Source organism: Myxococcales bacterium, from assembly GCA_016712525.1.
GTDB lineage: Bacteria > Myxococcota_A > Polyangia > Polyangiales > Polyangiaceae > JAAFHV01.
In genome coordinates, this window is sequence record JADJQX010000008.1 from 1,313,649 (window position 1) to 1,371,319 (window position 57,671).

The window sequence follows — 57,671 nt, forward strand, 5'->3', positions numbered from 1 at the left end:
CACATTGCCTTCGTCGTGCCGACCAACCACGCCACCTTCGGCGATGAAGTCGACCGCCGTGCCCTTACGGAGCCTGTAGGCCGCAGCCTTTTGGCTCACCCCGGCGGCGCACGTCGTCAGGAAGAGGTCGTCCTCGGGAGCGCGAACGAGGAGCCCGGGGTCCTTCGTCTGGATCTGCTCGAGCAGGGCTTGGTTGACGTTCATCGAGTGCCGGGTCACGCGGTCGTCGTAGCCGCTATCGATCTGCGCGAGCGCGCGCACACCGCCGATCGCGATGGGAACGGTGGGCACGTTCGGGACGGTGAACCCGGCGGTCGACGCGGCGTCCGGGGCCGCGAGCACCTCGGAGAGCGGGCGGAGCTTCTTCGTGTCGTTCGCGAAGAAGCCCCCCGTCGGAATGGGCGAGAACCCCGCCCCGAGGAGCTGGGCATCGGTGCAGAACGCCTTCGGGTCCGCTTTGTGGATTTTGCCTTTTTCGTAGTCGAGGGTGAAGGGGTAATTGGCCAAGAAGTCGGTGCCGATGATTCCCGACTGGCGAACCGAGCTGAAGAGCACGCCGTAGTCGGCTGTCACGAGGCCGACCCTGCCCCACGTGCCGAAGAAGTCGAAATGATCGAAATAGCACGTGGCCCCGGGGATCGCGGGATCGCCGAAACACTGCGCGGGGGTCGGCGGGGTCGAGCCTTTGAACCCCTTGAGGTCGATGGTCGACCCGTTCGCGCCGAAGTCGATCAAGAAGTCGCCCACGCTCGAGCCACGAGGGGCGAGCGCGTCGGCCCCGGCGTCCCCCGCGTCCCCCGCCGGGGCGCCCGCGTCGGGAGGGCTCATCGGGACGGCCACGTACGACTTCTCCCCGGAAGTGCGCATCGGGATCGAGACACCGACGCACGACGGCAGGATCGGCGGGAGCCGCACGTTGGGTACGGCCGAGTCGACCGACGAGCCCGTGTCCGCCTTCTTTCCCGAGTCGACGGGCTCGAGGATCGGGCCCGTGCCCGCGTCGCTCGGGGCCGTGTCGGCCTCCCCGCAAGAGGCGGCGTGCAGCACGGCGAGCGGCGCGAGGGCGAGGACGAACCAAGAAAAGCGAGGGCGGATCACGGCGACGGTATAACCGCGGCCCCTCCCCCCCGCAAGCAGGCCACGTCGGTTCAACGGCCGTGCGGGCCGGTCTCCTCGAAGAGCTCCCTCAAGAGCGCGTGGCTCGACCGTGCCTCGCCACGGGCGATCTTCCATACCGTGTCACGGACGGCGCGGTTCACCTTCGTGTCGACGCCGTGTTTCTCTCCCAGCGCGACGACCTCACCGTTCAGAAAATCGACCGCCGGAGCCCTGCCCCGCTCGATCGCCTGGAGCATCGAGCTGCGCATGCGACGGTACCGAAAGCCGACGCCGAGCAAGAGCCCGTGCTTGGCGAAGAGCCCCGGAGATGCCGCCGCCTCTTTCTCTTCGGGGGTGAGGGCGATCCAGTCGAGGTCGATCGTGCCGGACACCTTCTCGAGGGTGACACGCTCGGCCCGCGCCACCTCGACGGTCTCGGTCATGATCTCGAGCGCGAGCCTTCGCACGTGCCGCTTCCGGAGCAGCGCGCCGAGGCGGTCACCGCCGATCGTCCCGAGGGACGAAATCGCGCAGTTGATGGCGAGCTTACTGAAGCGCTTTCCCTTGAGGTTACGGGTAGTTTCGACGGGCCCCACCGCCCCGAGCGCCGCGACGAGGGCGTCCATGTCGGGCGTCGGTGCGGCCCCGTCGAAGTAGCCGAGCGTGAAGCCGCCCTTGGCGGTTCGGTCGTAGAGCCCCGGCTCCGGCATGGCCCCGCCCCACGCCACCACCGCCCCGACGACGCGCCCCTGGCCGACGATGGCTTCGACCCGGGGTTCACACAGGCCGTTCTGGAGACACACGATCTTGCCGGTCGACCCGAGCGCGGGGGCTGCCTGACGCGCGGCCTCGTCGACCTGGGGTGGCTGCACGGCCAGAATGGCGAAGTCGAACGGCCCCTCCGGGACGGCCCGCGCGATCGGACCGCGCACGACGCGGGGCTCTCCTTGCCCGCGGAGGCGGTATCCCCGGGACTCGACCGCGCTCGCGATGGCCTCGTTCGTGGTCACGCAGACGACGTCATGCCCCGCCTCGAGGAGGTGCGCCGTCACGATGCCACCGAGCCCACCGGCCCCCATGACCAAGAAACGAGCCATGGGAGCACTCTACACCGGGGCGCGCCGAAACTCAGCGGAGGATGGGCGCGCCGTTCTTCCATCCCCGAGGCGTCGGCTTCGGGGCGGGGCGCGACGCGGGCTTGTCGGACGCGGCGGGAGGAGGCGGCGCGAGCTTCGGCGAGGCGCTCGACCCCGAGGGCGAGACCGACGAGGCCGTCGGCACGAGCGCGTGGAACGGCGCGATCGACACCGCCTCGACGGGCGCCTCGGCCAGCGCGGTGGGCGCGGAGACGGACACGGCCGACGAGGCCTTCGCACCGAAGAGGCGCGCTTCGATCGTCCCCTTTCGCCCGAGCACGGCGACCACGAGGGCCGCCGCCATGAGCACGCTGGCTGCGACGAAGCCCGACTTCCTCCTCCCTGGGCGCGGCACCGGGCCGCTCGCGTCCGAGTAGGGCTCGAGCTCGCTCGACGGGCTCGACGGCGGAGCGAGGTCGTCGAACGGGGTGACGACCAACGCGGTCGACGTGCTCACCGAGATGCCGGCGGTGCTCTCCCTCGCTACCTCGGGGCGCTCGGAGCGCGTGGGCTTCTCGCGAAGCTCCTCGGCGATGAGGGCGTCGAGCACCGCGGGCGGGACCTTGGCCGTTATCGCGTCTTTCACGGGGCTCGGGGCGATCGGCAAGAGCTGGGTCGGCACGGTGAGCTGCGCCGTCGACCGCTCGGAAGGGCGCCGCTGCGGCTCGGACGGAGGGCGCTCGCTCACGCCCGAGAGGCGCTCACGCACGAGGAGCGCGAGATCGCGTCGGGTGTTCTTCTCGCCCATTCGCTCGAGCACCTCCTCGAGGGCGGTGCCCATGTCGCGCGCCGTGAGGAACCGCTCGTCGGGGTTCTTTCGCAGCGCACGTGTCACCACGGCGAGCACGTCTGCCGGCAGCTCGCCCGCGACGGGCAGCTCGGGCTCGCACGACACGAGCTTCACCAGAGCGGCGATGTCGTGCGACCCCGGATACGGGATCCGGCCGGTGGCGAGCTCGAGCAGCGTCACGCCGACGGCCCAGACGTCGACGCGCCGGTCGACCTCGAGGCCGAGCGCTTGCTCCGGCGCCATGTAGCGCACCTTGCCGCGCAAGATCCCCTCGGTGGTGTCCTCGGTGATCCGCCCCTCGGCCTTCGCGATGCCGAAGTCGATCACTTTGACCCGGCCCGACCGGCTGACGAGCAGGTTCTGGGGCGAGACGTCCCGATGCACGACATGAAGAGGTGCGCCTTCGTCGGTGCGAGCCTCGTGGGCCGCATGGAGCCCGTCGCAGGCTTCCATGCAGATGCGAAGCACGACCGGGAGAGGGATCCGGTGCTCGGCGAGCCGCCGCACGGTCACGCCCTCCACCCACTCCATGGCCAAATACGGGACGCCGTCGTGCTCCCCCGCGTCGAGCATCTCGAGCAGGTTCGGGTGCCGCACCGCCCCGGAGATCCGCGCCTCCTCCACGAAGAGCCGCGCCAAAGCCTCGGACGACGCACGCGAGGCGAGCACCGTCTTCAGCGCGACACGACGCCCCTCGAAGGCTTCGTCGAACGCCGACCACACCGATCCCATGCCTCCCCGGGCCACTTCCCGTTCGAGGACGAATCGCCCCACTGCCACGCCTGGACGTAGCTCTCTCACCGAGAGAGAGCATACCGTCGAGAGACGACGCGACAACCTCGCGCCACAAAGTCGGTGGGTGGTCTACCGACCACCGGGGGAAGAGGAGGATACGCCCCCCGACCCCCCACCTTCGCCGACAGCGGTCGCGCCTCGGTCGCTTCGATCGATTCAGAACGACGTCACGAACGAGAACCGCTTGGCCGACGAGGGCCACGTCATCGCGCGCACGGCCTTGTCGATGCAGCCGGCGATCTCGGCGTTCTGAGGGTCGGTGCTCACCGTGACGCCCATGGCGTGACCGTCCTTCACGGCGACCTTGACCACCACCTTCATGTCGTCCGGTGTGTTGCAGTCTGCGAGCGCCTGCCCGCTCGCGACCGGGCCCTTCAGCTCGGAGTCCGTGAGCTCGCGAGAGCCCTTCGTCTCGCCGAGGTCCTCGGGGATGGCCAGCGCTTCGTCGTACGAGGGGCCTTCGTGGGAGTAGCTCGTCGGAGCCAGCACCGGCGGCGGCACCGACGGCCGATGGTGTGACGTCCCGTGGGGGACCGGCGGCGCCTTCGGGGGCGGAGGGGGATCGCCACACGCGACGAGCGCGGCGAAGAGCGGGAGCACGAGCGCGAGAGGGGACCTCATTTCCGACGATGGTCTCACCGTTCGCGCGCGGCGGCGAGGGGGTCGTCACCGAGGCGACCTTGGAGGAGGAAGGTCCGCATGTCGCCCTTGCCCTTGATGGCCACGACGCCACGATCGGCGAACGCGAAGCGATCGGCGAGCCTCTCGCGGACGACCTCACTCACCTGGATCTCGCCCACGACCCCGTGCGATTCCATGCGGCTGGCCGTGTTCACCGTGTCACCCCACAGGTCGTAGAGGAACTTGTGGGTCCCGATGACCCCGGCGACCACGGGCCCCGTGTGCATGCCGAGGCGAAGCTCCATCGGCACCCCGGCCTGGGCCGTCACTTCCCGGATGGCGGTGCGCATGGCGAGCCCTACGTCGGCGACGACCTCGACGTGGTCGGCTCTCTCCTCGGGTACGCCAGCCACCACCATGTACGCATCACCGATCGTCTTGATTTTCTCGGCGCCGAAGTCGGCGGCGATCGCGTCGAACCGGGAGAAGACCATATTCAGCACCCGAACGAGCTCGGCCGCCGACATACGCGCCGCAAGCGTGGTGAAGCCCACGACATCGGCGAAGAGCACGGTGGCCTCCGGGAAGCTGTCGGCGATGACGCCCGGGCTCTTCTTGAGGCGCGTGGCGATCGACTCCGGCAAGACGCTCCGGAGGAGCCGCTCCGAGTCCTCTTTGGCGGCGGCGAGCTGCCGCTCCACCTCCTTGCGGCCCGTGATGTCGAGGAGCGTACCGACGAGCCCGGCGAGCTCACCTTCGCGGTTCGTGAAATTGGCCTTGTAGAAGATGACGTCGTGCTGCGACTTGTCCGCGTACATCACGCGGGCCTCGTAGGTCTGCACGGCGCCGGGCCCTTCGGCGAGGAGCTGCGCGTCGGCCTCGAAATACGCTTGAGCGAGATCGCGCGGAGCGATCCCGAAGACCGAGCGGCCCACGAGGTCCTCGCGGACGAGGCCGCGGTACACCTCGAAGGCGCGGTTGCAGCCGAGGTAGATGCCCTCCGTGTTCTTGTAGAAGACGGGCGCCGGGATGGCGTCGAGCACGGTCTGGAGGAAGTGAAGCTCGTCGCTCTGGTTCGAGAGGCTCGCGGCCGCGGCAGCGTCGCGGATGACGAAGAGGCTCACGTCGGCGCCACCGAGGACGTGACGTGTCCTCGTCACGGTGAGCGCGAGCGAGGCCCCCGCGGCCGTACGCCCCTTGCAGGCTCGCTCCGGATCGCCCTCTTCGGGCGGCAGCTCGACGAAATCGACCAGCGGTCGCCCACGGAGCGCCTCGCGCGAGTCCACGAAGAGGGCCTCGGCCCCGGCGTCGGCCGAGGAGATACGACCGTCCGCGTCGACGCAGAGCGTGGCAACTCGGTTGGCGGAGGACATGGCGGCCTCCGGAAAAAACCATCCCTTCGAGGCTTCCGCAAGAGGCGAGGCGCGGGGACGACGGACCTCTCGGGCGCCGCGACGCTTTTTTCGAATGGGAGCGGCGAGCCCCCGCCAAGCTCTTCGTAGACCGCTCGCGCTCGCCGCGAAGCCGTCGATCTTCGGACCGCTTCGGGCCCCGACAAGGGTCCCGGGGCGAAGCACCCTCCGCTCGAGGCCGAAGGCCTGCGCGCTCACGTGGCCCCGAGGAACGACGACCCGCGCGACGCACGACCCCTGACGACCGCGGCCAATCGGCCCAGGAGCCCCCATGCGCACGCACGCACGCACCTTCGTGAGCCTCTTCGTTTTGGCGTCCGCCACCACCTTGGCCACGGCATGCCTCGACCGGCCGGTCTCGCGCGAGGAGCCTACGACCAAGTCGAACGTGCTCATCTCGTCGAAGCAGAGCGCCGTCGACAAGATCGACCTCCTCTTCATGATCGACAACTCGGCATCGATGGCCGATAAACAGGAGATCTTGGCCGAGGCCGTGCCCGACCTCGTGGCCAGCTTCGTCACGCCGGCGTGCCTCGACGCCGACGGAAAGCCGACCGGTGAAAAGGCCAATCCCGCCGCTCCGGAAGGGCAAGAATGCTCGAAGGGGAAACCCGAGTTTCGCCCGATCGTGGACATTCATATCGGTATCGTCACTTCGTCGATGGGTGGCTTCGGTGGCGGGGAGTGCGAGGACCCGAACCTCCCGAGGCAGCGCGACGGGGCGAGGCTCGTGGCGCGTGGGCCCGGTGGGGCGACGGTGCCGGGAGTGGGCTCGTCGCAGTTCCTCGCGTGGTTGCCGGACGTGCCACGAAACGCGGGAAAACCAAGGCTTGCGGGGGCACCTCCCATCACCGACTTGGCTACCCTCGGCTCGAGCGCGGCCGCCATCGTGAAGGGCGTCGGCGACACGGGATGCGGCCTCGAGGCCCAGCTCGAGAGCGTCTACCACTTCCTGAGCGATCCCATCCCCCACGAATCCGTGGCCCTCTCGCCGGCCGGAGGCAGGAAACAAGCGGCGCTCACGGGGCTCGACCGGGAGCTCCTCACCCAACGCGCCGAGTTCCTACGCCCCGACTCGCTCGTGGCGGTCGTGATGCTCACCGACGAGGACGACTCGCAGGTCGACCCGACGGCATTGAACGGGTTCGGGCACTACTGGGCATCGCTCTCGGGGCTCGACGCTTCGGGAGGTCAGGCCTCTCCGCGAGGCACGAGCACGTGCGCCGCCACACCGTACGCGCCGAGCTGCCTGTCGTGCCGGCAGGACGGAGCGAGCGGAGATCCGGAGTGCCAGAAGAACGGCGGCTTCTATTCGCCCGCGGAAGACGTCTTGAACGTCCGGTTCCACAAGATGAAATCGCGTTTCGGCGTCGACCCGCAATACCCTCTCGAGAGGTACAAAAACGGGCTCGCGAGCCTCAAGGTCCCCGGACGCGCGCCCGGATCCACGTGCAGAAATCCGCTCTTCGCCAAGGGCCTCCCGCTCGACGCCAAGGACCCGAACGATCCTCGGCTCTGCAACCTCGAGGCGGGGCCAAGGCAAGCCGATCAGGTGTACTTCGCCGTCATCGGAGGGGTCCCCCAGGATCTCCTCCACTACACCCCGGACGACGAGCAGGCGACGGCGCTCACCGACGCGGACTGGGACAAGATCGTCGGGAAGGACGCCGACCACTACGCACGGGACGAGGGCCTCGATCCTCGCATGGTGCAGTCGACCCGCCCCCGAGCGGGGAGGCCGGGCGCGACAGCGACCTCGGGCGACAACGCGGTCGGGGGCGAGGTTCGTGATTGGGAAACCGACGCCAAAGACCTGCAGTATGCATGCACCTTCCCCCTCCGGACGGAGCGCGACTGCTCGGACAAGAAGAGCTGCGACTGCAACTACGACCCGAACGGCACGGGCAAGGTCCTGAATCCGCCGCTCTGCGACAAGACCGGAAAGAAACAAACGCACGCGAAAGCGTACCCGACGCCCCGCGAGCTCCGGGTCGCGCGGATGCTCGGAAAACAAGGGATCGCAGGCTCGCTCTGCCCGATCTCGTTCGAGGCGGAGAAGAACGGCGCTCCGAATCCTCTTTATGGGTATCGCCCCGCCGTCGCTACGATCGTCGGGAAGCTCAAGGGGAGCCTCATCTCCGAGTGCCTCCCTCAGAAGCTGGATCGCGACGCGGACGGTCTCGTCTCGTGCGTGGCGGTGCACGCGCTCCCCGAGCCAGGCGCGAAGTGCGAGAGCTCTCCGGGGCTCATGCCGCTCGACGCGGAGCTCGGCGAGTCGTTCCTCCGGAGAAAACGGGACAGCGGTGACACGTCGTTCGCCGGAAAGACGCTCTGCCGTTCCACGCAGCTCCCCGTCGCCCCCGGGGAGACGTGCGCGGCCTCCGAGAGCCCCGGGTATTGCTACGTCGACAACGCCGAGGGAAAGCGCCCGCTCCAACGGTGCTCCCAGGCCGTCGTGTTCTCCAAGACGGGGGCGCCCCGACCCGGGGTAACGACCGACCTCCTCTGCGTGAAACAGTCCGGAGGAGGTGCCGAGGCGCGCTGAAGGGAGCTGCCCGACCACGGCGGTCGGTCCTCGGGGCTCGTGGCGCGCCCCGAGGACCTCCGCCGGCACCGCGTTACCTGTTTCGGAATCCCGCCCGCCGATTTAGGCTCCGCCCATGGCGCTCGTGGGACTCTTGGGAAAACCGTTCGTCGACCTCGAGCCCTACGTGGACGTGGAGGCGCTCGAAGCCCTCGACCTCGAGATCTGCCTCGGGCTCGCGCGCGTTCCGACGTTCGTCACCGGCGGGAGCCACAAGAGCATGGGCATCGTGCCCCCTCACCTGCGAGACGACCCGTACGCCGACTACGGCGAGGTCATCGCCCGAATGTCCCGCGACGAACGAATCCTCTTCTATTCCCTTTCCGACTCGCCAACCCTGCTCGATCCCGACACCCCCGAGGCGTACACGTTCGGCGAAGAGCGGGACGTGCCCCTCAGCCGCAAGCAGGTGAAGCTCCTCGAGACGCGCTACGGCGTCTACTTCCCCTGGTCCACGTACCTCGAGCTCATGCCCGGTGGCGCATGGGACGAACAAGGCAACCCGCGCGGGAAGGCCTTCACCAAAGACGCGCTCGTGTACTTTCCACGCACCGTCGCCTTCGTGCGGAGCCTCCCGTTCGCGTCGATCGGCGGCGTCAAGCTGCTCGGCCTCTCGGCCTGCCAACATGGGACGATTCATCGCGATCGCGACCCCGCCCACGGCCCCCGCGGCGGCCCGGGCGATGGCTTCATCATGCTCTCGCCCACGGGAAAGAAGCGCCTCTTCTTGTGGGACGACGAGGCCCACGAGGCCACGGTCATCGAAAAACGCGCCTACTGGTTCAACGACGCCGACTATCACGGCGTGCACGCGGACCCGTATTTTCGCTATTCGATCCGCGTCGACGGGACGTTCTCGCCGGAGCTCGTCTCCGCCCTCGGCTTGGAAACGCGCGTCACGGGAACGACGGCGTAACGCGGGTCGCCTCGCCGCCGCGCCCCTGGACGTTCGCCCCCGTCTGCCAGTCCGTGTCGTCCTCGAGGAGCTTCAGCTCGAAGGGCCCCGCGGCGATCTCGGTCGACGCCATCTCCACGCTCCCTCCCGACGTCGCGAGGAGCGGCCAGCCCGAGAGCCACGAGAGGGGAGCTGCGTTTCCTCGGACCGTGAGCGCCCGGGCACGCGAGGCCGCGCCGACGCGCGTGACGGAGACCGGGGAGCCTTGCCTCGCGGCGAGGACCGCGACGATCATCGGGTGATCCGACACCGCCTCGGCGCCCTCGAGCTGGATCGAGAAGCCGGACTCGGCGTACGGGGCCGATCGGTGCAAGAGCGCGTGATCGATGCGCGTGAGCCCGAGCGAGGCGCCGAGCGCGACGAAGCCCGCCGAGCGCAAGGCGGCGTGCGACGACGCATCGACGCGCGCGTTGTAGTCGCCGAGGACGAGCGCCGACACGGTCGACTTCCCCGCGCCGTCGACCGGGGCGTCCAGGACCGCACGGACCGCCACGTCGCGGGCTTGAGCGGTGCGCACGTCGGCGTTGGCGTGATCGAAGTGCACGTCGACGACGTCGATCGGTGGCATCCCGGGCGGAGACACACGAACGGCGAGCGCCTGACGCGAGAGCGCCCCTTGGACCCGATGAACGAGCGGTCGAGCCTCCCCGAGCGGCAGGCGCGAGAAGATCCCGAGGTGCTCGCGTGCTTCGTCGGGTGTACCGACCCATGCATCATGCACATACACGAGACGGCTCTCCCACGTGGCGCCCGTCTCCGTGCGGAGCGCCGCGCCGAGGTGGCTCTCCATCGACTCGCCGCCCTGCCCCGCGCGCGTACAGACCTCTTGGGCCACGAGCACGTCGACGCCGAGGGCCTTCATCTTCTTGGCGACGGCGGCGGCGCGGGCGGCCGAGGACGCGAACGAGGTCCCCTCGTTCTTGAGGCAGTGCATGTTGAGCGAGGCGATCACCAGGTTTCGGCCGGGCGCGGGCGGCGCGCTCGCGTCCTCGGGGGGCTGCCCATCGACCGAGGCGTCAGGCGCGGGAGACGAGGGGATCTCCGCGGGAACGGGCAGCGGCGAAGCGTCGGCCTCCTCGGGCTCGAGGAGCGCCGCGCGGCCTCCTCCGCACGCGACCGCGGCAGACAGGACGAGACCCGAGGCCAGGGCAACGAACGTTCGCATCGCCCCCGGTGTAGCGCACGCGCCACCGTCACGCACGCCCGAGTGACGACAAAATGGCCTAAGAAAACGCCCCCCTCGGGAGCCGGTCCGGCCCCCCCCCGCGACCTTCAGCTCGCCTCGCGGACCCCGTCGGAATCGTAGAGGGCGCGGCAGAGGGCCATCGCGCGGGGCGAGCGGACGCGCCAATCGAGGCGGTTCATCACGTACCCGATCGCGAGCTTCTTCACGGGATCGCACCACCCGAGCGCGCCCCCCATGCCCGCGTGACCGAAGGACTCACGGGTCGGAGAGAACACCGAGGACTCCTCCTTCAAGAAGCCCTGGGACCATCCGAGCGGCTTCTGGAGGACGAGATCGCGCTCCGAGAAGCCTTGCCTCGCGTGGAGGGGCAAAATCGTCGACGGCGCGACGATGCGTGTCGCCCCGACCGCGCCCCCGAGAGAGAAGGGCAAGTACGCGCGCGCGACGCCTCGGGCGCTCCCCGTGGCGGCCCCGGAGGCGAAGTCGGACCGGCGCACCGGGATCGAGTCGAAGGCCTCGACCGACACCCCGCGTGGGCTCGTGAAGGCACGTCGTGTCCACGACCCGCGCGACACGAGATCGCGCATGACGCGGTCCTCGGCGGTTCCCCCGACGACCACGGAGCCGAGCATCTTCACGAGGCGCATCGGCACCGGGTACGGGTAGATCGTCGCCATCCGCGCGTCGATCTCGGGTCCCGTGCCGAGCGACACGTCGGCCCCGAGCGGCTCGAAGAGCTCGCGTCGCAAGAACTCCCCGAGGGGCTCCTTCGCGATCCGCTCGAAGAGCTCGCGCACGTACACGCCGAACGTGACGGCGTGGTAGCCCTGCCCTTTCCCGGGCTCCCAGAGCGGCCTTTGGCGCTCGACTGCGCGGATCACCTTGTCGCGCGAGTCGTCTCCGAGGACGTCCGCGAGCGAGACGGGCTCGTCGAACGCGAGCAGCCCGGCCTCGTGGTTCATGAGGGTCCGCACCGTGATCGCGGCCTTCCCGGCCTGCGCGAACCCGGGCCAATACGTGGCGACCGGCGCGTCCCACTCGAGCAGCCCTCGGTCCGAGAGCATCGCGAGCGCCATAGCGGCGAGCCCCTTCGTGACCGAGAAGAGGACGACACGTGTATCATGCAACCATGGAGTCGCCTTGTCGCGATCGGCGAGCCCTCCCCACACGTCCACCACCAGGCGACCGCGGTGGTAAACCGACAGGCCAGCGCCGAACTCCTCTCCCGCGCGGAGGTGCTCGGCGAACACGCGGGCGACGCGCTCGTAGCCCGGGGCGTACGTGCCTTTCCCCGGGAAAGGACAAGGGATTTCGGGCAGCTCGTCGATCATGGGCGGGCCTCGCGGGGGCGTTCTCTTCGGAACGAAGGTTAGAGCACCGAGGGGCCCTCCGCGGCGCGTCTACTCGAAGTCTCTCGCCCGAAAGCTCATGCTAGGCTCGGGCCATGGTGGATTCCTCGGCCTACCGGCTCGGCATATGTGCCGCGCTCGCGGTGCTCTTGCTCGTGGTGCTCGAGCTCGCGCTCCGCGTGTTCTCGAAGGCGCCCTCGCTTCGCCAGAACGAGACGCAGAAGAACCCGGCCGACGCCCTCCGCCACGCGGGCGACGTGATCGCGACCTTGCTCGTCGCGGGCACGGTCGGCGACATGGCCACCACGGGAGAATCGGTGAAGACCGATCTGCTCCGCGCCGCCGGGTTCGGCATCACGGCGACGCTGCTCTTCCTCGTGTGCTCGCGCGCTCAGACGCGCTTCTTCCTCGCGCAGAAGCTCACGGGTGAGGTGGAACGGGGCAACCCCGCGGCCGGGCTCGCCGCGGCCGCCCACTCGGTCGCCACGGGCATCTTGGCCGCCAACGCCGTCGCCGGAGAGACGCTCCACGATCTCGGCCTGTCGCTCGTGTTCTTCGTGCTCGGTCAGGTGGCGCTGCTGGTCATCGTCGCCCTCTTCCGCATGCTCACCGTGTACGACGACAGCGAGGAGATCCTGGGCGAAAACATGGCCGCGAGCCTCTCGTACGCGGGCATCACCATCGGGGTGGCCGTGCTCGTGGGGCGCGCGAGCTCGGGCGAGTTCACGACGTGGGGAGAGTCGCTCCTCGCGTTCGCCGAGGTGCTGGCGTACGCGCCGCTCCTCTATTTCGTTCGGCAGTTCGTGGTGGGCAGCGTGGTGCTCGGGCACAAGCCGGCGCTCCGCGGCGGTCCGCTCGACAAGGCCATCGGCGCCGAGCGCAACGTGGGCCTCGCGGCGCTCGAGGCGGCCACGTACATCGGCACCGCGCTCGTGGTCGAGAGGCTCCCGTGAGCCTCGCCTTCGAGGACCGCATCGTCGAGGCCGGGCTCATCGGCGACCCGTTCTTCGAGGGGGCGCCGCGCTTCCGCGAGGAGCCCGTGGTCCTCTCGTCGAAGACGTGGAGCGCAGCCTGCGACGTGGCCCGTGGCATCGTGCGCGTCCACGACGAGCTCACCCGCATCGTCGGCGCCGATCCCGACCTGCTCGACTCGTTCTACGAGCTCTTGCCCTGCCAGCGGCTGCTCTGGGAGGCGTCGAGCCCGTTCTGGCACGGCTACGCCCGGGCGGACGTGTTCGAGACCGACGCGGGCCTCGTCGTGTGCGAGCTCAACTCCGACACGCCCACGGGGCACGCCGAAGCGCTGTGCCTCTCGTCTCTCGTCCGCGACACGACGGGCGCCACGTTCGATCCGAACGAGCGCCTCAAAGATGCCCACCTCGACATGATCGAGGCCTACGCCGAGGCCCGCCTCGGGCCGGGCTATCCGCGCACCGCAGGGATCATGTATCCCACGGATCTTACGGAAGATTTGCCGCTCGTCCGCCTCCTCCAGGGCTGGCTCGAGTCCCGTGGATTCCGCGTGGTCACGGGCTCCCCCTACAACCTCGGCGAGCACGCGAGCGGGCAGGTCGCGCTCTTCGGCGAGCCATGCTCCGTGATCGTGCGGCACTACAAAACCGATTGGCTCACCGAGCGCGTCCCGGTGTGGACGTGCGATCCCCCGTTCGACGATCCGTTGCCGCTCGCGAGGCCCCTCGAGCTGCTCGCGCGCGCCGAGCTCCGCGGCCGTTCGGTCGTGGTGAACCCGCTCGGCGCGGCCCTCACGCAGAACAAACGCTCTCTCGCGCTCCTCTGGGAGAAGATCGATCTCCTCACGCCCGAGTCACGGGACTTCGTCATGGCCCACGTTCCGGAGACCATGCGCCTCGAGTCGGCGCACCCCGCCCTCCTGTCGGTCGAGCGCGAGTCGTGGGTCCTGAAGAGCGACTACGGCTGCGAAGGTGACGAGGTGGTCCTCGGGCACGAGCTCACGCAAGACGAGTGGGACCGCGCGCTCTCCCTCGCGCAGCCCGGCCGATGGATCGTGCAGCGCCGCTTCCGTCCGCGCCTCTCCCCGAGCGGCGAGGCCACGAACCTCGGCGTGTACGTCGTCGCCGGCGAGGTGGCAGGCCTCTACGCGCGAACGCACTCCGGCGCGACCGACCGGCACGCGACGAGCGCGCCCGCGTGGGTGAAGAAATGACGACCCCTCCGAACGGCCCGAAGGCCCCGGGAGCACCTCTCCCGAAGCTCCCGATCACGATCCAGGAGCGGATCGACAACCCTCGCTACATCGGCGCGCGCTGGTGGTACGAAGGGCTCGAGCGCGAGGTCGACGGCGTGGCCCGCCGCAAGGCGTTGCTCGGGTTCATGGCGCTCGGCGTCGGCATCGCGGGCATCGGCTGGGGCATCTCGAAGGTGACCAAATCGGCGGCGAGCGGCATCGACTCGGACGCGCTCGAGGCTCAGAAGAGCTACGGATGGAACGTCGGCGCCGACGACGTCGCGCTCGACTACCAGGCGGCCGCGCTCGGCGAGGCGTGCGATCCGAACGTGCTCACCACGCTCGCCACGCGGCTCCGGCCCACCGATCCGGCGTTCGTGCCCCACTACCGCGCCACGCTCTTCCAGGCCCTCGCGGCCACGCCGACGGCCTCGGGCCTCGTCGACACGGGCAAGGCGCTCCGCGATCAGATGCGGTACGTCTCGAACACCGAGACCCAGCTCGCGTTCGATCGCGGGCGCGCCATGGCCGCGCTCTTCGAGGGAGCCGCCGCGAAGGGCAAGGCGCTCGTCGTCGATCTCCCAGGTCCCCTCGCTGTCGCGTTCGCGGCCGGCCTCTCCGAGAAGCTCGAGCCCGTCTTCGGGTTCGACGGGTGGCCCCACCCGCGCGGCGTCGTGCCGTCGCATCTCACGCTCGGGTCGGCGCTCTACTTCACGGATCTCTTCGAAAAGACTGCAAAATCTCGCCCCACGGGGGCAGCGCCCGTGTTCGTGCTCGATCGCGCTCGCCTCTCCCCCTACGAGGACGACTCGGACAAGTTCGACAACCGCTACGTCGCCGTGCTCCCCACCGCCGATTCGCTCGCGAGCTTGGGCGTGACGCAGCTCCTCTACGTGAGCGCCGACGGCGACAAAGAGGCCGACGACATCGCCGACGACTTCGTCGCCTACAAGAAGAAGAACATCGACCTCCGCATGGTGTCGACGGCCGACTTCACCGCCGACACGAGCGCCCCCGCGCAGAAGGTCGCGGTCGCCCCACGCGGCGCCAGCGCGAGCTACGAGTCGAACCCGAACGTCTACTACGGGGGCTCGAGCGGCACCCATTTCTGGTTCTGGAACACCTACGGCTGGGGCAGCCCACCGCGCCCGGCCACGCGCCCCGTGTTCGTCCCGGTGCGCCCGTCGTACGTGCCGTCGCCCCGCACGACCCCGTTCTCGAGCACCTCGGGCTCGCGCTCTCGGCCGAGCGATTTCGGGCGCGTGACCGTGCACCCGTCCCCCTCGGGCGGAAAACCCTCGGGCTACTCGCGCTCCGGCTCCTGGGGCCGCGGCGGCTCGCTGTTCGGGAGCGGAGGATGAGCCCGGAGACCTCGCTCCATCTCGGAAGGCAGCCCAAGTGAAGCTCTCTCTCTTCGCGCTCCAAGTGTTCTTGCCGCTGCCCGCCGCCGACACGGCCCGGTACGGTCTCGTCGACGCCATCCGCCAGACCCCGGACGCCTGCGACTTCGCCACGAAGAACGCGAGCTACGGGCGCGTCGTCCAGGCGCTCTTGCCGCACACGCAGAGCTTCGTCATGGGCGTATGGGACTACATCGAGGATCACGATCGCGCGAACGAGGAGTTTCGCTCGTGGTGCGACGGCACCGAGAACGACGCGAACGAGGCCGCGCCCACCGATCCGTACCGCTCGGGCCCGCTGCACATGTTCGCGACGCTCCTCTTCCTGATGGCGCACGGCAAGGCCGCCGATCGTGTGATCTGCGAGGCCTGCCGCATGCCCGAAGAGGTCTACTGGCAGCGCGCCACCTTCGCGCGCCTGCTCTCGTCGATCCCCCACCTGAACTTCGCCACCATCTCGTCCGACGCGATCTACGTGCGCCCCTCGGGCCCGGGCGGCGTCACGGCCGAAGAGCTCGCCGAGGAGCACTACGGGTACCTGAAGAAGCTCGCGTGAGACGCGCCCTTCGTCGTGTGCATACTGCACACGAACCGGGAGGCCGACGACGACAGGGACGGCGCGCGCGTCAGGGCTTCTTCGCGCGGTTCTCTTTCGACACGGTCACGTAGACGCGCCCCGGGGGTGTTCCCGCGGCGATTTTGGCCTCGGCCTTGCGGAGCTCGGTCGTCACGAGCGCGCGGAGATCGTCGAGCGAAGTCGGCCCCTCGGTGACGACCCCATTCACCACGTACGTCGGCGTGCGATCGACGCCGAGGGATTTGGCGAGGAGCCCGTCGGCCTCGACCTTCTGCTCGTAGGCCTTGTCGGAGAGGGCCTCGTGGAGGCGCAGCTTGTCGACACCGGCTTCGGCGCCCCACGCGAGGTACGACTCGGGGCCGAGGAACGCCCGGTTCTTGAAGGCCAAATCGTGGAACTTGAAGAAGGCCTCGTTGCCGCCGAGCGTGTGCACGGCCGCCCCCGCGACGCCCGCCGCGCGTGATTTTTCGTGCGTGGCGACGACGAGGGTCTTCCAGACGAGGCGGAGCTTCTTGGGGCCGAGCTCGGTCTTCAGCGTGGCGATATCGCTCTGCGCGCGGGCCGAGTGCGGGCACTGGAAATTGCCGAACATCACGAGCGTCACGAGCGCGTCGCGATCCCCGGACATCGGATCTTCGGCCGTGACGGGCACGGGTGACGCCGAGTCGTCGAACGCGGCGGCGTCGACGGCCGCGCGCACCGGAGCCGGAGTCGCCCCACCGCACGACTTGCCCGCCGACACCACAGCGATGACGATGCCAACGACGACGCCCGCAGCGATGAGGGCGCCGCCGCGCTTCCACGACGGCTCTCCCGACTCTTCTTGGCTCACTACGAACGCTCTCTCGAACGGCTCAGTTGCCGGCTCCGGTCGCCGAAGCCTGCGACGAGCGCTCCTCGGGGGCCGCGCCGCCGCACCTCAGGAACGACGACGAGAGGCCTTTCGCGATCTCGTCGTCGTCGCCGAAGCAGGGCGCCGAGGAGACCGCGTCCCCGAAGCAGCGGAGCACGGGCGCGGCCTGCGGCGGGACGGTGACGTTCGCCTCGGCGAGCGCCCGCGCGACCACCTGAGGGCACGTCGCGGGGACGGCGCAGACCTCCCCGAGGTCGCCGCTGAGGCGCGGGAAACATCGCCCGATGTACCGGCACACGTTGCCGATCATGTAGCAGGCCGCCTCGGCGAACGACGTGCTGCCGCCCCCGAACCCGGCTGGACCTGCGCTCACACCACCGTTGCCGGCGTTCGTCGAGCCGCCCGTACCGCCGACGAGGCCCGAGGCCCCCGTGCCGCCTCCGCCCGCGTTCGAGGGGCCCGAAGCCGCCCCACCCGAAGGCACCGAGGTCGCGCCGAGCTTGAGCGCCTTGCCGAGACCGACCGGGTCGATCCCGCCGACGCCCGAGGACTTCGAGCTCTTCGGGGTCCCGGTGGTGGGGAGAGACGTCCCCTCCGGCACGACCGGGTCGGCCTGGGTCTTCACGAAGGCGTCGATCGCCTGCTCCATCTCTTCGGAAATGTTCGAGTTTTCGGCAGGGGCAGACGAAGCGCACGCCACCGCCGAGCCCGCCACCGAGACGACCAAAGCCAGCTTGAAGAGTTTCATCACGACCTCGCTCTCGAAGGATACGTGAGGGTTTCGGCCTTACCAGTAAAGATTGCCGAAAATGCCCGACGTGCCGGTCGTGAAGTTGATGGTCTTGAACTCGTCACGGAACGAGACGCCGACGCCGGTCTGGCCGGACACGCTGAGGTGGTCCGAGAAGAAGTACTCGGCGCCGAGGCCCACGTTGAACGCCATCGAGAACTGAGGAAGAAAGTCTCCGCCGGTCCCCGGCCTCGCGAAGAACGCGCTCGGCTGAACGAACGGCGAGAGGTTTCCGGCCTTGGCGATGTAGGCGCGGTAGCCGACCTCGAGCGAGAACCCCGGCCTGAAGACCGACGACTTCGTGCCGAAGTCGATGCCGACGTCGAGCTTGAGGGCGCCCGAGTCGCTCAAGAAGTACGAGATGCCCGCGGTGGGCGCGCCGCCCGCGGGCAGGCCGAGCGAGATGCCGAGCCAGCCCTGGTGCGGGCCGTACGTGCCATCGGCGGACGAGGCAGCAGGAGCGGGAGCCGCGGCGGGTGCGGGAGCCGGAGCGGCGGGAGCCGGGGCAGCCGCGGGCGGCGGGGCCGGGGGCGGGGGGAGGGCGGGCTGCGCAAAAGCCGACGCAGGAAGGGCGACGAGGGCGGCGGTCAGGAAAATTCGTTTCATCATCATGGCATTCCTCCGCGGACGGGGGCGCGAACGTCGTTTCGCATTCGCGCCATCGGGCGCCGTCTCGCGGGGGAACCTCGCAAGACCCGAGAGCGAGGGCCAACTTCGTGGCGCTTCATGACGACCTCCGCCTTCGCGCGACGCGCCCTCTTCGGCGCCTTTTTTGCGTCTCATTCCTTGCCGCTCGGACGTTTCTGGGCTTTGTTCACGCGCAGTGAGCACCGAGACCCAAGACACTCCGAGCCAGGCCCCGGCCGGCAAAACTCCCGCCTACCGTGACATCCTCGAGGTCGGCAAAAAGACGCTCACGCGCCTCGAACGCGCTCAGATCCGCTTCGTGCGTCGCACGTTCGAGCCGGGACCGCTCAGCGACGGGCTCGTCACCATGCAGCGGATCGTGGGCTCGCAGTGGATCGAGCACTGCACGCGCAACATTCGCGAGTTTTACGGGCTCGACCGCATCCCGAAGCTCAAGAAGACCGACAGCGTCATCCTCGTGTCGAACCACCGGAGCTTCTTCGACATGTACGCGATGACCGGGTACTTCGTGTACCGCGGCCTCGAGCAGCGCCTGCTCTTCCCCGTGCGATCGAATTTCTTCTACGACTCGCCCGCGGGCCTCTTCGTGAACGGGCTCATGAGCTGGTTCGCCATGTACCCGCCGATCTTTCGGGAGCGGTCGCGCGCGGCGCTGAACGTCGCGAGCCTCGACGAGACGATCCGGCTCGTTCGCTCGGGTGGCATGTTCTTGGGAGTCCACCCCGAGGGTCAACGGAACCAAGGCACGGACCCGTACGCGCTCCTCCCCGCCCAGCGCGGCGTGGGCCGCATCTTCCACGAGTGCCCGAACGCCGTGGTCATCCCCGCGTTCATCAACGGCCTCGGGAACGACCTCAAAAAACAGGTCAAAGGCAACTTCGACGGCACCGGCGAGCGCATCATCGCGGTCTTCGGCGAGCCTATCGACTTCGGCGATCTCCTGAAGCGCTCGGGCTCGCCCAAGGTCCACAAAGAGCTCTCCGAGCTCAGCATGCAGCACGTGAAGAAGCTCTCCGAAGAGGAACGGGTCTACCGCTCGATGCCGAAGCCTCGCTGAAGGCGCGAACGCGCTCGTCGATGGCTCAGAACCAGGCCACGTAGCGCCCCGAGAGACGCGCGACGTGGCACGTGGCGGAGACCCGAGGCGTGTCGCCCGTGAAGGGCTCGATCTGGTGGAGCCTGTAGCTCTCGAAGAGCACCACGTCTCCTGGTGTGTAAGATACACACGTAGGCTCGCAGAGCCGCGCGAGGGCCGGGTCCTCGTGCCCGTCGAACGGCAGGTCCCAGAGCCTCAGGCCACCGCCGCCCTCGACCTGCGAGAGCGCGAGCACGGCGGTGTAGGCCGCCCCGCGCGCCCTCACGTGCGGCTCGGGGAGACCCTCGGTGTCGAAGTGGACCTCGCCCCCGTGTTTCGCGCAGGCCCCGTGCGGCTCGAACACGTGCACGCCCGGGCCCGCGTACCCGGGGCGCGGCTCGACCTTCACACCGAGCAGCTCCGACACGACACGCAGCAGCGTGGCCTGGAGACCGGGCACGTGCCTACGAACGCAGGCGTCCGACGCCTTGGAGGACGCGAAATAGGAGCGCGCGTGGCCCTCCTCGAGATGGGTGTACCATGCAACACCGAGGCTCGCCTGCGTCCCGAACGCGTGGGTGTAGTCGGCGCGGGCGGCGAGCACCCTGTCGGTCCACGCGCGCGCGTGCGAGGGAGAGAGCACCCCGTGGACGTGGACGGCGAGGCTCTCTTCGACGAGGCGAGCCCTCGAATCGCGCGCGAAACGCTCGATCCCACCCGGAGAGTCGAGCTCGACGACCGCGCGCCCGTGCGGCGCGAGGCTCAAAGCGCCGAGAGGCGGGTCATCAACCGACCGCACAGATCGCTCTGTGGGTTGCGCTCGCGCTCGAGCCGAAGCCCCTCGCGGATGACCGCGGTCGCCCCTTCGGCGTCGCCGAGGAGGGCGCGGCACACCCCGAGCATCTCGTAATCTTCGGGGTCGTTCGTCTGGCCGACCAGCACCTCGAGCGGGGCCGCGGCGGCACGATGAGCATCCACGAGAGAGGCGGCGGGCGCGCCCGTGCGTTTGGCGAGCACGAGCAGCTTGAAAGCTTGCCGGCGATCTTCGGGCCGCTGCTCGGCGAAGAGCGGCGTCACGAAGAGGCTCCCGAACGCGGCGTTGGCGCCCTCGGCGTCCCCTCCGCGCATGAGGCCCACGATCCGCTTCACCTCGGCGACGAACACGTCCTTGCTCATGCCGAGGGACGTTAGTTCGTCGACCCCGCGCTTTCAATGACGACGCGCCCTCTCCCACACGGTGGGAGCGCGCACGATACGTCAGGAGGCGCGGCGGGGGCGGGTCTCGGCGTGGAGCGCGACGAGCGCGGGCTCCACACGAGCGCGGTGTGCCGCGAGCGTCGCGAGGTAGCGCTTCGGCGTGAGCCCGGCGTCGGGCAGGAGGCGCTCGACGAGATCGATCGCGTCGGCCTTGCGCGCGAGCTCGGAGCCCCCGACGACGCGCACCACCTCGACGATCGACGCGAGCATCACGTGCACGGCCTCGGCGTCGGCGAGCTCGGAGCCGTCAAGCGTCCCGTATTCGGCAGGGATCGCGCGAGGGTCGGGGAACCAGCGCGCGTAGCGCCGCCCGAGCGAGGCATGATCCTTCTGGAGCGACTCGATGCGGGCGCGCTCTCCCTCGCCGAGCATGGACGGCTCCACGATGCCCACCTCACGGAGCGCCTGGCGTTCCGCGTCGATCTGCTCCATGGCCTCGAGATCGCGCTCACGCGCGAGGTCTTCGAGCTCGGTGACGATCTGGCCGCACGCGCGCTCGAGCTCCGCCGACACGGAGCGAGGGTCCCCCCGCGTCGGCTCGAGGTGGAGCGGCATCGCCCCGTCGAGGGAGCCGTCGACCATGGCCGCGAGCGTCGCGTCGTCGACGAAGTGGTAGAACGCGCGCTCGCCTTTTGCGCGCTGCCTCGCGACGAGACCACGGAGCGCCGGGTTCTCGGCGCCGAGCGCCACGACGCTCACGCCGAGCGGGACGTCACCCGACACGAGCTCCCTCGCCGCGACCACGGCCGCCTCGTCGATCGCCGACTCGCCGTCGGTCACGAGCACGACCTGCGCGCGGGCGAGGTCCTTGTCGTTCACCCTGGCCGAAGCCACCACGTCGAACGCCTTGAGGAGCGCGGCCTGGATGTCGGTCCCTCCGGTGCGCACGTAGGCGCACACGTCCGCGATGGCCTTCTCGGCGAGCTTGGGAGAGTCGATCTTGACGACGGGCCCGACCTCCTCGTTGAAGAAGGCGAAGTAGAGCGAGCAACGCACGAGATCGCCCGAGAGGAGCCTCCGCATGAGCGTCGCGAGCTCGGCCACCAGCATGGCGTCGCGCACGCGGCCGCGCGGGCCGAGCATGCTCCCCGAGCCGTCGAGCACGAAGACCCGCACCTCCGAGGTCATCGCGACGCGCGTCGAGCGCTCCACCTCCTCGAGCACGTACCGACGCGAGAGGAGCCGCCCCGTCGCGAGCTGCAGCACGAGCATGCGCGGATCCTCGATGAGAGCGTCGGGGATGTCCTCGACCCCTTCGGCCGCCACGAGCTCGAGCGCGGGCGCCGGATAGGGCACGCGCCTGTGCCTCCGCCGCTCGGTGACGACCCGCACGGGTGAGAGCGTGCCCCCGAGCTCGAAGGCCCCGTCGACCGCGAGCGAGGCGAACAGAAGCTCCCGCTCGGCGCCCTCGGAGAGGTACTCGCGCTCGGCCTGCGCGACGGCTTTGTCGGGGCTCGGTGCGTTCGCCGCTCGATCCCGACCGCGCGCGACGGCCTTCGCCACGATGGAGGTCACGTCGAGGCCGAGTTGCTCCTCGGCCGAGCGCTCCAGCGACGCCCGTCGCGCCTCGTCGCCGAAGGCGCGCACGTCCCCGAACACGGCGTGGGTCGCTCGGCGCGCGAGCCGGGCATGCGCCGTGTCGGCGGCGCCACACCCCACGTGGGAGATCGCCGCGATCACGGCACGAAAACGCGCCTCCTCCCCCCGCGTCACCGCCGCGCGCGCTTGGTGCGCGAGCCCCACCTCGAAATCGACCCCGGCCGCCTCGAAACGATCCAGGCGTAATATCTCGGAAAGAATGGACTTTTTGCGCTCGGCCACGCCCTCTTCATCGAGCGGGAGCGCGGCGGATGCGTCGAGCAGCACCTGACGGGCCGCCTCGAAGAGCCTCCGTCGACGGGCGAGCACCTGGTGCTCGTTCCTGCCCGCTTCGAGGAGGTGATCGATCGCCGCGAGCTCGAGCGAGACCACGTGGAGGCGCTCTTCGGTGATCCGCGCGTCCTCGGCGTCGGCGCTCGTTCGAACGGGCGCGAGCGGAGGGAGGAGGGCCACGCGCGGGGTCTCGGCGACACCGGCCGCGAGCTCTTCACGCTCGGCGGCGTCGAGCGGAGAGAGAGCGCCCTCGGCGCGGAGCAAGAGCTCGTAGGTGCGCCGAAGCCACGCCGCGTGCGCCACGGGGGCTCGCCTCCGCACCGCCGCGAGGCGCTCCACGTTGACGAGGTTCTCTTCGAGCTCGTCGATCGCGGCGGCGAGGGCGCGGTCGAGCGCCTCGGGGGTGGGCTCGGGCGCCTCGCGGAAGGCCGCGACGAGCGCGCGCGCCGCGGCCGAGGAGAGCTTCGGACGCCAGCCGAACCTGTCGAAGAGGGGCGCCGCGACGCGGTAGAGGATCGAGACCTCGTGCGAGCCGCCCACACGATCGGCGCGCGCCCCGAGCGCCGTGAGCCGCGCGCGCCTCTTCTCCGCGGCGCTCACGACGCGAGCACCTCTTTCCAGCCATGGTCGGCGCGTGCCGCGCGGAGCCGCTTCAAGAGCTCGCTCGACTCCCCTTCGAGCGCGTCGATGCGCCCGCGGAGCTCGGTGGCGAACGTGAGCACCTCGGGGAACACCTCGCCCACGACCCGCGCCTCGAGCGAGAACCGAAGGAGCGCCCCCTCGTCACGCGTGACGTGGAAAAAGCGCGACTCACCGAAGAGCTCGATCGCCTCGCCGATGGCCCCGAGCTCGGACTTCCCGAGTGCCTCCTGCCCGAGCTCCGCGAGCGGTCGATAGAAGGCCTCGAGCTGCCCGATGGCACGCTCGATACGGGCGAGATCGAGCTTGCCCATCGTCACACGAAGCTCCGACGGGAGCGCTCCCACGGCGCGCGTGAGCTCGGCGAGCGCCGCGTCGGGTGGGCTCTCCGGCGTGATCTTGGGCTCCTTGATGCGCGAGGCCGCCTCGACCATCGTGAACGCGAGCGACACCCTCTGCTCCGCCGAGCGCAAGGCACGGAACCCCTCGGCGTCCGGGGTGGGCTGCGCGGGGCGAGGCTTCTTCTCTTCGCGCTTCACGAGCGCGTTCGCGGCCATCTCGAGCAGCTCCTGTGGCCCGAGCACGTTCCCTAGCCCCCCTCGCTCGAGCTCCTCGACGAGCGATCCTATCTGGGCCACGAGCTCCATCCGATCCTCGGCCTCGAGCCGCCCGAACGCCGCCGCCAAGAGCGGCTTGATGCGAGGCCCGACGACCCGCTGTTTCAGCCGTATCCCGCGGCCACCCATGAGCGCGAAGCGCGCCCCGAGCTCGTCGATCCGAACGATCGTGGGCCCGAGCGCCGCGAGGATCGCGCCGAGCTTCGACGCGTCGAGGCGCCCCAGCGCGTCGGCGATGGCGTCGCGGAACGCCGTGTCCATGATCTCGACGACCTCGTCCTCGGCGCGCCCGATCGCCTTGTCTCGCGAGGTGCGCGTGAGCGCGTACGCGGGCAGATCGGCGCCGAGGCGCTCGAGACGCTCTTGCGTCGCGACGATCCCCTCGAGCTCCGCGAGCACTTCGCCCGCGCGCTTCGTGTAGTGGCCGAGATCCGCGTCCGCGGGCATGTCTGCCTCGAGCGTCGCCCCCACCTTGGCCGAAGCGAGGCTCGCCGCATCGTCGAGGAGAGCTATCGCCCGACCGCGGAGCCAACGCGCGATCGGGCGCGCCGTCCCCGCCGACTTTTCGAGCCCCTGCGCGAGCTCCTCGAGGGCCTGCGCGATCTCGAGGGGGTGGCCGCTCGCCGTCCCTCCGCCCACACCGGCCCCGGCCAAGAGGCCCTTGCGGAGCGCCCGCTCCACGAGAGACGACACCGTCCCCTCGAGCAGCTCACGGGCCTTCTCGGCGCCCGGCGCGCCGCTCTCGACGGCCACCGCGATCTTCTGCGTGGTCTCGAGGAGCGCCTTCGTGTCGCCCCCGGGCTTCGCTTGCTCGACCGCCCGTTCGAGCGCCACGAGATCGACCGAGCCCTTCGGCGCCGCGCGCGGCACCTTCTTCGGCTTCGGCACACGCGAGAGGGCGCGGTCGAAGATCTCGCGCTCCGTCCGCATGATCGAGAGCTGCCGGCGCTCGCGGAGGTCGGTCTCACGGCCGAGGAGAGACGCGACCTGCTCGGGCGTCGGCCCCGAGAGGAGCATGCTCAGCCGGAGGCGCTCGAAGTCTTCGAACATGACCTCCAAAGGCCTGGAAGGATTCGATATTTTGTCGAGCACACACGCCGCGCGCAGCACCCTCCCGAGCCTCACCGCGGTGCGCGTCGAGAGGTAGCGCGTCGGCACGAAGGAAGGGTCGGCCCGGGTCGCCGCCGCCATGTCCGCCTCGACCCCCGCCATGAGACCTTCGAGCGCCTCGCAGAGGCCATCGTCCATGGTCACGCGCTCGGTCGCCTCCTGGAGGACGTCGAGGTCTTGGATGGTGAGCACGCTCTTCCACGAGGCGTTGCGCGACCCACCGAGCTGCGAGCGCAGCACCTTGCCCATCGAGCCCGGCGCGCCGAAGCCCTTCGGGACGAACGCGACGAACGCGATGCGATCGACGAACGCGAGCAGCGTCTCCCGCGAGCTCTCGAGCACCTCGGCGAGGTAGCGGTTCGTGGTCATGAGCGCGCACTCGATGAGGCCCGCCGTGACCTTGGTGCCCTGCTTCAGCTCACGCTCGTTCAGCACGTTCAACGTCGTGCGCAGCAGCATGTCGCGCCCGTCGAGCACCTCGTCGAGGAAGGCGTGCACGGCGCCGAGCATGCCCTGATCGGTGAAGTGCTCGGTGCGCCCGGTGGACATGAGCGTCTTGAAGTCGATGGGGCCGACGAGATCGGTCTGTACGGTGCTCTCGGTGAACTGGCGCGCGAAGAGGCTCGGTTTCCCGGTCGATTCGTCGAGGATCCGGCCGAGCACCGCGGTAGCGACGCCGCTCTTCGCCGTCCCGGGGGGGCCCGTCATGAGCACGTGCTCGCGGGACAGCAGCGCCAGCGCGACCTGGACCAACAAGTCGTCGCGCTCGACGAAGCTCCGGCCGAGCTCCGCGAAGAAGTCTTTGAATCGGCCGGCGGCGACCTCGAACGAGGTGGCCGCGGACAGCGCGTGGGAAGGGGCGAGTGGCTTTGCCGTCACGAGCCGAGGGTACAGGAATTGGGCCGTTGCGCCCGAGAGTTGCGCGGGCTCCGCCTCGGGGTGCGCGAGGGCTCGAGCGTGACCGCGGGTTCAGTCGATGCCCTCGTGGGGCCTGCGTGTCCGCACCACGCGCTCCGCGTTCGCCGCGATGCGTTCCAAGCGGCGATCTTTGGGCTCCGCGAGCACGGCCGCGACCGCTGGCCGTAACCGAGCCTCGTCCACCCGAGCGAGCTCCGCGGCCGCGAGCAGCGCCCTCGCCGGAGACTCCATGGATAGCGCGCTCGAGAGGGCCACCGACCGCAGCAGACCGCGGCGCTCCCCCTCGGCCGAGTCACGCGGCGCGGCGCTCGACACCCGCGCGAGCCTGCCCACGAGCCCCGCGGCTTGCACGAGCAGCGGCGCGAGCAGCTTCGGCCCCGCGAAGATGAGCGCCTCAAGCGCGCTCGCGAGGTGCAGCGCCCGGAGCGGCTCGTCGACCGTGACCGTCGAGCCGACCCGGGTCGTCCACGAGACGTCGTAGCGAGCCACCCGAGCGAGCGCACCCGCCCTCACCTCGCCGACGAGCCCCGCGAGCGCACCCCCTTCGCCGTCGGCCAGGTCTCCTGGCCGTGGCGCGCGGACCACGGGCTCGACGGCGTCGAGCATGGCAAAGACCGCCCGCCTCTCGGACGCGAGGAGAGCGTCGCGCAGGCCTTCGTCTCTCGCCCTCCGCCGCGACGCGCGAGGACGGAGCGCCTCGGCGACACCCGCGCGCGTCGACCTCCACGTAGGGAGATCCGAGCGCGCCACGGCGTGCGCCAACATCCGTGCAACCTGCACACGAAGCCGAGGAGCACACGAAGGGAAGTCCCGCGCGAGCGCCTCCGCCCACACGACGCGCGAGAGCGCGAGGCCACCGTCGAAGAGCTTCAGCGCCAAGAACGGGACGAACGTCGACACCGCGACGTCGGCGAACGGGCGCCCGTCGGCGAGCGCGAGGGCCTCCGCGTCCGCGCTCCGGCCTTCGAGGAGGGCCTCGAGGAGCGCGTCGCGATCGGGGGCGACGGCCACGACGGGAGGGCGCGCCGATCGGCCGAGGCCACGCCGAACGATGGACTCACCGACGAGGGTGAACGCCTCGGCGAGCGACACGATCCCTTCGCGGGCGAGCGACCGCGCGGCCCCGACGGACGCCGACTCTTCCCCGAAGCCGAGCCGAGCACCCTCGAGCGACGCCCCGAGCAGCGCGTCGAAGGCCACGTCCTCCCCGAACGCCGCGAGACGAAGGGACTCCCGCGCCACGCCGTCCGTGCGTCCGTCCGCGAGAGCACGGTCGAGATCGTGAGCGATCCGCGCCCGGTCGCCGCCGTCGGGCTCTCCGACGAAGACTTCACCGTCGTAGACCTCGGACACGAGCCGCCTCGCCGACTCCCCGCCGAAAGTGCACGCGCCCGTCTCGAGCTCGAAGGTCCAGTTGTGCCAAGGGCAGACGAGGCGCCCGTCCCGCACGAGCCCCATGGAGAGCGGGTGACCCTCGTGGGGGCACGCGTCCTCGAGCACGTGGACACGGCTCCCGACCCGCACACACGCGAGCCGCCTCTTCTCGTGACGAACGAGCTTCGGTTTGCCTTGCGGGAGGGACACGAGCGTGGCCACGGAGACGAGCTTCTTGGTCGGCACGGCCGGTACGATGCCAAAATCCGTGGCGGCGCGTCCCGGAGAACGGGAGCGCAAAAATTGCATCGATTTCGAAGGGTTGTGAGCCGTGCAAGGGTGCGTCCCCACTTTCCTTCGGTGGCCGACGTCCCAAGGGCCGCACGATCCCGAGGAAGATTCCGTTCCTCCTTGCGTACCCCCTCCCGATTTGGAAAAGATGGACCGTTGGGTAATCCGCCCACGGCCTCCCCCCTTCGCCCGAGAGCCTTCATGAACACCAAACGCGCCCTTGCCGGTCTCGCCGCCCTGTCCTCCCTCGCCTTCGCCCTCGCCGCCTGCTCGGCCGAGGTCACCCCGGAGAGCGGCACCGAAGATCCGGGCGCCGAGCTCGACGTGCAAGGCGAGTCGAACTCCGAAGAGGCGCTCACCGAGCCGCGCAACATCCGCGGCCTCGACAAGATGGCCACCAAAGAGATCGCGCTCACCTTCGACGACGGGCCGCGCGCCGAGTCGATCGAGTTCGCGCAGTGGCTGAAGGACCAGGGCGTCATCGCCACGTTCTTCATGACGGGCAAGAGCGTCGAGTCGAACGCGACCACCAGGTCGGCCCCGGCCAAGATCGCGGCGATGGGCCACCTCATCGCGAACCACACCTACACGCACCCCATCACCCCGGCCTTCGCGGCGCTCAGCCAGCAGAAGATGGTCGAGGAGATCTTCAAGACCGACCAGCTCATCGCGAGCGCCATCGAGCGCGGCGCCCCCTCGCTGCTCCGCACGTCGGGCGGCAGCTGGAGCAGCACGGTCTCGAGCACGCTCAACGGCAACCCGCAGACGAAGCACTACATCGGCAACATCTACTGGGACATCGGCGGCGACATGGCCAACGGGTACGGCGCCGACTGGGCCTGCTGGGGCACGCGCTACAACCTCACGCCCCAAGACTGCGGCAACCGCTACCTGAAAGAGATCGCCGACCGCGGCAACAAGGGCATCGTCCTCCTCCACGACATCCACGCGAAGACGCGCACGATGGTCAAAGAGACGATCGTCCCGCGCCTCAAGGCGCAGGGCTTCAAGTTCGTGCGCATGGACCAGATCGCGGGCATCGCGCCCGAGACTCCCACGGGCGGCGGCGCGGTGTCGGCGGGCGCTTCCTGCGGTGGCAACTGCGTGTGGTCGGGCCAGTGCGTGAATCGCCCGCACGCGGCGAACGCCCCGGGTGGCGCGGCGCTCGTCTGTGTCGAGCGCGGAAACTGCAGCCAGAAGTGCACGCCGCAGTGACCTGAGCGACCTCTCCCCTCGCGCCCGTGTGCCCCCTCGGCAACACGGGCGCGTGCTTTTTTCGGGGATTTTCGAGCCCCTCGTCGTCGCGGTCGACGGTCCCTCGCGAGTGGGGCTAGGGTCGCGCGCATGAGTGACTACCGTTTCAGCTTTTTTCGGGCCGGAGGCGTCGATCAGGTCGTCCTGAAGACGGGCGCCGATCTCGCCGCTCTGCCCAAGCTCGACAAGAAGCTCTGGGTCGCCTTGGCCTGCCCGGTGAAGGGCACGGCCATCGACGAGAAGACCCTGAAGATGCTCGACACCGACGAGGACGGGATGCTCCGCCCGCCCGAGGTGCTCGCGGCGCTCGACTGGGCGAAGAAGGCGTTCAAGTCCCTCGACGTGCTGCTCGAGAAGGGCGAGGACCTCCCGCTCGCGCAGCTCGACGACTCGACCGACGAGGGCAAGTCCGTGCTCGCTTCGGCGAAGCGCATCCTCGAGGACCAGAAAAAGTCGGGCAAGAGCATCTCGCTCGACCACGTGCTCGCCACGCAAGAGGCCTTCGCCGACACGAAGCTCAACGGCGACGGTGTCGTCCCGAAGGAGTCCGCCGACGACGAGCTCGTCGCGCTCGCGATCGAAGAGGTCATGAAGGGCGCGGGCGAGGTCCCCGATCGGAGCGGAAAACCCGGCGTGAACAAAGAGCTCGTCGAGAAGTACTTCGCCGACATCGAGGCGCGTCTCGCGTGGGCCAAAGAGGCCGCCGGGGTCTCGCCGCTCGCGGAGGCCACCGAGAAGGCGGCCTCGGCGCTCGCGGACGTCGACGAAAAGATCGAAGACTTCTTCACGCGGTGCCAGATCGCCGCGTTCGACACACGAGGCCAGGCGCTCCTCTCGGCGAGCGAAGGGGCCCTCACCGACCTCGGCCAGAAGAGCCTCGCGCAGACGGCCGACGACGTCGCGAAGCTCCCGCTCGCCAAGATCGACGCGAACGCCCAGCTCCCGCTCGAGACCGGCTTGAACCCGGCCTGGCGAGCCAAGATGGCCGCCTTCCGCGAGCACACCGTGACGCCGATCCTCGGCGCGAAGAAGGTGCTCACCGAGGCCGACTTCGTCACCTTGCGCGAGCGCCTCCAAGGCTTCCGAGACTGGAAGGGCAAGCGCGGGACCTACACCTGCGACAACGTCGACGACGCGCGCGCGACGGTGCTCGTCGAGGGCGGCTACAAGGACAAGATCCTCACGCTCATCGAGAAGGACCTCGAGCTCGCGGCCGAGTACGACGCCATCACGAGCGTGGAGCGCGCCGTGCGCATGCGGCGCGACTACGCCAAGCTCCTCCGAAATTTCGTAAACTTTTCGGACTTTTACGGTTCGAAGAAGGCCTCGTTCCAGGCCGGCACGCTCTTCCTCGACGCGCGCTCCTGCGACCTGTGCCTCGTCGTGAACGACGCCGGGAAGCACGCGAGCCTCGCGGCGTTCTCGAACGCGTACCTCGTCTACTGCGACTGCACGCGCGCCTCGGGCGAGACGATGCAGATCGCGTGCGCGTTCACCGCGGGCGACGTCGACAACCTCATGGTCGGACGCAACGGCGTCTTCTACGACCGCCAAGGCAAAGACTGGAGCGCCACGATCACGAAGATCATCGAGGCTCCGATCAGCGTACGGCAGGCCTTCTGGACGCCGTACAAACGCCTCATCCGCCTCGTCGAAGAGACGTTCGCGAAGCGCGCGGCCGAGAAGGACAAGGAGTCGATGGCGCAGGTCGACGGTGCGGCAGCCGCCGCGGCCACGGCCGACAAGGCTCCCCCCGCGCCTCCCGCCGATCCGGCCGCACCGCCGAAGAAGATGGACGTGGGCATGGTCGCCGCGATCGGCGTGGCCGTGGCCGGCGTCGCCGGGTTCCTCACGTCGGTCATCGGGATGTTCCTCGGGCTCGGCATCTTCATGCCACTCGGGATCCTCGCGCTCTTGCTCGCTATTTCGGGCCCGTCGATGCTGATCGCGTGGCTCAAGCTCCGCAAGCGCAACCTCGGCCCCATCCTCGACGCGAACGGGTGGGCCGTGAACGCGATGGCGCGGATCAACGTGCCCTTCGGCACCTCGCTCACCCACCTCCGGGAGCTCCCCGAGGGCGCGAGCCGCACGGCCGACGACCCGTTCGCCGAGAAGCCCACGCCGTGGGGTCTCTACATTTTCCTCGTGGTGCTGCTCGGCCTCGGCGTCGCGTGGACGATGGGCAAGGTCGACAGGTTCCTCCCGGAGAAGGCCCGCTCGAGCACGGTCTTCAAGCAGCCGGAGGCTCCGAAAGAGCCCGCCGCGGCCGCACCGGCCAAGTAGAGCGAAGCTCCTGCGGGGGACGCGTTCGAGACGGTGATGAGCGGGGTGCCGAGGCGCCCCGCTCGCTATTTGGGGGGCATGAAGACGCTCCTTCGCGCCACCTGCGTCGCCTCTCTGACCACGGCACTCGCCGCGCTCGCGGCGTGCACGACGACCTCGGTCACCGAGGGAGCCGACGCCTCGACCGACGCTTCGCCCGCGCCCGCGAGCTGCGCGGGGAGCGCCACCGTCGACACGGCCTTCGACGTCGACCCCGAGGGGCCCGACGGCCAGGTGCACGCGTACGCCGAGCCCACGAGCGACGGCTTCTTCGTGGTGTACAACCGCCCGCATCCATCGGGAAAGAAGGGGAATTTCGCGGTCTACGTCGCGCGCTTCGGCTGCGACGGAAGACCCGTCTTCGCCCCGACGGCCGTGAGCGAAGGGCAGGACAACGAGATCGATCCCTCGGCCGTATGGGATGGCTCGCGCCTCACGATCGTGTGGTCGGCCGACACGGGGAAGTCGCCCTCGAACCTCGAGCTTCGCACCCGCGTGGTCGGAGGAGACGGAAAGCCGCTCGGCGCCATCACGACGCTCGGGCTCTCGCGCCAGGGCAAACCCAACACCGGCAACGCGTGGATGCCGCATATCGCGCGGGGCTCGAACAAGGTGTGGCTCACCGGCGCGTGGGGCGTCGAGGGGGCACAGGCCTTTCAAGTGCTCGCGCAGGAGCTCGACGAACGCGGAGCGACGAAGGGCGATGCGCTCGACGTGGCGTTCGAGCCGAAGGTGACGCAGAGCCAGCCGGTCGTCGCCGTCGACACCGCAGGGAAACGCTGGATCGCGTGGGCCCAGGAGCCCAACGAGGGGAGCCAGGTCGCCGCGGCGTGGGTGCGCGGCGAAGGAGGCGAGGCACGCGAGGTCGTCCCCAGCGGGGGAAACCCCTCGATCGCGTCGGGCGCATCGGGGACGTGGCTCGCAGCGAAGGGCGCGGCGGTCGAGCTCGGCACGGGCAAGACCACGGCCCTCCCCAGCTCGATCTCGCAGCCTGCGATCGCGGCCGACGAGGACGGCGCGCTCGTCGTAGGCTACGGAGCCGCGTCGGCGCGAGCCGCCCTTCGTGCCGTTCGTATCGGGAGAGACGGCGCAGCGCGAGACGCGCGAGACCTCGGCGCCCCGCAGGCCGCCGCGTACCCGCTCCGCCTCGCCACGGTCGGCCGGGGGCTCTTCGTCCTCGCCTACCAAGAGGGCGCGGGCGCCGCGATCCGCGCGAAGGCGCGCTTCGTCACGGCCGAGCCCTGAGAGAGGGCGCGGTCAGCCGTCGACGCGAAAGCGCCCGAGCCTCATCGTGTCGACGACGCCCTTGAGCCGGGCCTCGAACGGCTCGAACGGCTGGCCCGCGGCCCACCCCTCGCGATCGGCGAGCGTCGCGACCTCGTGCGTCGTGACGATCTCTCCCGGGAGCGCCTCGCCCTGGAGACGGGCGGCCACGTTCACCGTGTGCCCGAAGTAGTCGAGCGCGCCGTTCGCGGTGACCACGTAGCAGGGCCCCGCGAACACGCCGATCTTGAGCCGCACACGCTCGGCGCCCGTGTGCCCCGCGCGCACGGAAGGGAACCGCGTGTGCATCTCGGCCGCCGCGCGCACGGCGTCTTCTTCGCTGCCGAACGCGGCCATCACCGCGTCACCGATCGTCTTGACGACCGCCCCCCCGTGCGACGAGACGAGGCCCCCGAGCAGGTCGAAGTGGTCTTGCACGAAGCCGAACGCGCGCGCATCTCCGATCGTCTCGTAGAGGGCCGTCGAGCCCGTCAAATCCGAGAAGAGCAGCGTGACCCGGGCGATGCGCAGCGTGAGGCCCGGGCGCAGAAGCTCGCGCGCGAACTGCTTGCGAAACCCAGGGAGCAGCGAGAGGTCGTGCGCCGTGGCCGCGTCGTCGGCGAAATCGACGCGCTCGATCTTGAGGTGGCGCTCCCCCTCGAGCTCGCTCGAAACGGTGATGGTGCCTCGCGGAGCGACGTCGGCCTGAGGTGGCGTGACGCCATCGAGCTTCGCCACCGCCGAGAGCGCCTCGTCCGCGCCCTCGGTCACGCGGAGGATCGACGCGGGGCCGCCACGAACGAAGAGGCGGTACCTGCCCGCGACCTCGGGCGCGCGCACCGAGGCCGAGCCGCGGGCCGGCAGGAGCGCCTGCACGAGCACGTGGGGCGTGCGCGCGGGGCCGCCAATGCAGTACGGGCCTTCGTCGAGCGCGCGGAGGTCACGCGGAGGACGAAACGTCGCCTCGACGGCGCGGTCCAAGTCCAAATCGTATGAAATATCGCACACTTGACAGTGCGCATGGGCCTCGAGCACCGAGAGGGCCCGGAGCCGCTCGGTCGCCGTGCGGCAGGACGGGCACACGAGATCCCAGGTGAGCTCCAGCACGCCCGCGCGCACGGCCTCGAGGCACGCCCCGAGCACGGCGCGGCGCGAGAGCCCCCACGCGCGCGCGAGCTCGTACGGGCGGATGCGATCGACCGCAGGATCGTCTCCGTCCCGGACGAGCGCGACGACACGCTCGGCGGCCTCGCGCTCCTCGCCCGTGAGCGGGCCCCGGAGATCGGCCTCGAGCTTCGTGAGCCTCCCCAGGTCGACGCGAGACGACACGTCGCGAGCCTCACGTGCGCTGACGAGCTCGGCGTCGAGGGCGGCGACGTACCCCGCGAGCTTGCCGACGAAGCGGCCCACCTGAAAACGGACGACGGGCGCGATCAGCGGGCTCTTCGGCACGACGGCGACCTTGATGGCCACGGAGGTGCCCCCCGAAGGCGACGGCGAGAGCGAGAAGGCGTGCTCGAGGGACGCGACCATGCCCTTCCGCACCACACGCCGCACCCGGAAGCTCTCGGGCGCGGCCCACTCGTAGGGCCGCTCCTCGTACACGAGCGGGAACCCGCCCGAGACGGTCTTCACGACGAACCTCGCGGCGGTCGCGTCGTCGTTCGGCACAAGCTCGATGCGGCCGAGCCCGATGGCCCGGTTCAGGCGCTCCGTGTCGGTGAGCTTCGGCCACAAAGCCTCGGCGCTCGACAGGCAGAGCACGCTCCGCTCGACGACGATCTCTCCCACCTGGACGACCGTACCACGCGCGCCTCGGCGCTCGCGCGAGGGATTTTTCGGGCCTCCGTGCGCGCGGCGAGGTTCCGTGCGAAAGTAGGGGTCTCATGAAGAAGCTTCCTTCTCCCCTCCCGGCGGGTCCCGTCCTCACGACGAGCCGCGCTGCAGCGGCCGCGCTCGTCGCCACGCAGCTCGCGCTCTCCGCGGCGTGCGGGGACGGTGACGTCCAACAGATCCCCCCCCAAGCGCAGCCCCCCCAAGCGCAGCCCCCCAAGCGCAGGGCCCGCAGCCCGCCCCGCAGATCCCGCCGCAGCCCGCCCTCGACGCCTCGACCGACGACGCGAGCCCCGACGCGGCCGACGCGAGCCCCGACGCAGCCGACGCGAGCGCGGACGCCCTCCCCGACCGCATCGCGCCCCAGCCGCCGCCCCAGCCACCGCCTCAGCCGCCGATGTGAGGCACCTCGTGCATTCTGCATCGAGTGCGCGCGCCGGCGATTCGTGAGAGCATCGGGCAGGTCATGAAGAAGCGTCCCTCTCCGCTCCCCGAAGGTCCTGCCCTCGTGCTCCGCCCCGCGGGAGTCGCGCTCGTCGCCGCGCAGGTCGCGCTCGCCACGGCGTGCGGGCCCACCGCGCTTCCCCCGCAGGCGCCTCCCGACTTCCAGCTCCGTGTGCCTCCACAAGCCCAGCCGAGCGACGTCGATGGTGGGCCGACCACCGTGGCGGATCCCCCGCAGGCCCAGCTCAAGAGCCCTCCGCCACCGCAGGCGCCCGAAGACCTGCCGCCCCCACCGCAGATCGCGCGCCCCGACGAACAGCATCGCTCGCCGCCTCCACAGGCGAACCCGGGTCCGATCCCACCTCAGCCCGCGCCACAAAGGCCCCCGCAGCCGAGGCCTCCTCAGGTCGCCCCGCAGCCCGCGTACCCCAACCATCCGCCCCAGCCCGGCCCGCCGCCGCAACCGGCCCCGCAGCTTCCGCCTCAACCCGCTCCCCGCCCCACCAAGTGACGTGAGCACGAGCCGCATCCGCACGCGCACGCACGCCCCTTCGCCCCCCGGCCAAGCGCACCCTGCGCCTCAGCGACGCCCACGCGGGGTGGGCCGCACGAAACCTCGGCGACGGCGTTTCCCCCCAAGAGCTCGTCGCTACGCTCGTGAGCGCCGGGGTGCCCAAAACGCTCGCCATCCACGAGATCGCCGAGCTCACCGCCTCTCCGCTCTTCGCCGAGCTCCGCGCCACGCACAAGCGCCTCGAGCAAGCCGAGCAGGTCCTATGGCTCCTCCGCGAGGTCGGCCCCAAGGCCATCGAGCGCCGCGAGACGGTCGAGCCGGAGGAGCTCCTCGAGCACTATTTCAAGGCGAATCGGCCGTGTGCTCTCACCCGCTACACCGAGGGTTGGCCTGCCCGATCGTGGACCCCGGAGAGCCTCGTCGACAAGCTCGGCGATCCGGAGATGACCGTGGTCGTCGGACGCGACGCCTTCCCCGTCGACTACGATCGCAAGACGCCCGAGCTCGCGCGCACGATGCGCATGTCGGAGTACGTGCGGCTCGTGCGAGAGCGCTCGCCGACGAACGACCTTTATTCGGTCGCGAACAACCGCAACATGGACCGCGCGGCCTTCGGGCGGCTCCTCGACGACGTGCGCGTCGACGAGCGCATCTTCGACAGGTCGCGCCTCGAGGGCGGCACGTCGTTCTGGCTCGGGCCCGCGGGCACCGTCACGCCACTCCACCACGACACGACGAACATCCTCTTTTCGCAGCTCTACGGGCGAAAGCGGTTCGTGCTCGCGTCGCCCCTCGAGGTCGAGCTTCTCGCGCATGCGCGCGGCTACTACTCCGCCCTCGGAGGGGACGCAGAGGCGTTCCCGGCCGTCCGGCACGAGGTCGTGCTCGGGCCCGGGGAGTCGCTCTTTTTGCCCGTGGGGTACTGGCACGAGGTCACGTCGCTGGACGTGAGCATCAGCTTCTCGCTGCTCGCCTTCCGATTGCCGAACGGCTTCCAACCGTACGGCCCGGGCTTCGTCGAGTAGCCCGCACGAGGCCGCCCGTTCGAGCGGCCTTCGCGGGTCGCCGGCTACAGATCGCGCGCGATTTCGCCGACGACGCGGAGCGCCGAGAGCGCGCCGCCCTCCATGAAGCCTTGCCAGGAATAGAACGAGTCGGTCGTCTCACCTGCAAAGTACACGTTTCCGACGGGCTTCGCCGCGAGCCCCTCGAGCGTCGTGAAGTAGCCCGGCTGGTTCGCGGTGTACCCGCCTTTGGCGAGCGGGTTTTTGTCCCACGCCTCCATGTGGGCCACGATCTTTCCTTGCGACGTGCGCGCCGCGGCCTTGGCGCCGGGCACGATGCGGTCGAGCGTGTCGAGGAAGAGGCCCGCCTCGGCCTGCGTGCGCGACGGATCGAGCGACCGCGCGAGGGCGCCGCCGGAGTAGTCGGTGAGGACGCCGCGCGTCGCCGTGGCGAGGCTCGGGTTGGTCTCCCAGGTCGCCTGGAGCTTGGGCATGTCCGAGTAGGTCGCGCCGCTCCCGCCCTGCGTGATCCACGGACGCGACGAGAACCCGACCATGAGCTTCGTGTTCGCGCCGTAGAGGCACCGCTGGATGGCCTGGGTCTTCCACGCCGGGAAGCCGAGGCTCGGGTCGAGCGCGACCTCGCGCAAGAGGTGGAACGGCAACGAGAGCACCACGGCGTCGTGCGTCGCGCGAACCGCACGCGAGCCCTCGAGGAAGGTGAGCTCGATGCGACCGTCGGAGAGCTTCTTGGCCGCGACGAGCTTGCGCCCCATGCGGAGCTGCCCCGGCAGGCGCTCGGCGAGCCGCGTGGGGATCTGCTGGTTGCCCTCGACGACGTGGTAGCGCTCGTCGCTGAAGTTGCCGAAGAGCTTCATTTTGCTCTGCTTCGAGGCCTTCGCGAAGAAGAGGAAGGCGAGCGCGCTCTGCTCGGCCACCGACACGCCGTACTCGATCTCGTAAGCGATCGAGAGCAGCGCCTTGATGTTCGGCGCGGCGCCTCGGAGGTCGAGCCACTCGGCGAACGACATGTTGTCGAGGGCGGCCTCGGCGGGGGTGAACGCGTCGGCCGTGGGGGCCCCGACGACGCGAAGGTCGTCGCGCATGGCGTCCACGAGCGCCCGGTACTCGTCGACGAAGACCTGCTCGGGCACGCGCTGCCCGCCGAAGTGGTAGAAGGTGTCGCGCGCGGGCTTCGTGACCTCCTCGAGGGTGAGCCCGAGCTCTCGCGCGTACCCGATGATCGTCTTGTGGCCCGTGTCGATGAGCTCGCCGCCGCGCTCGATCACTTGGCCCTGCCAATCGATGGCGCCGCCGTTCTGCCCTCCCATCGAGAACATGCGGCCGCCGACCCGAGAGCTCGCCTCGTGCACCGTGGCCGCGACCCCGAGGCGCTTGAGCTCGTACGCGCACGCGAGCCCGGCGATGCCGGCGCCCACGATGCCGATGTCGACGTTCGCCTTCTTGAGCCGTGCCCGCACGTCGCCGGTCGGGAGGGGCTCACCCTCGGCCGCACACCCGACGAGGCCCGGGAGCGCCGCACCGCCGAGGAGCGTCGCACCGCCGAGGAGCGCCTCGCGCCGACCGATGCGCCCCGCGCCCCGCGGCGACTCGCGCTCTCCCGTCGCGCCCCGAAGTGTCCCCCAAACCCTCGAAAAGAACGGCGTCTTGCTCATAGGGGCGAGTGTAAGCAAAGCTCGCACCACGCTCGAGGCAAAAGAATTTCACGTGGTTGTCGGCTTCGGTGGCACGCGCACGCGGCGCTCTTGGGGGAAAAAGCGACCAGGCAAGCGGGCTTGCCACGGTCACGCGTCGGCGAAGACGATCCCCACGAAGTCGCGCGGTCGGAACGGGAGCGTGAGGCGCGGCGCGCGCGTGTGCGTCGACGGATAGATCCGCGGGAAGGCCGAAAACCTCGCGGGGTAGTAGTTGCGGAAGAACACGACGTTCATCGCGCGGAGCGCGAGGGTCGGCTCGGCGGCGAGCGACTCGCGCAGCTCGGGATCGGCGCACGCGGCGATGGCGCCGTCGACGAGGTCGGCCTCCCACGAGGTCTCGGCGGCGAGGTCCTCGGGCTCCTCGGGAGACGGCCTCGGATGGTCGCCATCACACCAGAGGCTCGTCTCTCCGCTCGCCGCGAACGGATCGTGGTTCTCGCCGTCGATCCACACGTTGAAGTGCACGTGCGGCACGCTCCACGGGAACCCCACGATGCCGTCGATGCCCGAGTAGCCCGAGAGCGCGAGGCTCGCCCCGCGCCCGACCCTGTCGCCCACGCGGACGAGGGTCCGCGCGAGGTGGTTGTAGGTCGTGACGAGTCCCTCGCCGTGATCGACGAACACCTTGAGGCCGCCGCGATCGAGCTCCCCCGAGATGCGGAGCACACGCCCGGGCGCGGCCGCGGTCACCACCGTGCCCACGGGCACGGCGAAGTCGGTGCCGTTGTGGCTGTCGTACGTGAGCGTGCCTCCGCGGAAATCGCGCACGTGGCGCTTCTTCACGGACCACCCCTGCGCGATCGGCGTGGGGGTGCGGTTCACGAGGTTCGAGATGGGCACGAGGCGATCTGGCCTCCGCGCGCCGAGCCACGTGGCGACCGAGAGCCGCGGGAGCAACACGCCGAGGCTCGTGAGATCGAACCGCGTCCTCGGCACGCTCCTGTCTCCACGCAGCGCGCGGAGCGCCTCCCTCGCGCGGAGGGCGGGTGGGTGGAGGCCGAACGCCTCCGTGAGACCGATCGGCGCGGCGTCGTAGTCGTACGGGGTGAACACGGGATGCCTCGGATGAGGTCTCGCACCCCGCGCATGCCACGGCAAGGCACGATGGCGTCTCTCGTGGCGTCGCCCGGCTCTCGACGCGCGGCGCACCTCCCCCTACCGTCGTCGCATGCTGCGCGATCTCGCGATCCTCCACACCTTGGCCCACGCCCAGACCCCGGACGAGGTCGACCAAGCGCTCCACGTCCGCGAGGGCGAGGTCCCGCGATCGCTCGAGGGGGTCCTCTTTCGGAACGGGCCTGGGAGGCAGTCGGTATTCGGTGTACCTTACAAGCACCCCTTCGACGGCGACGGCATGATCCTGCGGTTTTCGTTCGAGGGAGGCAAAGTCCACTACCGAAACAGGTTCGTGCGCACGCGCGCGTTCGAGGAGGAGGAGCGCGCCGGAAAGATGCTCTACCGGAGCTTCGGCACGAACCTCCCAGGTGGGCTCCGGAAGAACCTCCTCCGCACCACGTTCAAGAACGCGGCGAACACGTCGGTCATCCTCCATGGCGGCAGGCTGCTCGCCCTATGGGAGGGCGGGATCCCCCACGCCCTCGATCCCGAGACGCTCCGCACGCTCGGCCCGCACGATTTCGACGGGAGGCTCCAGAACCGCCTCTCGTGGCTCGACGCGAAGATGTCACCCCACCTGCCCTTCTCGGCCCACCCGAAGCGCTGCCCCGAGACGGGGGACCTCTACGGCTTCGGCACGGCCTACGGGCGCAAGAACCACCTCGTGCTCTACCGGGTCGACCCGAGCGGGCGGATGGACGAGCCCGAGCTCGTCGAGCTCCCAAAGCTCACGTTCTTGCACGATTTCGTGGTCACGAAGCGCTACCGCGTGGTGTTCGACGTGCCCGCCAAGTTCGACGTCGCGCGCACGCTGCTCGGCTTCGTGCCCCCGGTCGACGCGATCGACTTCGACGAGGGCGACACGATCGTGCGGCTCTTCCCGAAGGCCCGCGGCGAGCGCCCGCTCACCTTCACGCTCCCCTCGGCGTTCGTGTTCCACTTCGTGAACGCGTTCGAACGGGACGACGGCACCGTGATCGTCGAGGGCATTCGCACGGGGAGCTTCCCGAAGGTGCCCGGCCCCGACGTGCTCGCGTCGGGAGAGGCCTTCTACCCGGCGCCCATTCTCACCCGGTTCGAGCTCGATCCACGCACGGGCAAGGCCACCCAAGAGGCGGTGTCCCACGTTCCGTGCGAGCTCCCGACGATCGACCCTCGCGAGGTGTCGCGCCCGCACACGCAGGTGTTCGCCATGGCAGGGCCTGCGCTCGCCGAGGGCGACACGCTCGTCGCGCCCTTCTTCTCACGCATCGTCCGCTTCGATCGGTCGAGCGGAGGAGAGACCGTGCGCGATCTCGGCCACGCGCTCGTGGGAGAGCCCGTGTACGTGCCCGGTCGCGGCGACGGCGAGGGCGTGGTGCTGACGGTGGTCTTCGAGGGGGCGCGCGAGAAGAGCGCGCTCTACGTGCTCGCGGCGAAGACGCTCGAGACGCGGGCGATCTGCGATCTCCCGCACGGCCTCCCCGCGGGGTTTCACGGCACATGGGTGCCTGCCGCAGGAGACGCGTAGATGCGACACGGCCCGCCGAGATCCCTCGACGGGCCGCACGTGCGCTTCGAGTGAGCGAAGCGTCAGGAGGGCTTCTTCTCGCCGCCGCCGATGTACTTGGCGGGGTCGGACTTGAACTTGCCGGCGCACCCCGGGCAGCAGAAGTAGTACGTCTTGCCCTCGTGCTCGACCTTGGGCGAGCTCTCGGTCACGGTGAACTCTTCTTTCGAGATGGGGCAGGTGGTCTTGTCGCCGACCTTGGCCTCGCCCGGGGCCTTGAGACCGGCCGAAGGCGTCGCGGGAGCGGCGGGGTCGGCGCCCTGGGGCACCGCGGGCGAGGGCGCGCCTCCGCCACAGGCGACGGCGGAGAGGGCGATCGTGACGAAGAGAGCAGAGACGAGCTTCACGGCATGTTCCTTTCGTGAGTGACCATCAGCAGGCCTTGTGCGAGCCGGGAGAGAAGATCTTCCCCGGGTTCAAGAGGCCCTTCGGATCGAACGCAGACTTGAGCTTCTTTTGCAGGGCGACGAGGCCCTCCGACTGCTCGAGGTGCACGTACGGGGCCTTGGCGATCCCGATGCCGTGCTCCCCGGACAGCGTTCCCCCGAGCGCCACGGTCGCCCGCATCAGCTCGGCGACGGCCGCGTCCACGCTCGCGTACTGGGACATGTCGTCCCACAGGAAGTTCACGTGGAGGTTGCCGTCGCCCGCGTGCCCGTAGGTGAGGTGCTTCACGGCGTGCCGCTCGCCGATCGCGCGCGTCGCGTCGAGCAGGTCGACGATGCGGCTCCTCGGGACGACCACGTCCTCCGAGAGCTTGTACTTTGCAAGTTTCCGCGTCGCTGGCGAGAGCGCGCGGCGTGCCGCCCAGAGCCTGTCACGCGAGGCCGCGTCCTGCGCCACCTGCACCTCGAGCACGCCCGGCGCGGCGGAGAGGGCCTCCCCCGCTCGCTCGAACGCCTCTTCGGCCGCGCGCGGGGCCCCGTCGACCTCGGCGAGGAGAAGCGCACCGGCGCGTTCGTCGACGGCCGCGCCGCTCGCGCGCAGGGCGACGAGCGTCTCGCGGTCCATGAGCTCGAGGCACCGCGGCACGTGACCTTCGCGCACCAGCGCCGACACGGCACGGGCGGCGTCGGCCGGCTCCGAGAAGAGCGCGAGCAGCGTGTGCACGGCCACAGGCTTTCGTACGAGGCGCAGCGTGATCTCCGAGAACACCGCGAGCGTACCCTCGCTCCCGACGAGGAGCGCGGTCACGTCGTACCCCGTGACGCCCTTCACCGTCCTCCGGCCGGGGCGCAGCACCTCGCCGCCCATGAGGCACGCCTCGAGGCCGAGCACGTACTCACGCGTGACGCCGTACTTGAACGCGCGAGGACCGCCGGCGTTCTCGGCCACATTTCCGCCGATTTGGCACGATTTCCACGAGTTCGGGTCGGGGGGATAGAAGAGCCCCTCGGCCTCGCACGCGGCGTGGAGATCGCCCGTGACGAGTCCCGGCTCGACCACGGCGACGAGGTCGTCGCGGTCGATGTCTTTCACTTGGCTCATGCCGCTCGTGGCGAGCACGATGCCTCCGGCGACGGGCACGGCACCCCCTGAGCGCCCCGTGCCCCCCGCGCGCGGCGTCACGGGGACACCCGCGTCGTGGGCCACACGTAGGCACGCCGCGATATCGTCGCGTGAGCGCGCGTGCACCACGGCGTCGGGCACGCGCCCCGTGGCCTCGCTCTCGTCGTTCGCGAAGCGCTCGCGCCCGTCGAGCGTCGTGTCGACCTTCGACGGTCCGAGCTCGCGGTCGAGCGCCAAGAGCGCCCTCTCGACGGACGCTCGGCTCGGGAGGGGCACATCGGGGAGCTTCAGCACCATCCGGGAGCCTAGCAAAACATGGCGAAACTGCGGCACTTTCGGCGCACCTGCGACACGGTCCACGCCCGCAAAGCTTGCGCTCCACGACCGAGTCGCGCGAGGTCACGATGCTGTCCCGTCGCGCAGGCCCCCGCACGTCCCTCGCACCGGCCGAGCTTCGCGCATGCCTTGCGGAATTCGTGGCGCTCGGGCAGAACCTTGGGCGTGATTTCCTTCGTCCGTTTCTCGGGGACCGACTCCTACCTCACGAACGACGCGCTCGAGACGGCCGTCAACTGCGCGCTCGCGCTCGAGCGACCGCTGCTCGTGAAGGGCGAGCCCGGCACGGGCAAGACGCTCCTCGCCGAGGCCGTGGCCCAGAGCCTCGGCCTCCCGCTCATCCACTGGCCGGTCAAGTCGACGACCCGCGCCCAAGACGGCCTCTACGTGTACGACACCGTGCAACGCCTGTATGATGCACGTTTCGGCGATGGGGACGTGAAGGACGTCCGCCGCTACATCAAGAAGGGCCCGCTCGGTCAGGCGTTCGCCGCGCCTTCGCGCGTGGTCTTGCTCATCGACGAGGTCGACAAGGCCGACCTCGAGTTCCCGAACGATCTTCTGCACGAGCTCGATCGCATGCGGTTCGTCGCCGGCGAGACGGGCGACGAGATCGTCGCGAAGGAGCGCCCCGTCGTCATCATCTCGTCGAACAACGAGAAGGAGCTCCCTGACGCGTTCTTGCGAAGGTGCGTCTTTCACTTCATCGACTTCCCCGATCAGGAGCTCATGAAGCGCATCGTGAAGGTGCACCACCCCGACGTGGACCGTGAGCTCGTCGACCAGGCCGTGGTCACGTTCTACCAGCTCCGCGAGATGCCCCGCATCCGCAAGCGCCCCACGACGAGCGAGCTCGTCGACTGGATCACGGTGCTACGGCGCGCGGGTGTCGGCAAAGAGCGCCTCGTCCGCGAGCTCCCGTTCTTGGGGGTACTCCTCAAGAAGGAGCAGGACGTGGAGCTCTTCGCCGCCGCGAAGAAGAGCGGCCTCTTCAAGAGCTGACGAGCCCCAACTCCAGGCACTGGAGTCCCAACTCCAGGCGCCTGGAGTTGGCTCGCGGACCTCGGCACGGGCGCGCCCCGCGCGCGACGATCCTCAGGAAAAATGCGGTCGAAAGCGGTGCACGAGCCTCTCGACGAGGCCGTAGCTCCGCCACGGACGCGCGACAAATGAAGGGATGCGTCGATCCAAATCGCCCGAAGCCACCTCCACGTAACCCCGCTGCCTGAGGTACTCGCGGACGTACGCGAGCAGCACCGGAGAGACGCCGAGCATCGTCGTGACGTGGAGCTCGGGGCCCCTCGCGGCGACGCCCTCGAGGTCGTACGTGCTCGGGCCCCACTCGCGCAAATGCGCCCGCACCTCGTCGTACGTCGGGGGGCTCCCGCGGTACGTCGCGCTCTCGAAGCGGAGCCGGAGGAGCCCCAAACCGGGCCTACTTCACGACGTTGAGGCGCTTCTTGCCGCCCGGGCCGCCCGAGCGATCGATCACCGGGCCGTCGTCGTCGCCGGCTTCGGCTTTGTCGAAGATGACCTTCACGAGCTTCTCGGCGATGTCGGCGAAGGCCTGGGCCGTCGGGCCCTCGGGCTCGGCCTGGACCAAGGGCGTGCCCTTGTCGCCGCACTCGCGCACGCGCTGATCGATGGGGATTTGCCCGAGCAGCGGGGCCTTCGCGAAGTCAGCGATGGCCTGCCCGCCGCCCTTCCCGAAGAGCTCGTGTTTCACGCCCGCCGTGTCCACGAAGTAGCTCATGTTCTCGACCACGCCGAGAATGGGAATGTTCACCTTCTCGCACATCGACACGCTCTTGTAGACGTCGTCCGTGGCGACGGCCTGGGGCGTCGTCACCACGACCGCGCCGCTCACGCCCACGCGCTGCGACAACGTGAGCGTGACGTCGCCCGTGCCCGGCGGGAGATCGAGCACCAAGAAATCGAGCTCGCCCCAGCGCACGTCCTTCAAGAACTGCTGGAGCGCGCCGTGCAGCATGGGGCCGCGCCAAATCACGGCCTGCTTCGGGTCCTCGAGCAGGAAGCCTATCGACATGAGCTTCACGCCGAAGCGCTCGAGCGGCTCGATCGACTTTCCGTCGGTGGAGACGGGGCTCCCGCTCACGCCGAGCATCGTCGGGATCGAGGGGCCATAGATGTCGGCGTCGAGCAGGCCCACGCGGTAGCCCGCGCGCTTCAGGGCGAGCGTCAGGTTCGTGGCCGTGGTGCTCTTGCCCACGCCCCCCTTGCCGCTCATGACGAGCACCACGTTCCTCACGGAGGGGAGCGGGTCGTCGTTTCCGATGGTGCGCGCGGCCGGGGTCTCGTTCGACATGGGCACCATCGCTAGTTTCCCGCGAAGGAGACGTCAAGCGCGACCCTCGGCGCGAGGCTACGGCGTAGCTCTACCGATCCACGACGCTCACCCCGCGCGGACGACCTTCACCTTCGGCGAGGTGTACTCGTTCACGGCGAACGCGACGCCCTCTCGACCGAGCCCCGAGTCCTTCGTGCCGCCGTACGGCATGGCGTCGCTCCGGAAGCTCGGAGAGTCGTTCACGACGAGACCTCCCACGTCGAGCGTGGCGTAGGCCGCGTCGATCACGCGCGTCGAGTCGGTGAAGATGGCAGCCTGGAGCCCGTAGCGCGACGCGTTCACCTTGGCGAAGGCCTCGTCGAGCGTGGCGTACGGAGACACGGTCACGACCGGTCCGAACGCCTCCTCCTCCACCACGCGGAGCCCACGTGTGTCCTCGGGCTCGCGGAGCACGACGGTCCCCATGCGGTTCTCGTCACGCGCGCCACGGTGGAGCACGACCGCCCCGCGCGCCTCGGCCTCGCCGACCCACGTCGTGAGCCGCGACGCCGCGCCCTCGTCGACGACCGGCCCGAGGATCCCCGCCGCCGACACGGGCTCTTCGGGCGTGAGCTTCGCGGCGCGCGTGACGAGCTCGGCCACGAACGCCTCGTAACGTGCATGATGCACATAAACGCGTTGCGTGGAGATGCACACCTGGCCCGCGTACGCGAACGCGCTCGTCGTGAGGGCGTCGGCGGCGAACGAGGCGTCGTGCACGTCGTCGTGGACGATGGCCGCGGCGTTGCCTCCGAGCTCGAGCACCACGTGCTTCTTTCCCGCGAGGGCCTTCAGCATGTAACCGACCTTCGCGCTCCCCGTGAACGAGAGCACGGCGAAGCGCTCGTCGCGCACGAGTCGCTCGGCCACGGCGTCGTCGCACGGGACGACGGTGAACGCACCTTCCGGCGCGCCAGCCTCACGTACGATCTCGGCGAGCGCGAGGGCCGTGAGCGGCGCCTTCGGGGCAGGCTTGAGCACGACCGGCGCCCCGCACGCGAGCGCCGGAGCCACCTTGTGCGCGACCAGGTTCAGCGGAAAGTTGAACGGCGAGAACGCGAGCACGGGGCCCTTCGGGACGCGCACGTAGCTGCCCGCGTGCCGCGCGTGAGCTACCCCGAGATCGATCGGCACGACCTCGCCGACCGGCCGCGTGGCCACGTCGGCCGCGATCGCGAAGGTGCCCGCCGCGCGCTCGACCTCGATCCGCGCGAGCCCGATCGGCTTCCCGACCTCTCGGGCGATCGTCGTCGCCAGCGCCTCGCGCCGCTCGCGGAGGAGGCGCGCGACCTCGAGGCACACGTCGCGACGCACGTACGCCGAGAGCCCCTTCGTGCGTGGGAACGCGGCCGAAGCGGTCGTGATCGCGCGTTCGGCATGGGACGCATCGGCCCACGGCGCCACCGCGAAGGCCTCGCGGGTCCACGGATCTCTCACGTCGCGCTCCATGGGCGCCGTCACCCGCGCATCGCCGAGGAGGAGGTGGGTCGAGCTCATGACCGAGCCTATACCAGCGGCAGCAGCGCCCAGCCAACGTGGCCAAGGCGGCCCACAAAACGCCAGCGGCGCTCCGGTTTCCCGAAGCGCCGCGGCAAGTTACGCGAGACTTAGCCCGAGCTCAGCGGCTCGAGAGCGGTCCCTGGATGTACATCGCGATCTCGCGCATCGTGTCGAGGTTCGACGAGAAGTACTTGATGCGCTTCTTGGCGTTCGCGCACGCAAGCTCCTGGTCGGCCGTCGGCACGCCGGGGATGGTCTTGCACACCGGCTCGTTGGCCACGCCGGCCTTCTGGTAGGTGTGCATGCCCGTCACCGGGTCGGTCGAGAGGGTCACGAAGGCCGTCGAGGCGAAGTCGTTCGCGTACTGGAGCATACGCGAGCCGGTCGCACGCTGGACCTGGCGGCCCGCAATGGTCTCCTTGCCGTACGAGCGGGCCGCGTAGAGGACGCCCGAGATGGGGTCCTGGTAGCGGATCTGCTCGGTGAGCGGGACAGGGAGCGAACCGTCGCTGTCGGGGTACCAAACGCGGAGCTGGTTGTTCCAGTCCATGTTGAGGGTGGTCGACCCGTACAGGTAGTTGAAGATGATCGCCGGGAACTGCTGCTCCCAACCGACCAGCGGGTTGATGCGGACGGCGCCCGCCGGGTAGCTCGGCGAGACGGTGCCGGGGTCGTTCGACGTGAAGCGGTCGAGCGGGAGCCACTGGACCGGGTCGGCCGAGGTGTTGAAGCCCGAGGTCTGCGGAAGGACGTACGGCGCGTAGAGCGTGAAGTCGTTCTGCATCATGCTCGCCGTGAGGCGGCGCATCTGCTCGGGGTAGATACGGGCGTAGTTGATGTTGCGATCACGCCCGTCGACGTAGTCGTCGCGGCTGTTCTGGAGGAAGTTGTTGTACGCCTCGGTGAGGAAGTACGTGATGTACACCTTCTCGTAGTACGAGCCGACCCAGCGGAGGTAGTCGCTCCACTCGTAGCCCTTGGAGTAGTCGTACTCGTTGTGCATGTAGCGCACGCCCTGGCCGACCTTCAGGGTGAAGGCGGGCGGCGTGGTCTCACGCTCGTTCGGGTTGCAGAGGTCGTCCGCGTAGTACTCGGCGACTTCGGCGTAGCTCTTGTTCGTGCAGGTGTCCGAGAGGTCACGGCTGCGGGCGAAGCGGTACGCACCGGGCTCGGGCCGGGTGAGGACCTTGATGAACTCCTCGAAGCCCATCGACGAGGCGAGGGCGTGCGTGAGGAGCAGCTCCTCGTGACCGAGGTACTGGCCGTCCGAGGGACCGCCGTCGAGGATGAGGCCCATGGCCTTCGTGGTGGCCGTCATCTTGTCGAAGTATCGGGCCAGCGTACGGTTGACCGTTCCGCCCACGTTGAACATCACGCGGTTGCGGCGGAAGTTGTCCCAGACGTAGCGGTTCTCGTACGAGTTGATGAAGTACTGGGCCTGCTCGTAGAGGTCGGCGCCAGCGTCGTGACGGTAAACGGAGACGTTGCCGCCGTCCGCGAACTCGTCGGAGCTGAACATGTAGGGGTGGCGCGAGTAGCCGTCGGCGTCGCGGTTGAAGTTGCCGCTCCAGCCGATGGCGCCGAAGTCCGTCGTGCGGGTGGTGCCCGCCACGTCCTGCATGTCGTAGAGCTTGCGGAAGTCGAGCTTGTAGCCCGAGCACTTCACGCTGAGCGGGTTCGACGCGTCGCCACCTTCGGGGCACTCGCCCACGAGGTTGAACATGTCGTTGAGCTTCCAGTAGGAAGGCATGAGGAACGGACCGAGCACGCCGCCGCTGTTACGGTCGGACATGAAGGGGTAGTAGCTCTGCTTCTTTCCGGTGTTCGAGTCGACGTCGACGTCGACGACATCGGCGTACATGAAGCGCATCCACGCCTTGTCGTACTTGCCGAGGCCGTTCATGTCCTGCGAGTAGTCGCCGGGGTAGTCCATGACGGTCGACGAGCCCCAGCGCGGCAGGATGCCGTTCTGCTCGGTCTCGGTGATCGGGTCGAACCAGCGGCCACCGACGCAGTCTTCGCCGTTGGTGTGGGGCTTGAACGTCTTCGCGCCGCCGATACCGCCGCCTTCGGCCTCGCACGCCTTCTCCTTGCCGTTCCGCGTGCGGAGCTGCCAGTACTGGGTGTGGAAGTTGAGGGCGTCGAAGTTACCGACGAAGTTGTGGCGGAGGCCCATCGAGTGACCCATCTCGTGCAGGATGACCGAGATGTGGAACTGCTCGCGGATCCACTGGAACATGTCGCGATCGCGCTTGACCTTCTTCCCCGCGAAGTCCGCGTCATCCGCGGCCGGGAGGGGATAGAGGGACTTCGCCTGGCGGGCGAGGCCGATGATGCCGGTCGCGTCGGGGAGGGGGGCCTCCACCGTGCAGTTGGCGTGCTCGTGGGCGCGCTGGTTCTTGAGGTTCTCGAGCCAGCGGCGCATCTGCGGGTTCTGGCCGCGGAGCGGCGAGACGCGCGAGAGCATGCTGTCGTCGTCCATCGAGATTTGGCCGGCGCGGTTCGCGGGGATGCCGGCCATGACCTGCATCTCCTTCGTGGCGAGCATCGCCTCGAACTTCGAACCGACGAGCTGCTTGCGACGAGCCTCGATCTCCGCATCGCGGTCGAGCGCGACGCCCGACTTCTTGCGGGCCTGGCCCTGCGCCTTCAGCTTGCCGAGCATCTCGGCCATGGGGAGCTGGTCGCCCTTGTGGAGGACGTTGCGCTTGTAGAAGTTGCCGTTGCCGTCGGCCGAGAGGACCGAGGCGAGACGGGTCTGCACTTCTTGCTCGGAGAGGACCTTCTGCTCGGTGGCCTTGGCCGCGAACTTCGAGCCGTTGGTCCAGTCGAGCATGTACTGGCCGCCAGTGATCGCCTCGTCGGAGATCTCGCCGTTGACCCACTTGATGTAGTCGACGGTGCTCTGGCTGATGATGTCGAGGATGTGTCCCCACTCGTTGACCGAGGTGTTGACCTTCTCGCCCGTGAGGGGGTCGTCGCCGTCGACCATGATGCCCCAGGGGCTCGGGTCTTGCGGCGTGTTGATGATGTTGACCGAGTTGTAGCGGAGGTCGCCGATGCGGGCGATCGTGCCGGGCTTGCCGCAGGCCTTGTGGTCCGTCTCGAGGACGGGGCTGTGGCAGAGCACGAACACCTCGGTGAGGTCCTTCGCGGCGCCGTCACGCTTGGCGATCTGCTCCTCGTCCGTGATGAACTTCGAGGCGTCGGCGCCCACGCGCTGCGCGTCGACCTTCATACCGGCCTGGAGGGCCTGCTTCGCGGCGACGTTCCACTGCTCGGTGGCCGCGGCCGTCGAGGGGAAGAGGTCGGCCGGGCCATCGCCGCCGTAGTACCAGGGGATCGTCTTGACCTTGCGCTCGTGGAGCGGAAGGGTGCAGCGACGCGCGAGCGTGTCGCAGCGCGAGCCCGCGTGGAGCAGCTTGCCCGACGAGTCCTTGAACTCGCACTCGTCGTCGGTCTTGTTCTCGTTCTGGTCGAGGATCTTCCAGCGGTTCGCGTTACGCGCCTGGCCGGCCGCGACGGAGCTGCCCGCGAGGGGCTTGCCGTTCGGGTCGGGGATCGGGAGGCCCGTCGCCGGGTCGCTCACGATCGCGCCGCTCGCGTTCGTGCGGAACTTCTGGATGTCGCCGTTCTCGTCGCGCCAGTAGTCGACGTTGCACTGCGCGAACACCTCGCCACCCTCGCTCTTCTGCGAGATGTGGTTGCGCTCGAACATGTTGTACTTGGCAGCCAGGCGGTGCCAGTTCTGGTCGAGGATGCCGTAGTTGCGCTCGTACCCGTAGCGGCTCGCGTAGAACGCGCCGAACGAGTCCATGCGCGTGCCGTCCCAGTCGCTCGGCTCGTAGTCGGTCTCGGTGACCTTCTTGAACGAGAGGCGGAGGGTGAGCTCGGTCGGGTTGCAGTTGCCGGCGGGGTGGACGCCGAAGAAGAAACAGGCCGGGAACGCGCCCCAGGGCGTGTCGACCATCTGCGGCGTGGCGAAGGCCTTGGCCGCGACGTCGAAGTAGCCCTCTTCGGGGGCGAACGCGGGGGCGTTCGGGTCGTTCGGATCGTCGACCTTGTAGGAGACGGGGTCGAACTTGACGCCGCCGTAGAGGCCGAGCTGCGAGAGGGTGTCGACCTCGTAGCCGTCGGTCACGAGGTTGCGCGACCAGTCGACGCGCATGAACTCGCGCTGGTACCAGGGGCGATCGCTGGCGTTCTCGACGATCGTGTTCGACTCTTCGCCCGTGCCCGGGTTGTAGTCGCGGCGGATGTCGAAGTGGCTCTCGATCGCGAACATCGCGACGACCTGGCCGTCCTTCGTGCGACGGTTGCCCTTGTTGTCGCTGTCCTGGATGCGCTCGAAGGTGGAACGGGCGATGAGGGCTCGCTCCTGGACCTCCCACTTGATGCGGTTCGTCGGCTGCGCGTAGGTGGCCGTGAAGAGGCCGTCCTGCGCTGCGCCGTACGGCACGTCGACGACCGTGTTCCGCATGTAGAACTCGGGGTCGTCGTTGTTGTCCGCGATGTTGCCGATGAAGAAGCTCTTCGGCATCGCGTTCGCCTGAACCCTATTGATCGGGTCGCGCTCGCCCGCGCACCCGACGGACGCCCAAGCGAGGCCGCCCAGAAGGGCCCCCAACCCGAGTCGTCGTAACCACCTCGATTGCATCCCGACCTCCTTAGAAACAGACACGCGGGGGTTTGCACCCAAAACGACCACGGTCCATCTAGCAAACAACGTTCCAGAAAACTAAACTCAATCCATCCGGACACTTAAGCGTTGGCCGACGGTGCCCGGGGCAAATCCGTTAGCGCCTTGACTGGCGGTCCCGTGCGGGGCTTGTCGCTCCGACGACCGCGCCCTCGCGGCTGTGCGAGGGGGCACTGAGGTGCCCTTCGAGGGCCCCTCCAGAAAACTACGAAGCAAAGATGGCCGCGTGGCCAGCGGGCTGACTTAGTCCGCGGCCAGCGAGGGCGTCAAGTGAGGGCTCGTTAAGGGGCCCCGGCGCCCCTCGACTACGGGCACGCCCCCGGGCCGGATCGGCCTCGAGCGCTCTTGTCGAGCAGGGGGAAAAAGGTACGGTTTCGGAGCGAATGGACCGTGGCTTAGCCCACTTTCTCTCGAAGTCACGGCGAATCGTCCCCGCCGGAGCCGCGGTCATGGTCGCGCTTACGGCCCTCGGCTGCCACGGCTCGGGCAGGGATCCGCAGGGTTCTCCGCGAAATGGAGAAGTAGAGGTGGGCGGGCCGTGCCCCGAGGGGCTCCGGCCGGTCGGGGGTGGGTGCGCGCCGCCGTCCGTGGCTCGCGCGGTCTGCGGCTCGCTCGACGAGGACGACACCTGCGCGCCCGTTCTCTGCCCGACCGGCGCGGCGTTTGAGCCGACGACGCGCCGGTGCGTGCCGTCCCGCGAGCTCGGTCGCCTCCCGGAGGTGACCTGGCTCGGCGTGCGCGAGGGGGAGCACCTGTCGTGCTCGGCCGCGGGTGAGGCGGCGGTGCTGGAGGTCACGGACGGGCACGTCGGCTGCCGCGTCGACCGCCCCTGCAGGTTCGGACGACTGTGGGATGGCAAGGCGTGCGCGGAGGTCGCGCCCTGCCCCGTGGGGGCGCTTCGGGCGGAAGGTGAGCCCGCGTGCCGGCCGTTCGTCCGAGGGAAGGTAGTAGACTTACCCACCTGGGCGACGACCCTGGTCGGCCCCACCGTGTGCGCGCTCTTGCCGGCCAGCGAAGCGCCCGAGCGGTTCGACCTGGTCGTCGACGCGACGGGGGGCTCGCTTTCGCAGCTCTCGGTGGCCGTGTCTGGCTCGTCTACCGAGCTCACGCGGGTGCGGAGGGCGATCGAGGCGCTGGCCGAGGGCCTCCGGTCGGTGCGGGGCGAGCCCTCGACCTCCCATGTCGAGGCACACCTCCAGTGCCCAAAGGCGCGGCTCATGCCCCCGAAGGTCGCGTCACGTGCCGACGCAGGCGCCGGCGAGGGATTCTAAGGAGGGGCGCCGGCCGACGATCGGGCTCTCGCCGGTCCAGCGGCGGTAGGCGCGCACGAACGCGCTCGAGCACGAGAAGCCGAGCACCTCGGCGACGCCCTTCAGCGACGGTTGGGATCCGAGCAGATCGTCGGCCGTGGAGCGCAGCACTGTGTCCCGCACCTCGCGGTAGGTGACGCCGTGCGCGTCGAGGGCCCGGCGCAGGGTGCGCTCCGACATCCCGAGCTGCTTCGCGACCACCGGCTCGGCGAGATCGGCGACCCGCCCGTCGCGGACCGCCATCGCGACGAGCTCGTGGACCTTCTTCTGGATCGACAGGGTGGCGCCGAGGCCTCGCGTGAGCTCGTCGGCGCGCCGCGTGGCGACCCGGAGCACGACGTCGTCGCGGACACCCACGAAGGCATCGAAGGCCGACTCGTGGAACGCGAGCCCCGAGCGACGCGACGAGAACATGACCGGGCACCCGAGCCACGCAGAGAGCGCCGACGCGTGACTCGACGACGGGGACGCGTGCGCGAGCCAGACGGCGTCGAGCCGGAGCGCCGATCCGTAGGCCGCACGCAGGGCGAGCACGAGGCCCGCGAGCACACACTCCGTCAAGAGCCGCGCACCCCTTCCCTCGTGAGCGCCCGCGTCGACCCAATCGAGGGTCACGGTCGAGCCCGTGGGCCCCCGCACGAAGTGTCCCGCCTCGCAGAAGAAAGCCGAGTAGCGCAGCATGGCGTCGAGCGCTTCGTGCGGTCCGGGCGCGTACCTCACCGCGAGGCCCACGGCGTCGCACTCGTGCGCCGTGATTTCTCGGAGGGCCTCGACGTGGGCCAGGTCGTGCTCGAGCCCGTCGACGAGGGCCTCGAGCAGCTCGCACGCCACGGCGACCGAGATCCTCGCCTCTGGGCTACGGCCATTCTCCCCGTCCGAGGAGGCCATCCGCGCGAGCGCGCCATGGGGGATTCCTCGGTTCACGGCGTAGTCGCCGAGCCTTCGCGCCACGGCGCTCGAGCACGTCGTCGTTCGGTTTGAGCGGGCCATCGATCTCCTAAGTCTCGAGTCTGGTCCCCCCCGAGTCGCACGCCGGTGCTCGCGCCGCGGCACGGTGCCGGCGCGGGAGCACGTGTCCACCACCTACGTCGGGAAAGGTGGTTCGTCCCTAAGGAAGGCCTGAGGACGAGCCTAAGGAGGTGGTGCCGATCACGCCGAGGGCGCGCCTCCCTGGGGCAGACGCGACTTCAACGCCAGGATGGGGCGCTCGATCGCGACGAACGAGACGTGCGCGACCATGAGCGAGACGGCCCACACGAGGACCGTGGTGACGCCCGCGACGCCGACGGCGGCCCACGCGCTCGTGGTCGTCGCGTGGATCCGCCGAAGGTGCGGGATGGCGCAGGCCACGAGGGGCCAGTGCACCACGTAGACGCCGTAGCTCACCGTCCCCACGTAGCGCAGGGGGCGGAGCTCCAAGGCGGAGTGGAACCACGTGCGGCCGTCGTCGATCACGAACGACGCGAGGGCGCCGAAGAACACGGCGAGGCACGGGTAGCCGAGCACCGCGAACCGCCTGTCCTCGTTGCCCATGCCGATGCTCACCGCGAGGACGGCCAGCACGCCGAAGCTCATCCCAGCGAACGCGGGGCGGACCTTGCGCCAACGCTCGAGGAGATCGCGCGCCGACCCGTGGTGCAGGCACGCCACGACGCAGCCGGCGAGGAGCCCGTCGAGGCGCGTGGGGGTGGCCCGGTACACGATCTTGGCGAGGAGGTACCCGTCGACCTTGTGGGCGAGGCCCACGACGAGGAGCGCCCGACCGACCGCGACGACGACGAGCGCCGCGACGAGACCGCGCAAGAGCGCGCGAGGGCGGGCGCGCGCGGCGAGCACGAGCACGAGCGGCCAAACCAAATAGAACTGCTCTTCGACACCCAAAGACCAGAAGTGCGCCGACCACCCCTCGGGGCGGTCCGAGAAGGGGAGCGAGTAGTTCTGCAGGTAGATCCAATGCCAAATATCTGGCGACCGGTCCAGCGCCGAGCCGACGGAGAGCGCGATGTAATAAAGAGGTAAGATCCGGAGGGCACGGCGCGCGAGAAAAAGCCGATACGCGACCCATGTCCGCTCTCCTGCGAGGAACCCTCGTGTAACGAGGAGCCCCGACAGGACGAAGAAGAGGTCCACCCCGATCCACCCCGAGAGCGAGACCGCCCGGGCGGCGCGGGTGGACGAGAACGCCTCCGAGAGCCCGAACGAGAGGTGAAAGGTCACGACCATGGCGATGGCCATTCCCCTCATCCCGTCCAAGGCACGAATATGCCGATTCGGCACGAGCGGGGCCGCCGAGTCGAAGCCGGCTGTCGCTCCCGTCATCGGCGCCCCGCGGCTGGATCGACCGAATAGTCTCTATGATTTCGAGAAGCTAACGCCACTCCAGAGGTTTAGCTCAGACGTCCGACTCCACCCATCGACGAATTCGGACGTTGGTGTACGACTCCGGCCACCCTGCGGGGCTCGTCACCCGAGGGCGGCCCGAGTCAGCCATTTCGGCAATCGGGAGTCCTGTTTTCGATCGAGGCAGTCCGAGCTTCCCGGCGGGTCGCCGCGGCGGCTTCGCGGTAGAGAGCGAGCGCTTCGACGGCGAGCCGCACGACGAGGGGCCCGAAGAAGAGCCCCACCGGGCCGAGCGCGGAGACACCGCCGAGCATCGCGAGGAGGAGCACGAACGACGAGAGGGAGAGCCTGCCGAGGCGCACGAACACGGGCCGGAGGACGTTGTCGACGGAGCCGATGACGACGACGCCGATGGCGACGAGCACGAGCGCCGAGACGTTCCTGCCCGAGAGCGCGAGGCCGAGCGCGACGGGCCCCCACACGAGCGCCGTGCCGACCGACGGGATGACCGACACGAGGCACGTGAGGAGGCCGAGGACGAGCGCACGAGGGACGCCGAGCGCGAGGTACGCGACGGTGGCCACACCGCCCTGCGCGAGCCCCGTGAGCCCGACCCCGACGAAGAGGCCGCGCCCGGTCTCGTGGAAGGCTCGAACGAAGCGCACGGACACCGCCACCTCGAGCGGCGCGTGCGCCACGAGCCACCGGGTCTGCTCACGCCCATCGACCAAAAGCGTGTAGAGTGCATATAAAAAGACGAAGACGCCCAAGGCGGCGGCCCCGGCGGCGCCGACGATCCCCGAGGCCATTTTGAAGGCCTGAGCGCCGTGCTCTTGGACGAGCTCGAGGATCTTGCGAGGAGACTCGAGGGCGACGATGGGGCTCTCGTTCGAGCCATCCTCGGCGACGGCGACGAGCGCGGCCCGCGCCGACGGAGACTCTGCGATCTTACGCCCCAGGTCGACGACCCCCCGCCCCAGCGCCCACACCGCGAGCCCCATCGGCACGACGACCGCGAGCGTGAGCGCGGTCACGAGCCCCCCCGCCGCCCTCCTCCGCCCCCCCGTGAGCCGCCCCATCCGAGCCATCAAAGGCCGCAAGAGCCCCGCCCCCCACGCCGCCATCACCACGGGCGTCGAGATCGGCCACAAGACCAGAACGAGCCCGGCCCCAAGCGCCACCAACACCCACCGCAACCCATCTCGCCGCATCCCGAGACCCTACCCCCAAACCACAAGCGAAGCGGCAAGCCCCGCGGCGAGCCCGCGTAGCGGCAAGCCCGCGGCGAGCCCGCGTAGCGGCAAGCCCCGCGGCGAGCCCCGCGAAGCGGCGAGCCCGCGAAGCCGCAAGCCCCGCGGCGAGCCCGCGTAGCGGCGAGCCCCGCGAAGCGGCAAGCCCCCACGGGGCCCGAGGGTGAGAGCGGGCAGCGTGAGGCGAGACCGAGCGAGGCCTAGGAGGAGCGCGCGGAGCCTACTCCTGTAGGCGAGCACGTCCGACGACGGCCCCGCGAAGGTATCGCCTCACGATGCCCGCTCTCACGTCCAGTGGCCGGCTCGCAGCGCCGCCGCATCGATGACCTTCACCTTGGGGCTCATGGCCTCGCGGAAGTTCTCTTCGTCCTCGTCGTCCATGATGGCGTCGCCGAAGCCGGTCGCGATCTCCATGCCGGTGGCCAGGATCCGCAAAAACTGAGCGAAGCTCGAGGCAGCCAGCGTGGGCACCCACTTGTCTTGCCCGCTCATGGCCGTGTAGACGGGGCAGTCGCCCTCGGGATCGGGCTTGGAGACGTCGAGGAAGTACGGGTCGCCGAGCAGGGCGCTCTCGCCCACGATGACCCACGAGGCCTTCCAATCGCCTGCTTTTTCCGACGTTTGCGCCTGCTCGAGCTCCTCGGCGGGCAGAAGACGAATCTTCTCGACGGGGGTGGCCGTCTCGACGCGCACCGGGTTCGCCGCGAGGAGGAAAGCACGGTACCGGGGGGGCACCTTCAGCTTCTTCTTCAGATCGTCGACGAGCGGCGCAGGAGCCTTCCCGAACGCACACTCGAGCTTGCGACGCTTGAAGATGTCTTTGAGCGCGTCAACCGCCTCTGCCAGGTCACTGTCCACGTCCGCCTCGATTCGATTCCGGTCGCGTTCCCGCGGCACGAGTCGTTCGACCTTATCACTCTTCGCGCCCGAATTGGCTCGGTTTTTCCAACCGCGGCCGGCCCGCGGCGGGGACGACCATCAGCGGGCGGGGCGAGCCTCGCCGTTCTCCCAGCGGTAGAACCCCTCGCCCGTCTTCTTCCCGAGCTTGCCCGCGCGCACCATCTGCCGAAGGAGCGCGGGCGGGCGGAACTGTTCGCCGAGCTCGCGCTGGAGGTGCTCGAGGATGGCGAGGCGTACGTCGAGCCCCACGAGATCGGTGAGCTTCAGCGGGCCCATGGGGTGGCGGTAGCCGAGCTCCATCCCGCGATCGATGTCCGCCGCGCTCGCGACGCCCTGCTCGAGCATCCGCATCGCCTCGGCCCCCAAGATGACCCCGAGCCGGCTCGTCGCGAAGCCGGGCACGTCGTTCACGACGATGGGCGTCTTGCCGAGCTCTTTGGCGAACGCGACCGCGAAATCGACGGTTTTTTCCGACGTGCCGAGGCCGCGCACCACCTCGACGAGCTCCATCACGGGCACCGGATTGAAGAAGTGCACCCCCACGGTGCGCTCGGCGACACCGAGCTTGGTGCCGAGCTCCGTGATCGAGAGCGACGACGTGTTGCTCGCGACGACCGCGTATTTCTCGGCCACCGGGAGCACCGACGAGAGCAGGTCCACCTTGACCGCCATGTTCTCGAACACGGCCTCGACGACCACCTCGGCGCCTTCGCACGCGATCTTCGCCGTGGGCGCGACCGAGAGGTTCGAGAGGGTCGCGTGGCGCTGATCGCCCGTGATTTTCCCCTTTTGGACGAGCTTCTCGAGCGTCCCCGCGATCTCGCTCAAGGCCGCCTTGGCCCGCGCCTCGTCGACGTCGGCCAGGCGGGTCATGTGGCCCTTCGATGCGCACACCTGCGCGATGCCGCGG

At 69.6% G+C, this 57,671-nt stretch carries 44 protein-coding genes (2 of these 44 cut by a window edge); 15 read left to right on the forward strand and 29 right to left on the reverse strand.

From position 1 onward, the window contains the following. From IPK71_35115 to IPK71_35135, 5 genes are all read right to left on the reverse strand, one after another. A protein-coding gene (locus IPK71_35115) for a hypothetical protein (protein MBK8218991.1) crosses the window boundary here: on the reverse strand, positions 1 to 1,098 show its 5' portion. Its footprint begins 153 nt before the window's first position; 1,098 of the gene's 1,251 nt are visible here — the first part of the coding sequence; it begins with the start codon at positions 1,096 to 1,098; its stop codon lies beyond the left edge, outside the window. 50 nt (positions 1,099 to 1,148) lie between these two features. After that, positions 1,149 to 2,177, reverse strand: coding sequence for a 2-dehydropantoate 2-reductase (locus tag IPK71_35120; protein MBK8218992.1), 1,029 nt, complete (start codon positions 2,175 to 2,177; stop codon positions 1,149 to 1,151). 49 nt (positions 2,178 to 2,226) lie between these two features. Further along, positions 2,227 to 3,756, reverse strand: a complete 1,530-nt coding sequence (locus IPK71_35125; protein MBK8218993.1) for a serine/threonine protein kinase — start codon at positions 3,754 to 3,756, stop codon at positions 2,227 to 2,229. Positions 3,757 to 3,975: 219 nt separating this feature from the next. Continuing rightward, complete coding sequence (locus tag IPK71_35130) at positions 3,976 to 4,440, reverse strand: hypothetical protein (protein MBK8218994.1); 465 nt, start codon at positions 4,438 to 4,440, stop codon at positions 3,976 to 3,978. A gap of 14 nt (positions 4,441 to 4,454) precedes the next feature. After that, positions 4,455 to 5,813: a PAS domain-containing protein gene (locus IPK71_35135; GenBank protein MBK8218995.1), complete on the reverse strand. Its 1,359-nt coding sequence runs from the start codon at positions 5,811 to 5,813 to the stop codon at positions 4,455 to 4,457. Positions 5,814 to 6,123: 310 nt separating this feature from the next. On the opposite strand from IPK71_35135, the gene IPK71_35140 reads away from it, so the two are divergent. Then, positions 6,124 to 8,397 carry a hypothetical protein gene (locus IPK71_35140; GenBank protein MBK8218996.1) on the forward strand — a complete coding sequence of 758 codons (2,274 nt, stop codon included), beginning with the start codon at positions 6,124 to 6,126 and terminating at the stop codon, positions 8,395 to 8,397. Between the two features lie 115 nt (positions 8,398 to 8,512). Continuing rightward, positions 8,513 to 9,352, forward strand: a complete 840-nt coding sequence (locus IPK71_35145; protein ID MBK8218997.1) for a hypothetical protein — start codon at positions 8,513 to 8,515, stop codon at positions 9,350 to 9,352. On the opposite strand, the gene IPK71_35150 is transcribed toward IPK71_35145, so the two are convergent. Then, positions 9,333 to 10,556, reverse strand: coding sequence for an endonuclease/exonuclease/phosphatase family protein (locus IPK71_35150; protein MBK8218998.1), 1,224 nt, complete (start codon positions 10,554 to 10,556; stop codon positions 9,333 to 9,335). The two genes, IPK71_35145 and IPK71_35150, sit on opposite strands and share 20 nt — an antisense overlap. A gap of 107 nt (positions 10,557 to 10,663) precedes the next feature. Then, positions 10,664 to 11,908, reverse strand: a complete 1,245-nt coding sequence (locus IPK71_35155) for a beta-lactamase family protein (GenBank protein MBK8218999.1) — start codon at positions 11,906 to 11,908, stop codon at positions 10,664 to 10,666. Positions 11,909 to 12,021: 113 nt separating this feature from the next. On the opposite strand from IPK71_35155, the gene IPK71_35160 reads away from it, so the two are divergent. From IPK71_35160 to IPK71_35175, 4 genes are read left to right on the forward strand one after another with little or no spacing between them, the layout of a single operon-like run. After that, positions 12,022 to 12,879 (forward strand): DUF350 domain-containing protein, encoded by an 858-nt coding sequence (locus IPK71_35160; protein ID MBK8219000.1) that lies wholly within the window; start codon positions 12,022 to 12,024, stop codon positions 12,877 to 12,879. Next, positions 12,876 to 14,111, forward strand: coding sequence for a glutathionylspermidine synthase family protein (locus IPK71_35165; protein MBK8219001.1), 1,236 nt, complete (start codon positions 12,876 to 12,878; stop codon positions 14,109 to 14,111). The genes IPK71_35160 and IPK71_35165 overlap by 4 nt, the downstream gene beginning before the upstream one ends. Then, positions 14,108 to 15,493, forward strand: coding sequence for a hypothetical protein (locus tag IPK71_35170; GenBank protein MBK8219002.1), 1,386 nt, complete (start codon positions 14,108 to 14,110; stop codon positions 15,491 to 15,493). Before IPK71_35165 ends, IPK71_35170 begins: the two co-directional genes overlap by 4 nt. Positions 15,494 to 15,530: 37 nt before the next feature. Continuing rightward, on the forward strand, positions 15,531 to 16,088 hold the full coding sequence (locus IPK71_35175; GenBank protein ID MBK8219003.1) for a hypothetical protein: 558 nt from the start codon (positions 15,531 to 15,533) through the stop codon (positions 16,086 to 16,088). A 70-nt stretch (positions 16,089 to 16,158) separates the two neighbouring features. On the opposite strand, the gene IPK71_35180 is transcribed toward IPK71_35175, so the two are convergent. The 3 genes from IPK71_35180 to IPK71_35190 are packed head-to-tail and all read right to left on the reverse strand — an operon-like array spanning position 16,159 to position 18,364. Next, a complete protein-coding gene (locus IPK71_35180) occupies positions 16,159 to 16,941 on the reverse strand; it encodes a thioredoxin domain-containing protein (protein ID MBK8219004.1) in 783 nt (260 codons plus the stop codon). A 22-nt stretch (positions 16,942 to 16,963) separates the two neighbouring features. Beyond that, positions 16,964 to 17,710, reverse strand: coding sequence for a hypothetical protein (locus IPK71_35185; GenBank protein MBK8219005.1), 747 nt, complete (start codon positions 17,708 to 17,710; stop codon positions 16,964 to 16,966). A 39-nt stretch (positions 17,711 to 17,749) separates the two neighbouring features. Next, positions 17,750 to 18,364, reverse strand: coding sequence for a hypothetical protein (locus tag IPK71_35190; GenBank protein MBK8219006.1), 615 nt, complete (start codon positions 18,362 to 18,364; stop codon positions 17,750 to 17,752). Positions 18,365 to 18,575: 211 nt separating this feature from the next. Between IPK71_35190 and IPK71_35195 the strand changes: the two genes are divergently transcribed. Further along, complete coding sequence (locus IPK71_35195; protein MBK8219007.1) at positions 18,576 to 19,457, forward strand: 1-acyl-sn-glycerol-3-phosphate acyltransferase; 882 nt, start codon at positions 18,576 to 18,578, stop codon at positions 19,455 to 19,457. Between the two features lie 25 nt (positions 19,458 to 19,482). Here IPK71_35195 and IPK71_35200 read toward each other — a convergent pair whose 3' ends face one another. The 5 genes from IPK71_35200 to IPK71_35220 form a co-directional block, all read right to left on the reverse strand. Beyond that, the gene (locus IPK71_35200) at positions 19,483 to 20,118 is read right to left on the reverse strand and encodes a 2OG-Fe(II) oxygenase (GenBank protein ID MBK8219008.1); all 636 of its coding nucleotides are present in this window, start codon (positions 20,116 to 20,118) and stop codon (positions 19,483 to 19,485) included. 119 nt (positions 20,119 to 20,237) lie between these two features. Beyond that, entirely contained in the window at positions 20,238 to 20,651 is a 414-nt protein-coding gene (locus IPK71_35205) for a hypothetical protein (protein MBK8219009.1), read from the reverse strand. Between the two features lie 81 nt (positions 20,652 to 20,732). Further along, on the reverse strand, positions 20,733 to 23,204 hold the full coding sequence (locus IPK71_35210; protein ID MBK8219010.1) for a VWA domain-containing protein: 2,472 nt from the start codon (positions 23,202 to 23,204) through the stop codon (positions 20,733 to 20,735). After that, positions 23,201 to 25,849, reverse strand: coding sequence for an AAA family ATPase (locus tag IPK71_35215; protein MBK8219011.1), 2,649 nt, complete (start codon positions 25,847 to 25,849; stop codon positions 23,201 to 23,203). The genes IPK71_35210 and IPK71_35215 overlap by 4 nt, the downstream gene beginning before the upstream one ends. 90 nt (positions 25,850 to 25,939) lie before the next feature. Continuing rightward, positions 25,940 to 27,508: a Rieske (2Fe-2S) protein gene (locus IPK71_35220; protein ID MBK8219012.1), complete on the reverse strand. Its 1,569-nt coding sequence runs from the start codon at positions 27,506 to 27,508 to the stop codon at positions 25,940 to 25,942. A 246-nt stretch (positions 27,509 to 27,754) separates the two neighbouring features. Between IPK71_35220 and IPK71_35225 the strand changes: the two genes are divergently transcribed. From IPK71_35225 to IPK71_35235, 3 genes are all read left to right on the forward strand, one after another. Continuing rightward, positions 27,755 to 28,768, forward strand: coding sequence for a polysaccharide deacetylase family protein (locus tag IPK71_35225; GenBank protein ID MBK8219013.1), 1,014 nt, complete (start codon positions 27,755 to 27,757; stop codon positions 28,766 to 28,768). A 129-nt stretch (positions 28,769 to 28,897) separates the two neighbouring features. Then, a complete protein-coding gene (locus IPK71_35230) occupies positions 28,898 to 31,090 on the forward strand; it encodes a hypothetical protein (GenBank protein MBK8219014.1) in 2,193 nt (730 codons plus the stop codon). A gap of 78 nt (positions 31,091 to 31,168) precedes the next feature. Then, complete coding sequence (locus tag IPK71_35235) at positions 31,169 to 32,374, forward strand: hypothetical protein (GenBank protein MBK8219015.1); 1,206 nt, start codon at positions 31,169 to 31,171, stop codon at positions 32,372 to 32,374. 12 nt (positions 32,375 to 32,386) lie between these two features. Here the strand turns inward: IPK71_35235 and IPK71_35240 are convergent, their stop codons facing one another. Beyond that, a complete protein-coding gene (locus IPK71_35240) occupies positions 32,387 to 34,183 on the reverse strand; it encodes an adenylate/guanylate cyclase domain-containing protein (GenBank protein ID MBK8219016.1) in 1,797 nt (598 codons plus the stop codon). 508 nt (positions 34,184 to 34,691) lie between these two features. Between IPK71_35240 and IPK71_35245 the strand changes: the two genes are divergently transcribed. Both IPK71_35245 and IPK71_35250 read left to right on the forward strand, forming a co-directional pair. After that, a complete protein-coding gene (locus tag IPK71_35245; protein ID MBK8219017.1) occupies positions 34,692 to 35,180 on the forward strand; it encodes a hypothetical protein in 489 nt (162 codons plus the stop codon). Positions 35,181 to 35,338: 158 nt separating this feature from the next. After that, entirely contained in the window at positions 35,339 to 36,208 is an 870-nt protein-coding gene (locus IPK71_35250; GenBank protein ID MBK8219018.1) for a cupin-like domain-containing protein, read from the forward strand. 44 nt (positions 36,209 to 36,252) lie between these two features. Here IPK71_35250 and IPK71_35255 read toward each other — a convergent pair whose 3' ends face one another. Together IPK71_35255 and IPK71_35260 are read right to left on the reverse strand one after the other, a co-directional pair. Beyond that, positions 36,253 to 37,863 (reverse strand): FAD-dependent oxidoreductase, encoded by a 1,611-nt coding sequence (locus IPK71_35255; protein ID MBK8219019.1) that lies wholly within the window; start codon positions 37,861 to 37,863, stop codon positions 36,253 to 36,255. Between the two features lie 129 nt (positions 37,864 to 37,992). After that, complete coding sequence (locus IPK71_35260; protein ID MBK8219020.1) at positions 37,993 to 38,958, reverse strand: M23 family metallopeptidase; 966 nt, start codon at positions 38,956 to 38,958, stop codon at positions 37,993 to 37,995. Between the two features lie 115 nt (positions 38,959 to 39,073). On the opposite strand from IPK71_35260, the gene IPK71_35265 reads away from it, so the two are divergent. Beyond that, complete coding sequence (locus IPK71_35265; protein ID MBK8219021.1) at positions 39,074 to 40,531, forward strand: carotenoid oxygenase family protein; 1,458 nt, start codon at positions 39,074 to 39,076, stop codon at positions 40,529 to 40,531. Between the two features lie 62 nt (positions 40,532 to 40,593). On the opposite strand, the gene IPK71_35270 is transcribed toward IPK71_35265, so the two are convergent. Beyond that, positions 40,594 to 40,839, reverse strand: a complete 246-nt coding sequence (locus tag IPK71_35270; protein MBK8219022.1) for a YHS domain-containing protein — start codon at positions 40,837 to 40,839, stop codon at positions 40,594 to 40,596. Between the two features lie 103 nt (positions 40,840 to 40,942). After that, on the reverse strand, positions 40,943 to 42,370 hold the full coding sequence (locus tag IPK71_35275; GenBank protein MBK8219023.1) for an FAD-binding protein: 1,428 nt from the start codon (positions 42,368 to 42,370) through the stop codon (positions 40,943 to 40,945). 24 nt (positions 42,371 to 42,394) lie between these two features. Here IPK71_35275 and IPK71_35280 point away from each other — a divergent pair, with 24 nt between their 5' ends. Beyond that, on the forward strand, positions 42,395 to 43,417 hold the full coding sequence (locus tag IPK71_35280; protein MBK8219024.1) for a MoxR family ATPase: 1,023 nt from the start codon (positions 42,395 to 42,397) through the stop codon (positions 43,415 to 43,417). Between the two features lie 93 nt (positions 43,418 to 43,510). Here IPK71_35280 and IPK71_35285 read toward each other — a convergent pair whose 3' ends face one another. The 4 genes from IPK71_35285 to IPK71_35300 all read right to left on the reverse strand — a co-directional run bounded on the left by IPK71_35285 (position 43,511) and on the right by IPK71_35300 (position 50,802). Continuing rightward, positions 43,511 to 43,843: a hypothetical protein gene (locus IPK71_35285; GenBank protein MBK8219025.1), complete on the reverse strand. Its 333-nt coding sequence runs from the start codon at positions 43,841 to 43,843 to the stop codon at positions 43,511 to 43,513. Positions 43,844 to 43,850: 7 nt separating this feature from the next. Next, positions 43,851 to 44,750, reverse strand: a complete 900-nt coding sequence (locus IPK71_35290) for an Mrp/NBP35 family ATP-binding protein (protein MBK8219026.1) — start codon at positions 44,748 to 44,750, stop codon at positions 43,851 to 43,853. 78 nt (positions 44,751 to 44,828) lie between these two features. After that, on the reverse strand, positions 44,829 to 46,259 hold the full coding sequence (locus tag IPK71_35295) for an aldehyde dehydrogenase family protein (GenBank protein ID MBK8219027.1): 1,431 nt from the start codon (positions 46,257 to 46,259) through the stop codon (positions 44,829 to 44,831). Between the two features lie 121 nt (positions 46,260 to 46,380). Further along, on the reverse strand, positions 46,381 to 50,802 hold the full coding sequence (locus IPK71_35300; GenBank protein ID MBK8219028.1) for a hypothetical protein: 4,422 nt from the start codon (positions 50,800 to 50,802) through the stop codon (positions 46,381 to 46,383). A 542-nt stretch (positions 50,803 to 51,344) separates the two neighbouring features. Between IPK71_35300 and IPK71_35305 the strand changes: the two genes are divergently transcribed. Further along, entirely contained in the window at positions 51,345 to 52,232 is an 888-nt protein-coding gene (locus tag IPK71_35305; GenBank protein ID MBK8219029.1) for a hypothetical protein, read from the forward strand. Here the strand turns inward: IPK71_35305 and IPK71_35310 are convergent. The 5 genes from IPK71_35310 to IPK71_35330 form a co-directional block, all read right to left on the reverse strand. Beyond that, positions 52,197 to 53,261, reverse strand: a complete 1,065-nt coding sequence (locus IPK71_35310) for an AraC family transcriptional regulator ligand-binding domain-containing protein (GenBank protein MBK8219030.1) — start codon at positions 53,259 to 53,261, stop codon at positions 52,197 to 52,199. The genes IPK71_35305 and IPK71_35310 overlap by 36 nt on opposite strands. Positions 53,262 to 53,420: 159 nt before the next feature. After that, positions 53,421 to 54,506 carry an acyltransferase gene (locus tag IPK71_35315; GenBank protein MBK8219031.1) on the reverse strand — a complete coding sequence of 362 codons (1,086 nt, stop codon included), beginning with the start codon at positions 54,504 to 54,506 and terminating at the stop codon, positions 53,421 to 53,423. Positions 54,507 to 54,754: 248 nt separating this feature from the next. Then, entirely contained in the window at positions 54,755 to 55,798 is a 1,044-nt protein-coding gene (locus IPK71_35320) for an AI-2E family transporter (GenBank protein ID MBK8219032.1), read from the reverse strand. 348 nt (positions 55,799 to 56,146) lie between these two features. Next, positions 56,147 to 56,677 carry an SMI1/KNR4 family protein gene (locus tag IPK71_35325; GenBank protein MBK8219033.1) on the reverse strand — a complete coding sequence of 177 codons (531 nt, stop codon included), beginning with the start codon at positions 56,675 to 56,677 and terminating at the stop codon, positions 56,147 to 56,149. A 162-nt stretch (positions 56,678 to 56,839) separates the two neighbouring features. Continuing rightward, positions 56,840 to 57,671, reverse strand: the 3' portion of a protein-coding gene (locus IPK71_35330; protein MBK8219034.1) for a 3-hydroxyacyl-CoA dehydrogenase family protein. The gene runs 44 nt beyond the window's last position; the window shows 832 of its 876 coding nt (coding positions 45-876); the start codon falls outside the window, past its right edge; its stop codon occupies positions 56,840 to 56,842.

What these genes read in the sequence shown, in the direction of transcription:
- IPK71_35310 (MBK8219030.1), bottom strand. Translation starts at nt 53,261, where the DNA reads ATGGCCCGCTCAAACCGAACGACGACGTGCTCGAGCGCCGTGGCGCGA.
- IPK71_35135 (MBK8218995.1), bottom strand. Translation starts at nt 5,813, where the DNA reads ATGTCCTCCGCCAACCGAGTTGCCACGCTCTGCGTCGACGCGGACGGT.
- IPK71_35255 (MBK8219019.1), bottom strand. Translation starts at nt 37,863, where the DNA reads ATGAGCAAGACGCCGTTCTTTTCGAGGGTTTGGGGGACACTTCGGGGC.
- IPK71_35160 (MBK8219000.1), top strand. Translation starts at nt 12,022, where the DNA reads ATGGTGGATTCCTCGGCCTACCGGCTCGGCATATGTGCCGCGCTCGCG.
- IPK71_35150 (MBK8218998.1), bottom strand. Translation starts at nt 10,556, where the DNA reads ATGCGAACGTTCGTTGCCCTGGCCTCGGGTCTCGTCCTGTCTGCCGCG.
- IPK71_35235 (MBK8219015.1), top strand. Translation starts at nt 31,169, where the DNA reads ATGAAGACGCTCCTTCGCGCCACCTGCGTCGCCTCTCTGACCACGGCA.
- IPK71_35170 (MBK8219002.1), top strand. Translation starts at nt 14,108, where the DNA reads ATGACGACCCCTCCGAACGGCCCGAAGGCCCCGGGAGCACCTCTCCCG.
- IPK71_35155 (MBK8218999.1), bottom strand. Translation starts at nt 11,908, where the DNA reads ATGATCGACGAGCTGCCCGAAATCCCTTGTCCTTTCCCGGGGAAAGGC.
- IPK71_35265 (MBK8219021.1), top strand. Translation starts at nt 39,074, where the DNA reads ATGCTGCGCGATCTCGCGATCCTCCACACCTTGGCCCACGCCCAGACC.
- IPK71_35245 (MBK8219017.1), top strand. Translation starts at nt 34,692, where the DNA reads ATGAAGAAGCGTCCCTCTCCGCTCCCCGAAGGTCCTGCCCTCGTGCTC.
- IPK71_35225 (MBK8219013.1), top strand. Translation starts at nt 27,755, where the DNA reads ATGAACACCAAACGCGCCCTTGCCGGTCTCGCCGCCCTGTCCTCCCTC.
- IPK71_35140 (MBK8218996.1), top strand. Translation starts at nt 6,124, where the DNA reads ATGCGCACGCACGCACGCACCTTCGTGAGCCTCTTCGTTTTGGCGTCC.
- IPK71_35125 (MBK8218993.1), bottom strand. Translation starts at nt 3,756, where the DNA reads ATGGGATCGGTGTGGTCGGCGTTCGACGAAGCCTTCGAGGGGCGTCGT.
- IPK71_35185 (MBK8219005.1), bottom strand. Translation starts at nt 17,710, where the DNA reads ATGAAACTCTTCAAGCTGGCTTTGGTCGTCTCGGTGGCGGGCTCGGCG.
- IPK71_35230 (MBK8219014.1), top strand. Translation starts at nt 28,898, where the DNA reads ATGAGTGACTACCGTTTCAGCTTTTTTCGGGCCGGAGGCGTCGATCAG.
- IPK71_35130 (MBK8218994.1), bottom strand. Translation starts at nt 4,440, where the DNA reads ATGAGGTCCCCTCTCGCGCTCGTGCTCCCGCTCTTCGCCGCGCTCGTC.
- IPK71_35290 (MBK8219026.1), bottom strand. Translation starts at nt 44,750, where the DNA reads ATGGTGCCCATGTCGAACGAGACCCCGGCCGCGCGCACCATCGGAAAC.
- IPK71_35120 (MBK8218992.1), bottom strand. Translation starts at nt 2,177, where the DNA reads ATGGGGGCCGGTGGGCTCGGTGGCATCGTGACGGCGCACCTCCTCGAG.
- IPK71_35295 (MBK8219027.1), bottom strand. Translation starts at nt 46,259, where the DNA reads ATGAGCTCGACCCACCTCCTCCTCGGCGATGCGCGGGTGACGGCGCCC.
- IPK71_35205 (MBK8219009.1), bottom strand. Translation starts at nt 20,651, where the DNA reads ATGAGCAAGGACGTGTTCGTCGCCGAGGTGAAGCGGATCGTGGGCCTC.
- IPK71_35315 (MBK8219031.1), bottom strand. Translation starts at nt 54,506, where the DNA reads ATGGCCATCGCCATGGTCGTGACCTTTCACCTCTCGTTCGGGCTCTCG.
- IPK71_35280 (MBK8219024.1), top strand. Translation starts at nt 42,395, where the DNA reads ATGGCGAAACTGCGGCACTTTCGGCGCACCTGCGACACGGTCCACGCC.
- IPK71_35145 (MBK8218997.1), top strand. Translation starts at nt 8,513, where the DNA reads ATGGCGCTCGTGGGACTCTTGGGAAAACCGTTCGTCGACCTCGAGCCC.
- IPK71_35305 (MBK8219029.1), top strand. Translation starts at nt 51,345, where the DNA reads ATGGACCGTGGCTTAGCCCACTTTCTCTCGAAGTCACGGCGAATCGTC.
- IPK71_35190 (MBK8219006.1), bottom strand. Translation starts at nt 18,364, where the DNA reads ATGATGATGAAACGAATTTTCCTGACCGCCGCCCTCGTCGCCCTTCCT.
- IPK71_35300 (MBK8219028.1), bottom strand. Translation starts at nt 50,802, where the DNA reads ATGCCGAAGAGCTTCTTCATCGGCAACATCGCGGACAACAACGACGAC.